This window comes from Pseudomonas sp. NY15437 (genome assembly GCF_048068435.1).
Taxonomy (GTDB): Bacteria; Pseudomonadota; Gammaproteobacteria; order Pseudomonadales; family Pseudomonadaceae; genus Pseudomonas; species Pseudomonas nitroreducens_B.
Genome location: NZ_JBLUQC010000024.1, coordinates 1 through 57414, shown reverse-complemented (window position 1 = coordinate 57414; position 57414 = coordinate 1). Strand labels below are relative to the sequence as shown.

46 protein-coding genes (1 of these 46 only partly in view) are annotated in these 57414 nt (G+C 68.0%); 25 read left to right on the top strand and 21 right to left on the bottom strand.

What is annotated here, in order from left to right; all coding sequences use genetic code 11:
• The 3 genes from ACNFIA_RS30950 to ACNFIA_RS30940 all read left to right on the top strand — a co-directional run.
• A protein-coding gene (locus ACNFIA_RS30950) for a class I SAM-dependent methyltransferase (RefSeq protein ID WP_416790874.1) crosses the window boundary here: on the top strand, positions 1–411 show its 3' portion. It extends 351 nt beyond the left edge of the window; only the last 411 of its 762 coding nucleotides appear in the window; its start codon lies off the left edge, out of view; its stop codon occupies positions 409–411.
• Between the two features lie 346 nt (positions 412–757).
• On the top strand, positions 758–2434 hold the full coding sequence (locus tag ACNFIA_RS30945) for an MFS transporter (protein WP_259754335.1): 1677 nt from the start codon (positions 758–760) through the stop codon (positions 2432–2434).
• A gap of 468 nt (positions 2435–2902) precedes the next feature.
• Positions 2903–4396 (top strand): aldehyde dehydrogenase family protein, encoded by a 1494-nt coding sequence (locus tag ACNFIA_RS30940; protein WP_416790873.1) that lies wholly within the window; start codon positions 2903–2905, stop codon positions 4394–4396.
• A gap of 388 nt (positions 4397–4784) precedes the next feature.
• Here ACNFIA_RS30940 and ACNFIA_RS30935 read toward each other — a convergent pair whose 3' ends face one another.
• Together ACNFIA_RS30935 and ACNFIA_RS30930 are read right to left on the bottom strand one after the other, a co-directional pair.
• On the bottom strand, positions 4785–5444 hold the full coding sequence (locus tag ACNFIA_RS30935) for a glutathione S-transferase family protein (protein ID WP_416790872.1): 660 nt from the start codon (positions 5442–5444) through the stop codon (positions 4785–4787).
• Between the two features lie 62 nt (positions 5445–5506).
• The gene (locus ACNFIA_RS30930) at positions 5507–6679 is read right to left on the bottom strand and encodes an MFS transporter (RefSeq protein ID WP_416790871.1); all 1173 of its coding nucleotides are present in this window, start codon (positions 6677–6679) and stop codon (positions 5507–5509) included.
• A 114-nt stretch (positions 6680–6793) separates the two neighbouring features.
• On the opposite strand from ACNFIA_RS30930, the gene ACNFIA_RS30925 reads away from it, so the two are divergent.
• The 3 genes from ACNFIA_RS30925 to ACNFIA_RS30915 all read left to right on the top strand — a co-directional run bounded on the left by ACNFIA_RS30925 (position 6794) and on the right by ACNFIA_RS30915 (position 10056).
• Positions 6794–7291, top strand: a complete 498-nt coding sequence (locus ACNFIA_RS30925; protein WP_416790870.1) for a MarR family winged helix-turn-helix transcriptional regulator — start codon at positions 6794–6796, stop codon at positions 7289–7291.
• Between the two features lie 285 nt (positions 7292–7576).
• Complete coding sequence (gene gabP, locus ACNFIA_RS30920; RefSeq protein WP_416790869.1) at positions 7577–8989, top strand: GABA permease; 1413 nt, start codon at positions 7577–7579, stop codon at positions 8987–8989.
• 62 nt (positions 8990–9051) lie between these two features.
• Complete coding sequence (locus tag ACNFIA_RS30915; protein ID WP_416790885.1) at positions 9052–10056, top strand: GlxA family transcriptional regulator; 1005 nt, start codon at positions 9052–9054, stop codon at positions 10054–10056.
• Between the two features lie 631 nt (positions 10057–10687).
• On the opposite strand, the gene ACNFIA_RS30910 is transcribed toward ACNFIA_RS30915, so the two are convergent.
• Together ACNFIA_RS30910 and ACNFIA_RS30905 are read right to left on the bottom strand one after the other, a co-directional pair.
• The gene (locus ACNFIA_RS30910; protein ID WP_416790868.1) at positions 10688–12382 is read right to left on the bottom strand and encodes an amidase; all 1695 of its coding nucleotides are present in this window, start codon (positions 12380–12382) and stop codon (positions 10688–10690) included.
• A gap of 432 nt (positions 12383–12814) precedes the next feature.
• The gene (locus ACNFIA_RS30905; protein ID WP_416790867.1) at positions 12815–13204 is read right to left on the bottom strand and encodes a hypothetical protein; all 390 of its coding nucleotides are present in this window, start codon (positions 13202–13204) and stop codon (positions 12815–12817) included.
• A gap of 221 nt (positions 13205–13425) precedes the next feature.
• Between ACNFIA_RS30905 and ACNFIA_RS30900 the strand changes: the two genes are divergently transcribed.
• Positions 13426–13845, top strand: a complete 420-nt coding sequence (locus tag ACNFIA_RS30900) for a transcriptional regulator (protein WP_259754326.1) — start codon at positions 13426–13428, stop codon at positions 13843–13845.
• A 4-nt stretch (positions 13846–13849) separates the two neighbouring features.
• On the opposite strand, the gene ACNFIA_RS30895 is transcribed toward ACNFIA_RS30900, so the two are convergent.
• Positions 13850–14350, bottom strand: coding sequence for a GNAT family N-acetyltransferase (locus tag ACNFIA_RS30895; protein ID WP_416790866.1), 501 nt, complete (start codon positions 14348–14350; stop codon positions 13850–13852).
• Positions 14351–14430: 80 nt separating this feature from the next.
• A complete protein-coding gene (locus ACNFIA_RS30890) occupies positions 14431–14826 on the bottom strand; it encodes a RidA family protein (RefSeq protein ID WP_259754324.1) in 396 nt (131 codons plus the stop codon).
• Positions 14827–14977: 151 nt separating this feature from the next.
• Here ACNFIA_RS30890 and ACNFIA_RS30885 point away from each other — a divergent pair, with 151 nt between their 5' ends.
• Positions 14978–15901, top strand: coding sequence for a LysR family transcriptional regulator (locus ACNFIA_RS30885; protein ID WP_416790865.1), 924 nt, complete (start codon positions 14978–14980; stop codon positions 15899–15901).
• A 39-nt stretch (positions 15902–15940) separates the two neighbouring features.
• On the opposite strand, the gene ACNFIA_RS30880 is transcribed toward ACNFIA_RS30885, so the two are convergent.
• Positions 15941–16633 (bottom strand): B3/4 domain-containing protein, encoded by a 693-nt coding sequence (locus ACNFIA_RS30880; protein ID WP_416790864.1) that lies wholly within the window; start codon positions 16631–16633, stop codon positions 15941–15943.
• A 429-nt stretch (positions 16634–17062) separates the two neighbouring features.
• Between ACNFIA_RS30880 and ACNFIA_RS30875 the strand changes: the two genes are divergently transcribed.
• Positions 17063–17971, top strand: a complete 909-nt coding sequence (locus ACNFIA_RS30875; RefSeq protein WP_416790863.1) for an MBL fold metallo-hydrolase — start codon at positions 17063–17065, stop codon at positions 17969–17971.
• A 131-nt stretch (positions 17972–18102) separates the two neighbouring features.
• Here the strand turns inward: ACNFIA_RS30875 and ACNFIA_RS30870 are convergent, their stop codons facing one another.
• Positions 18103–19008: a LysR substrate-binding domain-containing protein gene (locus ACNFIA_RS30870; protein ID WP_416790862.1), complete on the bottom strand. Its 906-nt coding sequence runs from the start codon at positions 19006–19008 to the stop codon at positions 18103–18105.
• A 378-nt stretch (positions 19009–19386) separates the two neighbouring features.
• Here ACNFIA_RS30870 and ACNFIA_RS30865 point away from each other — a divergent pair, with 378 nt between their 5' ends.
• Entirely contained in the window at positions 19387–20934 is a 1548-nt protein-coding gene (locus ACNFIA_RS30865; RefSeq protein ID WP_259754318.1) for a nucleobase:cation symporter-2 family protein, read from the top strand.
• Between the two features lie 169 nt (positions 20935–21103).
• Here ACNFIA_RS30865 and ACNFIA_RS30860 read toward each other — a convergent pair whose 3' ends face one another.
• Positions 21104–22018 (bottom strand): hypothetical protein, encoded by a 915-nt coding sequence (locus ACNFIA_RS30860; RefSeq protein WP_416790861.1) that lies wholly within the window; start codon positions 22016–22018, stop codon positions 21104–21106.
• A 311-nt stretch (positions 22019–22329) separates the two neighbouring features.
• Between ACNFIA_RS30860 and ACNFIA_RS30855 the strand changes: the two genes are divergently transcribed.
• From ACNFIA_RS30855 to ACNFIA_RS30845, 3 genes are read left to right on the top strand one after another with little or no spacing between them, the layout of a single operon-like run.
• Positions 22330–22800, top strand: coding sequence for a DUF2271 domain-containing protein (locus tag ACNFIA_RS30855; protein WP_416790860.1), 471 nt, complete (start codon positions 22330–22332; stop codon positions 22798–22800).
• 14 nt (positions 22801–22814) lie between these two features.
• Positions 22815–24977 carry a PepSY domain-containing protein gene (locus ACNFIA_RS30850; RefSeq protein ID WP_416790859.1) on the top strand — a complete coding sequence of 721 codons (2163 nt, stop codon included), beginning with the start codon at positions 22815–22817 and terminating at the stop codon, positions 24975–24977.
• A gap of 40 nt (positions 24978–25017) precedes the next feature.
• Positions 25018–25914: an FAD:protein FMN transferase gene (locus tag ACNFIA_RS30845; protein WP_416790884.1), complete on the top strand. Its 897-nt coding sequence runs from the start codon at positions 25018–25020 to the stop codon at positions 25912–25914.
• Positions 25915–25917: 3 nt separating this feature from the next.
• Here ACNFIA_RS30845 and ptrR read toward each other — a convergent pair whose 3' ends face one another.
• Positions 25918–26796, bottom strand: a complete 879-nt coding sequence (gene ptrR / locus ACNFIA_RS30840) for a putrescine utilization regulator PtrR (RefSeq protein WP_259754312.1) — start codon at positions 26794–26796, stop codon at positions 25918–25920.
• Between the two features lie 143 nt (positions 26797–26939).
• Here ptrR and ACNFIA_RS30835 point away from each other — a divergent pair, with 143 nt between their 5' ends.
• Positions 26940–28325 (top strand): NAD-dependent succinate-semialdehyde dehydrogenase, encoded by a 1386-nt coding sequence (locus ACNFIA_RS30835; RefSeq protein ID WP_416790857.1) that lies wholly within the window; start codon positions 26940–26942, stop codon positions 28323–28325.
• A 354-nt stretch (positions 28326–28679) separates the two neighbouring features.
• On the opposite strand, the gene ACNFIA_RS30830 is transcribed toward ACNFIA_RS30835, so the two are convergent.
• From ACNFIA_RS30830 to ACNFIA_RS30810, 5 genes are all read right to left on the bottom strand, one after another.
• On the bottom strand, positions 28680–29207 hold the full coding sequence (locus tag ACNFIA_RS30830; RefSeq protein WP_416790856.1) for a DUF3828 domain-containing protein: 528 nt from the start codon (positions 29205–29207) through the stop codon (positions 28680–28682).
• Between the two features lie 182 nt (positions 29208–29389).
• A complete protein-coding gene (locus ACNFIA_RS30825; RefSeq protein WP_416790855.1) occupies positions 29390–30721 on the bottom strand; it encodes an NAD(P)/FAD-dependent oxidoreductase in 1332 nt (443 codons plus the stop codon).
• A 178-nt stretch (positions 30722–30899) separates the two neighbouring features.
• On the bottom strand, positions 30900–31571 hold the full coding sequence (locus tag ACNFIA_RS30820; RefSeq protein WP_416790854.1) for a S8 family serine peptidase: 672 nt from the start codon (positions 31569–31571) through the stop codon (positions 30900–30902).
• Positions 31561–33288: an ABC transporter ATP-binding protein gene (locus ACNFIA_RS30815; RefSeq protein WP_416790853.1), complete on the bottom strand. Its 1728-nt coding sequence runs from the start codon at positions 33286–33288 to the stop codon at positions 31561–31563. The genes ACNFIA_RS30820 and ACNFIA_RS30815 overlap by 11 nt, the downstream gene beginning before the upstream one ends.
• A complete protein-coding gene (locus ACNFIA_RS30810; protein ID WP_416790852.1) occupies positions 33288–35186 on the bottom strand; it encodes a sigma-54-dependent Fis family transcriptional regulator in 1899 nt (632 codons plus the stop codon). The genes ACNFIA_RS30815 and ACNFIA_RS30810 overlap by 1 nt, the downstream gene beginning before the upstream one ends.
• A 240-nt stretch (positions 35187–35426) precedes the next feature.
• On the opposite strand from ACNFIA_RS30810, the gene ACNFIA_RS30805 reads away from it, so the two are divergent.
• From ACNFIA_RS30805 to ACNFIA_RS30755, 11 genes are all read left to right on the top strand, one after another.
• Complete coding sequence (locus ACNFIA_RS30805; RefSeq protein WP_259754305.1) at positions 35427–35831, top strand: MerR family transcriptional regulator; 405 nt, start codon at positions 35427–35429, stop codon at positions 35829–35831.
• Positions 35832–35888: 57 nt separating this feature from the next.
• Positions 35889–37052, top strand: coding sequence for an isovaleryl-CoA dehydrogenase (locus tag ACNFIA_RS30800; RefSeq protein WP_416790850.1), 1164 nt, complete (start codon positions 35889–35891; stop codon positions 37050–37052).
• A 114-nt stretch (positions 37053–37166) separates the two neighbouring features.
• Positions 37167–38774 carry a carboxyl transferase domain-containing protein gene (locus ACNFIA_RS30795; protein WP_416790849.1) on the top strand — a complete coding sequence of 536 codons (1608 nt, stop codon included), beginning with the start codon at positions 37167–37169 and terminating at the stop codon, positions 38772–38774.
• Positions 38775–38866: 92 nt separating this feature from the next.
• A complete protein-coding gene (locus ACNFIA_RS30790) occupies positions 38867–39664 on the top strand; it encodes a gamma-carboxygeranoyl-CoA hydratase (protein WP_259754302.1) in 798 nt (265 codons plus the stop codon).
• On the top strand, positions 39664–41625 hold the full coding sequence (locus tag ACNFIA_RS30785) for an acetyl/propionyl/methylcrotonyl-CoA carboxylase subunit alpha (protein WP_416790848.1): 1962 nt from the start codon (positions 39664–39666) through the stop codon (positions 41623–41625). Before ACNFIA_RS30790 ends, ACNFIA_RS30785 begins: the two co-directional genes overlap by 1 nt.
• 191 nt (positions 41626–41816) lie before the next feature.
• Positions 41817–42719 carry a hydroxymethylglutaryl-CoA lyase gene (locus ACNFIA_RS30780; protein ID WP_416790847.1) on the top strand — a complete coding sequence of 301 codons (903 nt, stop codon included), beginning with the start codon at positions 41817–41819 and terminating at the stop codon, positions 42717–42719.
• A gap of 628 nt (positions 42720–43347) precedes the next feature.
• Entirely contained in the window at positions 43348–44772 is a 1425-nt protein-coding gene (locus tag ACNFIA_RS30775; RefSeq protein WP_416790846.1) for a sigma-54 interaction domain-containing protein, read from the top strand.
• A gap of 321 nt (positions 44773–45093) precedes the next feature.
• Complete coding sequence (locus ACNFIA_RS30770; RefSeq protein ID WP_416790845.1) at positions 45094–46359, top strand: OprD family porin; 1266 nt, start codon at positions 45094–45096, stop codon at positions 46357–46359.
• A 93-nt stretch (positions 46360–46452) separates the two neighbouring features.
• Positions 46453–47844: a GntP family permease gene (locus tag ACNFIA_RS30765; protein ID WP_416790844.1), complete on the top strand. Its 1392-nt coding sequence runs from the start codon at positions 46453–46455 to the stop codon at positions 47842–47844.
• 57 nt (positions 47845–47901) lie between these two features.
• Positions 47902–48672, top strand: coding sequence for a 3-hydroxybutyrate dehydrogenase (locus tag ACNFIA_RS30760; RefSeq protein WP_416790843.1), 771 nt, complete (start codon positions 47902–47904; stop codon positions 48670–48672).
• Positions 48673–48773: 101 nt separating this feature from the next.
• On the top strand, positions 48774–50729 hold the full coding sequence (locus ACNFIA_RS30755) for an acetoacetate--CoA ligase (RefSeq protein ID WP_416790842.1): 1956 nt from the start codon (positions 48774–48776) through the stop codon (positions 50727–50729).
• 776 nt (positions 50730–51505) lie between these two features.
• Here the strand turns inward: ACNFIA_RS30755 and pcaC are convergent.
• The 6 genes from pcaC to ACNFIA_RS30725 all read right to left on the bottom strand — a co-directional run bounded on the left by pcaC (position 51506) and on the right by ACNFIA_RS30725 (position 57137).
• Positions 51506–51904 (bottom strand): 4-carboxymuconolactone decarboxylase, encoded by a 399-nt coding sequence (gene pcaC / locus ACNFIA_RS30750; protein WP_045208224.1) that lies wholly within the window; start codon positions 51902–51904, stop codon positions 51506–51508.
• Positions 51905–52009: 105 nt separating this feature from the next.
• Positions 52010–52798 (bottom strand): 3-oxoadipate enol-lactonase, encoded by a 789-nt coding sequence (pcaD, locus tag ACNFIA_RS30745; protein ID WP_416790840.1) that lies wholly within the window; start codon positions 52796–52798, stop codon positions 52010–52012.
• Between the two features lie 9 nt (positions 52799–52807).
• The gene (locus ACNFIA_RS30740) at positions 52808–54163 is read right to left on the bottom strand and encodes a 3-carboxy-cis,cis-muconate cycloisomerase (protein WP_416790839.1); all 1356 of its coding nucleotides are present in this window, start codon (positions 54161–54163) and stop codon (positions 52808–52810) included.
• A gap of 141 nt (positions 54164–54304) precedes the next feature.
• Positions 54305–55510: a 3-oxoadipyl-CoA thiolase gene (gene pcaF, locus ACNFIA_RS30735; RefSeq protein WP_416790838.1), complete on the bottom strand. Its 1206-nt coding sequence runs from the start codon at positions 55508–55510 to the stop codon at positions 54305–54307.
• A complete protein-coding gene (locus ACNFIA_RS30730) occupies positions 55507–56289 on the bottom strand; it encodes a CoA-transferase subunit beta (RefSeq protein WP_416790837.1) in 783 nt (260 codons plus the stop codon). Before ACNFIA_RS30730 ends, pcaF begins: the two co-directional genes overlap by 4 nt.
• Positions 56289–57137 carry a CoA transferase subunit A gene (locus tag ACNFIA_RS30725; RefSeq protein ID WP_416790835.1) on the bottom strand — a complete coding sequence of 283 codons (849 nt, stop codon included), beginning with the start codon at positions 57135–57137 and terminating at the stop codon, positions 56289–56291. Before ACNFIA_RS30725 ends, ACNFIA_RS30730 begins: the two co-directional genes overlap by 1 nt.
• Between the last annotated feature and the right edge of the window lie 277 nt (positions 57138–57414).

Here is a 57414-nt window from a genome sequence, read left to right as displayed (position 1 = left end):
CGAGGGGAGATGTTACACATGTTCGGCCCAGCATGGTCATGCGCATATGGCCATCATCTGTACATGGACGCAACTGATCCGAATCTGAATTTCGCTCTATGGCAGATGCCTGCGCACATGCATCTGCTTTGCTCGGTCGAGGAAATTCGCAACCACTATCGCGAACTGGGCTACATCGAAGACACCATTGACTGGGTAATCAGGTGCTTTTACGACACGGAAATTATTAACCGTGAGAATTACGATACTTACATGAAAATTATGTCAGACCCCATATTCCAGCTGGACAAAATGGAGTTAATGTATAACGAACTGCCTGCCGACCACCTGCGAAACCTTCGATACGCCCACCCCCATATCAAAGACTTTTCAACTTACGGTGGCAGGTACCACCTTATCGTCAACAAGTAGATACGAGCCCAGTGTCTCAAGCGAATTTCGGATTTCTTAAGATGCGAGAACTTAGACGAGTCTACACTCAATCTTTTGCAGGCGCCTCGCTAGGACCTGTTCCTTATAGATTCAGGAACAAACTATTTTCGCAGAAGCGCCCGTTCTCGCCGACATCCTGGTCTGCCCCGCGGGTGGCCAGATGCGTGAGAACGATTATGCTTTCAGATGCCCCTGCGACCTAGTCGCGGGGCCATCTGTCTTCAGGCTTTGCGCAATCCGTACGACCTGACATCAGCCCTGGGCTCGAGTGCGGTAACGGTATTGAGGGACTCCGGCCCAAAACAACAACAAGACGGAGACGAACATGGCGCAGACATACAGCCCGGCCGCGGGCAACGCTCCTCACAGCGGGATCACCAAGGAGGAGCGCAAGGTCATCTTTGCCTCCTCCCTGGGTACGGTGTTCGAGTGGTACGACTTCTACCTCTACGGCTCCCTGGCGGCGATCATCGCCAAGCACTTCTTCGCCGGGGTCAATGAAACCACCGCCTTCATCTTCGCCCTGCTGGCCTTCGCCGCCGGCTTCGCGGTACGGCCCTTCGGCGCCATCGTGTTCGGCCGCCTGGGCGACATGATCGGGCGCAAGCACACCTTCCTCATCACCATCATCATCATGGGCGTCTCCACCGCCGTGGTCGGCCTGCTGCCCGCCTACGCCACCATCGGCGTGGCCGCGCCGATCATCCTGATCACCCTGCGCCTGCTGCAGGGCCTGGCGCTGGGCGGCGAGTACGGCGGCGCGGCGACCTACGTCGCGGAACACGCGCCCAAGGGCAAGCGCGGCTTCTTCACCTCGTGGATCCAGACCACCGCAACCCTGGGCCTGTTCCTCTCGCTGCTGGTGATCATGGCCTGCCGCACCGTACTCGGCACCGAGGCGTTCGAGGCCTGGGGCTGGCGGATTCCCTTCCTGCTGTCGATCCTGCTGCTGATCGTCTCGGTGTACATCCGCCTGCAACTCTCCGAGTCGCCGGTGTTCATGAAGATGAAGGAGGAAGGCAAGGCGTCCAAGGCACCGCTGACCGAGTCCTTCGGCCGCTGGGAGAACCTCAAGGTGGTGATCATGTCGCTGCTCGGCGGCACCGCCGGGCAGGCCGTGGTCTGGTACACCGGGCAGTTCTACGCGCTGTTCTTCCTGCTGCAGACGCTGAAGATCGACGCGCAGACCGCCAACCTGCTGATCGCCGGCTCCCTGCTGCTGGGCACGCCGTTCTTCGTGTTCTTCGGCAGCCTGTCCGACCGCATCGGCCGCAAGAAGATCATCATGGCCGGCTGCATCCTCGCCGCGCTGACCTACTTCCCAATCTTCCATGGCCTGACCCAGTTCGGTAACCCGGACGTGTTCGCCGCCCAGGAGAAGAACCCGGTAACCGTGGTGGCCGACCCGAGCGCCTGCTCCTTCCAGTTCGATCCGGTGGGCAAGGCGAAATTCGTCAGCTCCTGCGACATGGCCAAGAGCCTGCTGGCCAAGCGCGCCATCCCCTACGAGAACCTCAAGGCCGAGACCGGTGCGCTGGCCCAGGTGCACATCGGCGACAAGGTCATCGCCAGCTTCGAAGGGGCCGGCATGCCGGCGGCGGACTTCAAGGCGCAGTCCGAAGCCTTCACCGCGCAGCTGGCCGCCTCGCTCAAGGAAGCCGGCTACCCGGAAAAAGCCGACCCGGCGAAGATCAACCACCTGATGATGCTGGTGCTGCTGACGGTGCTGGTGATCTACGTGACCATGGTCTACGGGCCGATCGCCGCGTGGCTGGTGGAGCTGTTCCCGACGCGCATCCGCTACACCTCGATGTCGCTGCCCTACCACATCGGCAACGGCTGGTTCGGCGGCTTCCTGCCCACCGTCGCCTTCGCCATGGTGGCGGCCACCGGGGACATCTACTACGGCCTCTGGTACCCCATCGTGATTGCGGTGATGACGGCCATCCTCGGCATCTTCTTCCTGCCGGAGACGAAGGATCGGGATATCAACCACGGCTGAGCCCCGCCGGCGTGCAACCGTTCGCGGTTGTGCGCCCGCAGGTCCGGCTCTCGTAGGAGCGGACTCCGTCCGCGATCCTCCGGCAGGGCCGGTGCCGTGTCTGTTCGCGAGCAAGCTCGCTCCTACGAAAAGCTGGTCCGCCAGAGCCTGTAGGAGCGAGCTTGCTCGCGAACCGCACCGCACGAAACCCATCGCGGACGGAGTCCGCTCCTACGACTCCCCCGGGTGAGGCTCCCGGGTGAAATGGCCCCCACCTCGAACGCCATCTTCGGCAATGCGGGCGCCCTGCGTCTCAGCCGCTGTCGCAATGTGCGACAGCGGCCTCCTTCCTCGATCTGCTAAAAATCAATCAATTCTTTTAAATTCAGTAGGTTGCATAAACAACCTAGCCTTGGCACAGCCGTTGCGATACCTCGCCCCAGCGCCTCCCCGACCGGGAGCACGAACAGACAACAAGAGGCCACCGCAATGCTCGCTTCCCTGCCCATCAAGCCCGAATCCCGCGCCTTCCTGCAGCGCTCCCCGACGATGCTGATCGGCGCCGACTGGTCCCGCGCCAGCGACGGCGCCCTGATGGACCTGCGCAACCCGGCCACCGGCGAGGTGCTCTGCCAGGTGCCGGCCGCCACGCCTGCCGACGTCGACCGCGCCGTGCGCGCCGCCCGCCAGGCCTTCGATGATTCCGCCTGGAGCCGCACCCGCCCGCGCGAGCGGCAGAACCTCTTGTGGAAGCTCGCCGACCTGATGGAGCGCGACGCCGACCTGCTGGCCGAACTGGAGTGCCTGAACAACGGCAAGAGCGCCGCCGTCGCCCGGGTGATGGACGTGCAGCTGGCCATCGACTTCCTGCGCTACATGGCCGGTTATGCCACTAAGATCGAAGGCACCACGGTGGATGTGTCCATGCCACTGATGCCCGACGGCGAATTCCACGGCTACATCCGCCGCGAAGCCGTCGGCGTGGTGGGCGCCATCGTCGCCTGGAACTTCCCGCTGCTGCTGGCCTGCTGGAAGCTCGGCCCGGCACTGGCCACCGGCTGCAGCGTGGTGCTCAAACCCGCCGACGAAACCCCGCTGTCCGCGCTGAAGCTCGCCGAGCTGGTGCTCGAAGCCGGCTACCCGGCGGGCGTGTTCAACGTCGTCACCGGGACCGGTATCAGCGCGGGTGCTGCCCTCTCCCACCACCCGCTGGTGGACAAGCTGACCTTCACCGGCTCCACCCCGGTCGGCAAGGAAATCGGCAAGGCGGCCATGGACAACATGACCCGCGTGACCCTGGAACTGGGCGGCAAGTCGCCGACCATCGTCATGGCCGACGCCGACCTCGCCACCGCCGCCGCGGGCGCCGCCCAGGCGATCTTCTTCAACCAGGGCCAGGTCTGCTGTGCCGGCTCGCGCCTGTACGTCCAGCGCAAGCACTTCGACAACGTGGTCGCCGACATCGCCGGCATCGCCAACGGCATGAAGCTGGGCAACGGCCTGGATCCGAGCATCGACATGGGCCCGCTGATCTCCGCCAAGCAGCAGAAGCGCGTGTACGACTACATCGAACTGGGCCGCGACAAGGGCGCCACCATCGCCTGCGGCGGCGAACAGTTCGGCCCCGGCTACTTCGTCAAGCCCACGGTGATCGTCGACGTCGACCAGAAGAACCCGCTGGTGCAGGAAGAAATCTTCGGCCCGGTGCTGGTCGCCATGCCCTTCGACGACATCGAGGACGCCCTGCGCCTGGCCAACGACAGCCCCTACGGCCTGGGCGCGAGCGTCTGGTCCAACGACCTGGCAGCGGTCCATCGCATGGTGCCGCGCATCAAGTCCGGCTCGGTGTGGGTCAACTGCCACAGCGCACTCGACCCGGCGCTGCCCTTCGGCGGCTTCAAGATGTCCGGCCTGGGCCGAGAAATGGGCGCCGCCGCCATCGAGCACTACACCGAGCTGAAGTCGGTGCTGATCCGCCTGTGAGCTTTGCCGGCCAGTAGGAGCTGTCTTCTCCTGAACCTCCGTGTGCGGGATTTCCCTCTCCCCAACCCTCTCCCGGAAGGGAGAGGGAGCCACCAGTGCCGGCTGAAACAACGATTTCACCTGCACCGAACGGTCCCCTCTCCCGCTTGCGGGAGAGGGTTGGGGTGAGGGGCTCTTGTCTCATCAAAACACCGGTTCTACCTCGCCCGCGCAGCCCCCCTGCGTGGGTCTTGCCTCCCCCGGTCGCGGCAGCGCACGGGGGATTTTTTTGCCTGTTGCTTAAGGTCTGCCCGGCAACCAGGCGATTGCCCCTGTAGGAGCGAGCTTGCTCGCGAACCGCTTGGCAGGATGTTCGCGAGCAAATTCGCTCCTACAAAAGGCGGAACACTCAATCGCGATCCGGCGCCCCCAGCGGGAACAGCGGCCGGTGCGGCCGTGCCTCCTCCACCGCGCGGGCGAACGACGGGCGCGCCAGCAGGCGGGAGCGATAGGCGCGCAGGGTCGGGTAGCGGTCGCCGATGGGGTGCGTCCAGTCGGCATAGAACAGCGACGGAGCCGCCGCGCAGTCGGCGAGGCTGAAGCCATCCCCCGCCGCCCAGGTGCGTCCGGCGAGTTCCTCCTCCAGCCAGGCGTAGGCCAGCTCCAACTTGCTCACGGCATGGGCCAGGCCCTCGGCGCGCCGGGTCGCGTCCCCGCTCATGGCCCCCAGCACGGCGTGTTGCACCGGGGTCATCACGTGCAAGTCGAAGAAGCGGTCGAGGAAGCGCACGTCCAGCGCCTTCAGCGGGTCCTCCGGCAGCAGGCGCACCGGGCCGGGATGCTTCAGGAGCAGGTACTCGATGATGATGCTGGTCTCGGCCACGCTGTGTTCGCCGTCCAGCAGCACCGGGAACTTCGCCAGCGGCCACAGGCGCAGCCAGTGCGCGCCGTTCTCCGGCTGATCCGGGCCAAGGCTGCGGAATTCGAAGGGCGTGGCGTTCTCGTAGAGCGCGATCAGCACCTTCTGCGTGTAGGAGGAAAACGGGTGGCCGAACAGGACAAGGGACATGGCGGAATCACCTGAGGCAGACCAAAGTACTCAGCCTAGTCCCGAATGATCGCGCCATGGGCTTATCCGCAGGCCTGTGCCTCGACCGCCTGCGGGCGCGGCGGCGCGAAGCGGCTGGCAAGTACGAGCATCACCAGGCAGACCAGCGCCATGCCGATCCAGGCCGGCGCCAGGCTGGCCATGGACTGCCGCGCCAGCCCCGCCAGCAGCGGGAACAGCGCCGCGATCAGGTAGCCCACACCCTGGACGAAGCCCACCAGCGCGCCGGCTTCGGCGGGGCCATGGGCGCGGTCCATGGCGACGATGAGCGACAGCGGGAACAGCGCCCCGATCCCCAGCCCGAGCCCGACCATGGCCAGCAGCGCCAGCTCCTGTGGCCAGGCGATCAACACGACCAGGCCGCCCAGCAGCAAGGCGATGGCCAGGACCAGCGCCGGACGGCGGTCCGGCAGCCGGTCGATGAAAGCCGAGACCAGCAGGCCGGCGACCACCTCGGTGAGCGTCAATCCGCCAAGCAGCGCGCCGGCCTGCGCCGGCGTCCAACCGAGCGCCGTGTAGTACGGCGGCAGCCACGCGAGCACCAGCACGTAGGCGCCGGTGCCCAGGCCGAAGAACAGCGCCAGCCAGGCGGCGCGCCGGGCAACCCCGGAAAAGGCCGGCGCGCCCGCATTCACGGGCGCGACCTCGTCCGCCGCCCGGGTCCACACCGGCAGCGCCAGGACGGCGGGCAGCGCCCAGAACGCCAGCGCCGGCAGGTCGCCCCAGACGCTCGCCAGCCAAGGCGAGGCCACGCTGGCCAGCACCGCGCCACCCATGATCGCGGTGGAATACGCCCCCATCGCACCTCCCACCCGCGTGCCGAAACGCTGGCGGATGAACACCGGCAGCAGCGCCTGGCAGGCAGCGATGCCCACCCCGGCAAGCACCGCCCCACCCAGCAGCCCCCAAGGCCCCGGCAACAGGCGCAGCCCGCAGGCCAGGGCGATCAGCAGCAGGCCGAACGCTACACCCCGGCGCACCCCCACGTGGTGCAGCAACTGGGCAGCGCTCAGCGCGCCCAGGCCCATCAGCAGCACCGGGAGGCTGGTCAGGAGGCTGGCGAGACTGTCGCTCAGCGTCGCAGAGGCTTGTAGCGAGTCCAGCAGCGGGCCGATGGAGGCCAGCGCCGGGCGCAGGTTGAGGCCTGCCAGCACGACGGCAAGCAGGCAGGCGGCGAGCGAAACGCTTCTGGGCATGGGAATCATCCTTACGGTGCACGCCAGCCCTTGATCGCAAGGACGGCGCAGGCGAATATCTCTACATCAAGACAATTTCAATGTATCTCGACATCAAGATAAAAAGGAAGCCCCATGGACAGAGCCGCGTTCGCTGTCGAGCAATGGCGCCAGCAACTGCCCGAGCTGGACACCGACGGCATGCTCCTGCTCGGCCGCCTTGGCGAAGCCGCGCAGCTGATCGCCCGTGACCACCTCAACCCGCTGTTCGCCGCGTACGGCCTGCAACCGGGCGAGTTCGACGTACTCGCCACCCTGCGCCGCAGCGGCCCGCCCTTCCGTCTCACGCCCACCGTGCTCTACGAAGCGGCGATGATCTCCTCCGGCAGCATGACCAACCGCCTCGACCGCTTGGAGAAGCAAGGGCTGATAGAGCGCATGCCCAACCCCGACGATGGCCGGGGCTCGCTGGTCGGCCTGAGCGAAGCCGGCCTCGCGCTGATCGACGACGCCGTGAGCGCCCACGTCGACAACCAGCGCCAGGTGCTCGCCGGCCTGAGCGCGACGGAGCAGAAGAAGCTCGCCGCCCTGCTGGAAAAGCTCCTCGCCAGCCTGCCCGACACCCCTCGCTGAGCGACCTAGTGCCGCCGGCGCCGAGGGGCGTCTGGGCTCCAGGAACCATCATTGCAGAGCGGCTCTTCGCCAGTATTGCGTCGGCCGGTGATGTCGTTTTTGGCCATGCCCATGGCGATTTCGAGCAACTCGCCGCCCACCCGGTGCCTTAGCTTGGGCCTCGCGTGCAGCGCATGTTGCCGCGTCGTCGTCCCGGCCTCGCCTCAAGGACGAGCAAAGCGAAGGGAACTGCGCCGGGCCGGTGTCAGCCCGCCCTGATAACAATTTCAATAAAAAGGCCGATAGATGAGTGCTCCCAGTGCAAACGGCGCCAATGGCGATCTGGTGCAGGGCTTCAAGCCCCGCCACGTGACCATGCTTTCCATCGCGGGGATCATCGGCGCGGGGCTGTTCGTCGGCTCCGGCCATGCGATCGCCGCCGCCGGTCCCTCCGCCATCGTTGCCTACGCCCTCTCCGGGCTGCTGGTGGTATTGGTGATGCGCATGCTGGGCGAGATGGCCGTGGCCAGCCCGGACACCGGCTCCTTCTCCGCCTATGCCGACCAGGCCATCGGCCGCTGGGCCGGCTTCACCATCGGCTGGCTGTACTGGTGGTTCTGGGTACTGGTGATCCCCATCGAGGCCATCGCCGCCGGGGTCATCCTCAACAACTGGTTCCCGCAGGTCGAAACCTGGGTGTTCGCCCTGTCGATGACCCTGCTGCTCACCGTCACCAACCTGTTCAGCGTCGCCAAGTACGGCGAGTTCGAATTCTGGTTCGCCATGCTCAAAGTGGTCGCCATCATCGCCTTCATCGGCCTGGGCGCGGCCGCGCTGCTGGGGCTGCTGCCGGGGCGCGAGGTCGGCGGCCTGCACCGGCTGATGAGCGAGCACGGCGGCTTCATGCCCAATGGCTGGACGGCCATCTTCAGCGCGCTGATCACCACCCTGTTCAGCTTCATCGGCACCGAGGCGGTGACCATCGCCGCCGCCGAATCCAGCGACCCCAGCCGCAACATCGCCAAGGCCACGCGCTCGGTGATCTGGCGCATCAGCGTGTTCTACCTGCTGTCGATCCTGGTGATCATCTCCGTGGTGCCGTGGAACGATCCGCGCCTGGTGGAGATCGGCTCCTACCAGCGCGCCCTGGAGCTGCTGGACATCCCCAACGCGCAATTGCTGATGGACCTGGTGGTGCTGGTGGCCGTGGCCAGCTGCCTGAACTCCTCGGTGTACATCGCCTCGCGGATGATCTATTCGCTGAGCCGGCGCAACGACGCGCCGGCCTTCATCCAGCGCACGTCCGCCGCCGGCGTGCCGCGCGCGGCGGTGATCGCCAGCACGCTGATCGGGGTATTCACCACCCTGCTCAACTTCTTCGCACCGGGGCGGCTGTTCGACTTCCTGCTGGCCAGCTCCGGCTCCATCGCCCTGCTGGTCTACCTCGCCATCGCCGTATCGCAGCTGCGCATGCGCGGCATCCTGCGCCGGCGCAACCATGAGCTGGTGTTCCGCATGTGGCTGTTCCCCTGGCTCACCTGGCTGGTCATCGCGATCATCAGTTTCATCCTGGTGGTGATGTTCATCATGCCGACGCACCGCGTGGAGGTGAGTTCGACCCTGGCGCTGACGGTGATCATCATCCTGCTCAGCCAGACCGGCCGACGCACGACGCTCCACGCCCAGGCCAGTATCGGCCGCCGCGCCGTGCGCAGCTGAGCCAACCGCCCCACCAACAGAGGAGGTGCCGATTGGTCGAACGCCGGCAGTTCAGCGGAGCTATGCAGGGCCGCAACCTGCGCTATCTCGACAGCGACTCGAAGGAGCCCACCCGCCTCGCGCGGGTGGGCTTCCTGCTGCTGGAACACTTCTCCCTGCCGGCGTTCACCCAGGCGCTGGACACCCTGGTCACCGCCAACCTGATCCGCGCGCAGACCTTCGCCACGCAGACCTTCAGCCTCGACGGCGAATCCGTCACCAGCGACCTCGGCCTGGTGATCTGCCCCGGCGCGGCGCTGAACGCCGCGCAGCTCGTCGAGCTGGACCTGCTGGTCGTCTGCGGCGGCCTGCGCACGCCGCTGCGGGCGATCCCCGACCTGACGCGCCTGCTGCAGGCCGCCGCCGACAAGGGCATCGCCCTGGCCGGCCTGTGGAACGGCGCCTGGTTCCTCGGCCAGGCCGGCCTGCTGGACGGCTACCGCTGCGCCATCCACCCGGAAAACCGCGCGGCGCTGGCGGAGATCGCCCGGCACAGCGAGGTGACCAGCGAGAGCTACCAGGTCGATCGCGACCGACTCACCGCCGCCAGCCCCACGGGCGCCTTCAACCTGGTGCTGGAGTGGATCAACGCGCGCCACGGCCGCGAGCTGGTGGACGCCATCGTCGATATCCTCGCCTTCGAGGAGTCGCGCTTCCGCCGCACCCGCCCGGCGCTGCACGAGAAGCTCAGCGAGCCGCTGCGCGAGGCGATCAACCTGATGAGCGCGAATATCGAAGAACCGCTGAGCCAGGACCAGTTGTCCCGCTACGTCGGACGCTCCAAGCGACAGATCGAGCGCTTGTTCCAGGAACAACTGGGCACCACCCCGGTGCGCTATTACCTGGAGCTGCGCATCACCGAGAGCCGCCGCCTGCTGCAGCATTCCAGCCTGCCCATGTACGAAGTCGGGCTGGCCTGCGGCTTCGTCTCGCCCAGCCACTTCAGCAAGTGCTACACGTCCTTCTATGGCTATTCGCCGTCGAAGGAAGCGCGCTTTGGTTGCGTGAAAGCGCAGCGCACCGTGTAGGACGGGCGTTGGGCTGTTCGCGAGCAAGCTCGCTCCTACGAAGAGCCCGCCATCCACTCCATTCCCACTCCGGCTCTGGCTCTGAAGACTTCCAGCGAAATTTCCGCGCACTCCGGATGGCCCCGTTCAGGAGGCCTCGTTGAAGCGAAGTTTCAGGGGTTGAGCGACATGGATGTCGCGAGAGCCGCGATGGGCCAGGGATGACCCTTCGTGGGGGGTCGCCTAGGTCGGGCCCCTGAAACTGCGCTTCAACGAGGGGATTTTTCGCCTAGGCGAAAAACCGGATGATTGGGGCAAGACCTTTGCCCACTTTGGGTGGGGCGGCCATCCGTCGACCGCCAAAGTGGGTCGCCCGAGGGGGCGAAACGGGAAGTCCATGCGCACGCCGAAGCGGCGCAGAAACACCCAAACTGAAGCAGCACACCGGGAGGATTAGCGCGCAGGCCAGCGCCGGCTCTGCCGACGGATCGCGGGCATGGCCCGCTCCTACAGGGGAGCGCCAGTGCCACCGGTGAATACCAGGCTGGTTCGCGAGCCAGCAATGCATCGGACCATCGACAACGCGGTCCCCACACTTTGCGACCATAAAAAACCGCGCCCGAGGGCGCGGTTCTTCATCGAGCGTGAGCCATCAGCCCAGCGGCGGCGTCAGCGGGGGCACCTGGCGCTTGGAGCCGGTCGCCTCGAAGGCGGCGGCGAAGCGCAGCAGCGCCGAGTCGTCATAGGCGCGGCCGGCGAAGGTCAGGCCTACCGGCATGCCGATGTCCGCCATCACGCCCATCGGCACGGTAACGGTCGGCACGCCCAGGTGACGGATCGCCAGGTTGCCGTTGGCGACCCAGATACCGTTGCTCCAGGCGATGTCGGCCGATTCCGGGTTGACGTCGGCGTCCGCCGGGCCGACGTCGGCCACGGTGGGGAACAGCACGGCGTCCAGCTTCAGCTCATCCATCCAGTCTTCCAGGTCGAGCTTGCGGGTCTTTTCCAGGCCACGCAGGCCGTCGGGCAGGGTCTCGATCTGGTCCCAGGTCTTCAGGCCGCGCTTGGCCATGTTGACGTACTCGTCCATGCCCGCGCAGAGGTCGTCCTCGCGGTTGGGCAGCGTGCCCGGGTCGTGGGGGAAGATCTTCGGCCCATCGACGTCGGCCAGCTTGTTCAGCTTGGGATCGCCGTTGGCCCGGAGGAAATCGTCGAAGCCCCAGCCGGACAGCTCCCACAGCTCATCGTGGAGGAATTCCGGCGAAACGATGCCGCGGTTGTACACCGTCGGCGCGCCCGGACGGTCGCCCTCGCAGTTGGAAACCAGCGGGAAGTCCACTTCGATGACTTCGGCGCCGGCCGCTTCCAGGGCCTTGCGCGCCTGCTCCCAGAGGTCGATGACCGAGGCGCGGGTGTGGATGCGCTGGCCGGTCGGGCCGCCGATGCCAGGCTTCTCGCTGGTGCCGGCCAGCTCGTCCTTGTTGATGTACATGCGCGGCACGCCCAGGCGCTTGCCCTTGAGCGCTTCCGGGCCTGTAGCCAGGTCCAGGTAGGACGCCGGGCGCACCTCGGAAACGGCGGGAATCGGCACCCACGGCTGCAGGCGCCACAGATCGCCGCGTTTGTCGGGGTCTTCGGCAACCACCACGTCGAGCACTTCCAGCAGGTCGGCCATGGTGCGCGCATAGGGCACCACCACGTCCATGGTCGGGGTCAGCGGCCAGTTGCCGCGCACGGAAATCACGCCACGGGACGGCGTGTAGGCGCACAGGCCGTTGTTCGAGGCCGGGCCGCGACCGCTGGACCAGGTCTCTTCCGCCAAGCCGAAGGCCGAGAAGCTCGCCGCGGTCGCGGTGCCGGCGCCGTTGGAGGAGCCGGACGCGAACGGCGCGGTGAGGAATTTCGGGTTGTACGGGCTTTCCGCACGGCCGTAGACGCCGCGCTGCATGCCGCCGTTGGCCATGGGCGGCATGTTGGTCTTGCCCAGGCAGATGGCACCGGCAGCGCGCAGGCGCTCGATGGTGAAGGCATCGCGGTAGGCGATCAGGTCCTTGAAGGCCGGGCTGCCGGAGGCGGCGGTCAGGCCCTTGACCAGGTAGCTGTCCTTGGCGGTGTAGGGGATGCCATCCAGCGGGCCGAGGGTCTCGCCACGGGCGCGGCGGGCATCGGAGGCTTCGGCTTCCTTCAGGGCCTCGGGGTTGCGCACGACCACGGCGTTGAGCTTGGTCGGGCCATCGTAGGCGTCGATGCGCGCGAGGTAGGCCTTGACCAGCTCGACCGCGGTGGTGCGGCCCGACTCGAGGGCTTCACGCAGCTGCGCAATGGAAACTTCGGTTACCTCGATCATGCTGTCACCGTCGGCTGGAGGTTGGTGGGAAGGGGCAGGTCTGCGTCGCGACGGACCCAGACGGCGCAAGTCGGAAAGTGCGTGTTCATCTCGATTCTCTTGTACTTCTGTTACGCGACGGGAGTGAGTGTACCGTCGGCCGGCGGCTTCGTTCAGCGCCCGGCGGACAAACCGGGTGCGCAGGATGGGCAACGAAAGGCGAAGACAGCCGCCAGGGCGCACACACTGGCATGCCCGATCAGAATACACAACAGTCGTAAATTAAAAAAAACGCCCGTCGAGTGGGGGCTCGGCGGGCGATACAGGGGCGCCGGGGGGAGCGCCCTGGGAGAGTGATTCAGCGAGAGCCCGATGGCAGACGCTGACGCAGGCTATTCGCCGCCTGCCGGCGCTGGGCAGGTCGCTGGGGGGAGCGACCCGCTCGAAGCCGATTCAACTGTGTTGCGCGCACTGGTAGGCGGCGTCCAGCAACTCGCCCTTGTCGTGCCACGCGCTGCGCTGGTAGGCGCTGAAATGATTGCCGCCGGCGATCGGGGTCACCTCGACGATGCCGCTGGCCTGCAGCGGGTCGGCGCTGCCGGTGAGCAATTGGCGGGTGCCGCCGCTCTCGCTGACGAAGGTGGCAGTGCCGGGCGTCAGCCTGCCGTCGACGCAGCTCAGGTAGACGCTGCTGTCCTGGGCCGTGCTGCCGCCCAGGCTGTCCCAGCTCAGCCGGGTTTCCGAGGTCGCCGCGCAACCGGTCAGGCCGGCCACGGCAAGCACCAGCGAACCCAGGGCAGCGCGGATGATCAGGCGATTGGGTATGAGGTGCACGGTGTTCATCGATTCTGTCCCTTGCTCGGTTCGACCAGCTCGTGGGACAGATATTCAGGCCCGCGCGGCCCGCACTCCACTCGATTGTGTCGATAGTGAAGCTCGACGGTATCGATGGTTGTACCGCCGCTCAGGGCCGCCTCGCAGGAAAGTCGAACCCTCCCCGCCTCGCCGGGTCGCACGTCAGGAAGGCCCTCAATCGCCTTCCATCCCGACGAGGAGAACACGCCATGAGCTACGACTGGGACCTGATCGAACGCCTGCTGCTGCGCGCGCAGGATTGCGCCGACGAACCCTACAAGGCCCGCGAGTGCGGCGAGGAAGTGGCCGAGCAGCACCGGCTGCAGGGCGAGCCGGTGGAAGGCAGCGTGGACCACCTGAAAAAGGTCGCCGGCGACCTGGAGGGCGACCTCTACGCCAACGGCTATATCCAGGAACGCCCGCGCGAACATGGTGGCACCGGCAACAACTTCGAGCTGACCGAGCGCGGCACCGAGCTGCTCACCCTGATCAGCCGCAGCTTCCCGGACCACCTGGTGTTCCGCCAACTGCTCGACGAACAGGGTGAAGCCGCCCTGCTGCCGGAAACCTTCGACCAGCTGGCCGAACGCGCCACCCGCGATCGGGTCGACGACCGGCCGGAGCGCTGACGCGTCAGGCGGCGGGCAGCTCCATCACCATCTCGTGCCACGCCATGCCGCCGTGGTCGGACGCCGACGGCTGCACGTAGCGGTAGCCGAAGCGCTCGTAAAGCGGCACATGGCGGTCCTTGCACATCAGGTGGATGGTGCGCTTGCCCAGGCCGCTCATGCGCTGGATGAAGGCGCGCATCAGCCGGGTCGAATACCCCTTGCCCTGCTGCGCCGGGTCGATCACCACCGACATGATCACCACGTTGGGCGCCGCCGGGTCGTGGCCGACGAGTTCCTTGAACGCCTCGTCGGACATCACCACCTCATGGGCGCAGCCGCCGTTGATGAAGCCGATGATCTCGCCGCCCAGCTCCATGATCAGGAAGCCCTCGGGATACTGGGCGATACGCGTGGCGATTTTTTCCCGCGTGGCGGCCTCGTCGCCCTCGTAGGCAGTGGTTTCGATCTCGAAGCAGCGGTCGGTATCGGCGGGGGTGGCGGTGCGGAAGGTGGGAGTCGTCATGGGGTATTCCTGGCGATGCAAAACAAGGCGGCATGGTAAAGAAACCCGGCCGCCCCGTCTCGCCGCCCTGCCCCGTGCCCTCAACCCTGCGGCAGGCGCGCGATCACCTTGATCTCGAAGTCGAAGCCGTACAGCCACGTCACTCCCACCGCTGTCACCGTGGGATAGGGCGCAGCGCCCCAGTAATCGGCGGCTACCTGCCAGGCTCGCTCGAAGTTTGCCTGGGGGTCGACCATGAACAGCGTCACATCCATCACGTCCTCGAAGCTGCAGCCGGCGGCGGCGAGGATCGCGTTGAGGTTGTCGAAGGCCCGCCGGACCTGGGCCTCGAGGCCGGGTTCGGGCGAACCATCCTCGCGACTGCCAACCTGGCCGGAGACGAACAACAGGCCGTTGCTGCGGACCGCCGGGGAATAGCGGTTGCGTTCATAAAGGGCCTGGCGGCCAGCGGGGAAAACCACGTCACGAGTCGGCATGGACTTGCTCCATCAGGGGGGCCGCAGCCCCGATTCAACGATGGAGGCAGGTTAAGGCGCACGGGCTTCGCGATAATCTGGCAACACGCTTCAGCATTGTTTGTAGAATCCAAACAATCTGCCCTCCACCCGCCAGCCAGCCGGAGCCGCCATGGACCGTTTCGATGCGATGCAAGCCTTCGCCCGCGTGGTGGAAACCGGCAGCTTCACCAAGGCCGCCGACACCCTGCACATGAGCCGCACCAGCGTGACCCAGCTGATTCAGCAGTTGGAAGCGCGGCTGCGCGTGCGCCTGCTCAACCGCACCACCCGCAAGCTCAACCTCACCGCCGATGGCGCCGCCTACTACGAACGCGTGGTGCGCCTGCTGGCGGACATGGACGACGCCGAGACCAGCCTTTCCAGCGCGGCCGCCGCGCCACGCGGGCGGCTGCGGGTGGACGTGCCTACGCCGCTGGCGCGCCTGCTGCTGATCCCCGCCCTGCCCGACTTCAATGAGCGCTACCCGGACATCCACATTGATTTGGGCGTCAGCGACCGCATGGTCGACCTGATCGACGAGAACGTGGACTGCGTGGTGCGCGGCGGCGAGCTCACCGACCAGTCGCTGATGGCGCGCAAGGTCGGCGACCTGCCGCTGGGCGTCTTCGCGGCGCCCGGCTACCTGCAGCGCGCCGGAGTGCCCCGGCATCCGCGCGACCTGGAGAACGGCCAGCAACGCATCGTCGGCTACCTCTGGGCGCGCACCGGCAAGCCGCTGTCCTATGCCCTGCAAAAAGGCGGCGAGACCGTGCAGGTCCATGGCCGCCCGGCGCTGACGGTCGACGACGGCAACGCCTACCTGGCCGCCGGTATCGCCGGCATGGGCGTGCTCTGGCTGCCGCGCTACATGGCCGAGGAGGCCCTGGCCCGCGGCGAGCTGGTGGAGCTGTTCGCCGACTGGAGCATGGACAGCATGCCCCTCTACCTCGCCTTCCCGCCCAACCGCCACGTCAGCGCCAAGCTGCGGGTCTTCATCGACTGGATCGTCGAGCTGATGGCGCAGCATGCGCCGGTAGCCGGAGCACCTTCGTAATCGGGGCGTGGCCCGACGCTGAGCAACGGCACGCCAGGCTCAAGCGCCCGGCCCGACCAGCAAGGTCGCAGTCCTTGCCCCCGGCATCATTGCCAGCAAGCCGGCAACCAGCTGATCGCCCGCTTCGCGCAAGGCTTCCAGCGGCATCTCCGGCAGGCTTTCGAGGATGAACCACATCTGCTGCGCCTCGGCGTCCAGGCGGGTGCGCACGCCCTGGCGCCAGTTCCAGCGGCGGCAGGTGACGCCCAGGTCGTCGCGCCAGATGACTTCGCCGGGGTCGGGGGATTCGTGGGCCGGTGCGCCGTCCTTCAGGGTGTCGAAGGTCTCGCTGCCCTCGGCGATCACCAGGCGTGGGGTGCCGGCGTAGGCGGCGAGGTTTTCCCCGCCCACCGGGATGGCGAACTGCACGCTGATGGCGTTGTACAGGTCCACCACCGGATCGATGCTCGGCAGGCCGCCGTCGCGCCGCACGCGCTTGCGCAGCGCTTCCGCCGAGCAGGGGGTGCGCTGTGGTTTGGCGCCGAAGCGGCGGAACGCCTCGGCCCAGGCGGCCAGGTGCGCATCACCCCACGCCGGCTCGCCCGCCGCCAGGGACGCGCAGGCGCGCTGCAAGGCCTGCTCCGCCACCTCGGGATGAAGAATCGGCGAGGCCTCCACAGTGATGCTCAGGGCACGAAAGCCGGGAGCGAGGGTAGCGATGGCGGGGGCGATCTGCGGTGTGACGGGTTGCATGACGAAATCCTTGGGGTAAGGCGGAAACGAGACTGAACGGTGGGGCGAATCGCCCGCCTCAGCGGCGGACGAAATTGCGCCTGTTGTAGTCGCCCCAGGCGACGGACAGGGTTTTCAGCACGTGCAGCAAAGCGGTCCATCTGGACGTCATGGGAATGGCTCCGGGAACAGTGGGAACTGGCGCGAACAGCGCGCTCGACCCGCACAGTTCTACCGGCATGGCGACGTCGCTGCCATGAATTCCCCGAATGAACAATTAGCCCTGCTTATGCAGAACGCCGAAAATCAGCACCGCTGATCCCGCCAGGCTTTAGCTGAACTGAACTGTCGGGCCGCAGAAATCGTGCATTGAAGTGCGCCCTCGCCAGCAGTGAGATGGACCGGCGGAAAACCCGCCCCCGACAACAACGAGAACGAGGTTCGCGCCCCATGCGCATGCTGATCAAAGCCCTGGCCGTGGCTTCCACTACCCTCCTCGGCGCGCCCATCGCGGTGACCGCCGCCGAAGCCTCCACGGCTGAAAAGCCGGCCTTCGTGGTCCACAAGCTCACGGATTTCCTCTACGCCATCGGCGAGCCGAACTACTACCAGAAGAACTATTCGTACCTGCTGGTGGGCTCGCATCAGGCGCTGATGTTCGATTCCGGCGCCAACCAGACGGAAGACATCACACAGGTCGCCCGCCGGATCACCGACAAGCCGCTGTCGGTACTGCCCTCGCACCTGCACTTCGACCACCTCGGCGGGCTGCACAACTTCCAGAGCATCTACCTGCTCGATACCCCCTTCACGGCAAAATTCCGCCGCGCCGACGGCCTCTACCAGGTGCCCGAGCCGGTCCACCTGGGCAGCATCGACCATATGACCCTGGCGCCCTTCCGAGTCTCGCGCCTGGTGAAGCCCGACGAGGTGATCGACCTGGGCGGCCTCAAGCTGCGCCTGCTGAGCATGCCCGGCCACACGCCGGACGAAGTCGCGCTGTTCGATGAGGCCCACAACATCCTGCTCTCCGGCGACCACCTCTACCCGTCCTGGCTGCTGGCGGGGAACCTCGCGGACTACGTGGCTTCGCTGGATTCCACGCTGAAGGTGATCAATCCGCAGACCACCCTCTATGGCGCCCACGCGGACGAAGACCCGGGCAAGGTGCCGGCCATGACCTACGCCGATGTCGTCGCGGTGCGCGACAAGATGCAGCAGATCCAGGCCGGCCGCGCCAAGGGCGAAGCCTTCAGCGACCCGGAGCTGATCAGGAGCTCGGCGCTGTACAAGGTGGAGAAGAACATCAGCATTCTCACCGACATCCAGTTCACGGACGGTCGGGGGTATGGATACTGAGGCCACGCCGACGCCTGGCACGGAGTCACTAGATCCTTGCAGGAGCGAGCGTGCTCGCGAACAACGGCCGATCGTTCTGCACTGGCGCGCCAGGTTGATTCTGGTTCGCGAGCAAGCTCGCTCCTACAGGCTCATGCCGAGCCCGTCGCCCCCTGCTCGCCTATCGACAGCAACCACTCGATGAACGCCCGGACCTCCGGGCGTTCGCGTTTCACCTCGGGGCAGACGACGTAGTAGTTGTGCACCGCCGCCACGGAGATCGGCAACGGGCGTACCAGCCGGCCTTCGTCGAGGTCGCGCCGTGACACCGCCTCATCGCTGAGCGCCACGCCGAAACCGTCGCGCGCCGCCTGCAGGACCATGCCGAAATCCTCGAAATGGATGTCCTCGGCGCCGCCCCGACTGTACCCAGCCTCCGCCAGCCATTGCTGCCACTGGCTGCCGTCGTCCTCGTGCAGCAGCCGGTGCCGCGCCAGGTCGGTGGCCTCGACGATGGCCAGCGGCCCGCGCAGGTATTGCGGACTGCACACCGGTGTCATGCGGATGCCATGCAGCAGGCGCCACCAGACACCCGGCCATGGCGGATTACCGTAGATCACCGCCACATCGGCGCGGCGCCAGTCCACCTGGGGCATGCCCGGCGCGGTGATCACGCTCACCCGCACCGACCGCGACTGCTCCATGAAGCGCAGCAGCGGCCGGGCCAGCCACTCGACGCCTTCGGCCGGCGGGATCGACAGGCAGATGTCCACCCGGTCCTCGTCCTGCCGGCGTCCCGCCTGCAGCGCCTGGACGGCCCCGGTGATCTCGCCCATGGCGCTCGCCACGCGCTTCTGCAGCTCACGGCCGCTGTCGGTCAGCACCAACTGGCGGCCGCGCTTCTCGAACAGTTCCACGCCCAGGCTGGCCTGCAGCGCCTTCACCTGCTGGCTGACCGCGCCGGTGGTGACGTGCAGTTCGACGGCGGCCGCCGCCAGGCTGCCCAGGCGGGCCACGCTTTCGAACACCTTGAAACTGTGCAGCGGTGGGAGGGCCATCTCTTCTCGAAATCCGCAAAGACCAAGGCGGACGGTTATAGCAGCACTAGCCTGCGCCGGGGAGAAAGACCTGCCCGATGCTTCGCTGGCCCGCAATTTGCGACGGGCTGTGTACAGGCTGTTGCAAAGCCCCTTATCGCGCCTTGCACGCAACCTGCTGGTGCTTTTGGATTCACCTGTGCACACATTTCGTGCAGCGCACGCCGGGTCAGGATTTCATGCAGAACGCCGATTGCAGAGCCTTCAGGCCAGAAAAAGCACATAACCGACCGGTCAGATTCCGGACCATCGGACAGAAACATGTATACAAAACAGTGGAAATCTCCCACGTAGTTTGTCTACAGTGGCCGCACAACAAAAACAAGCGAGTCCTCAGCCATGAATGATCGTTCAGCTGTAGCGTCCGCCGGAGCACGCCCGGAAGACGAGAACCTCGGAATCGGCGCCAACCTGGCGTACGGCCTGCAACACGTTCTGACCATGTACGGCGGGATCGTCGCCGTGCCCCTGATCCTCGGCCAGGCGGCCGGCCTCTCCGGCAGCGAGATCGGCCTGCTGATCGCCGCCTCGCTGTTCGCCGGCGGCCTCGCCACCCTGCTGCAGACCCTCGGCATTCCCTTCTTCGGCTCGCAGATGCCACTGGTGCAGGGCGTATCCTTCGCCGGTGTCGCCACCATGATCGCCATCCTCGGCGGCGGCTACGAGGGCGGCGGCCTCAACGCCGTGCTCGGCGCCGTGATGGCGGCGTCGTTCATCGGCCTGCTGATCACCCCGGTATTCTCGCGCATCACCAAGTTCTTCCCGCCGCTGGTCACCGGCATCGTCATCACCACCATCGGCCTCACGCTGATGCCGGTGGCGGCGCGCTGGGCCATGGGCGGCAACCCCAAGGCGCCGGATTTCGGCAGCATGGCCAACATCGGCCTGGCCGCCCTGACACTGGTGATCGTCCTGCTGCTGAGCAAGCTGGGCAGCGCCTCCATCTCGCGCCTGTCGATCCTGCTGGCGATGGTGATCGGCACGCTGATCGCCGCCGCGCTGGGCATGACCGACTTCTCCCGCGTGGCCGAAGGCCCGATGGTGGCCTTCCCGGCGATCTTCCACTTCGGCATGCCGACCTTCCACATCGCCGCGATCCTGTCGATGCTGATCGTGATCATGGTGACCCTGGTGGAAACCTCGGCGGACATCCTCGCGGTGGGTGAGATCATCGGCACCAAGGTCGATTCCAAGCGCCTGGGCAACGGCCTGCGCGCGGACATGGCATCGAGCATTCTCGCGCCGATCTTCGGCTCCTTCACCCAGAGCGCCTTCGCCCAGAACGTCGGCCTGGTGGCCGTGACCGGCGTGAAGAGCCGCTACGTGGTGGCCACCGGCGGCCTGATCCTGGTGACCCTCGGCCTGCTGCCGGTGATGGGCCGGGTGATCGCCGCGGTGCCCTCCTCGGTGCTCGGCGGCGCCGGCGTGGTGCTGTTCGGCACCGTGGCGGCCAGTGGTATCCGCACGCTGTCCAAAGTGGACTACCGCAACAACATGAACCTGATCATCGTCGCCACGTCCATCGGCTTCGGCATGATCCCGATCGCCGCGCCGAGCTTCTACGAGCACTTCCCCAGCTGGTTCGCCACCATCTTCCATTCCGGCATCAGCTCGGCGGCGATCATGGCCATCGGCCTGAACCTGCTGTTCAACCACTTGAAGACCGGCAACTCGGACCAGCAATCGGTATTCGTCGCCGCCGAGGAGCGCACCCTGCGCTACCGCGACATCGCCGCGCTGAACGAGGGCGACTACTTCCAGAACGGCAAGCTGTTCGACGCCGAGGGCAACGAGGTGCCGGTGATCGTGGACGATCACGAGCACGACGAACACCACGCGCCCGCCGCCCGATCGGTGAAGCGCGCCACGGTGAACAGCAGCGCCTGACGGCCTGTCCGGCGTCCATGAAAAAGGCCCCTTTCGGGGCCTTTTTCATTTTGCGCACATCCCGCTTTGGGTAGGAGCGAGCTTGCTCGCGAACGGCTCTACCGGCAGCACCGGCGCCCGGCGGTTCGCGAGCAAGCTCGCTCCTACAACGGCCAACGCCACCCGTGGCTCAGTGCAGCGACGCCACCGCCGAGTCCTCCTCCGCCGACGCCACCACCATCGCCACCGGCGCTGACTGCGCCGGCTCCGGTTGTTCGGGGGCGCTCACTTCCAGCATCAGCGACGCGGACGGGCCGCCGCCCGGCGGCGGGTTGACCACCACCACGGCCAGCGTTCCGCGGACCGCCACATCCTCGGGCAACAGCTGGAACGCCAGGCGGCAACTGTCGGCCAGCGACGTCTCGCGCTCGGCGCCATTCACCAGCACCCGCGCGCCACGGCTGAAGCCCTTGCCGCGCAGGGTGACGTACAACGACTGAGCGTCGAGCACCGGCGGCTGCGCCTCGCTGATCAGCGCCACGGGGTTCTCCAGCGGGTCCTTGCGCCGGGCGTCGCCGCCGCGACGGGTGCGCAGCAGCGCGTCGAGTACCTCGGCGAACTTGTCGGTGCCCTGCTTGGAGGCGATCCCCACCAGAGCGGCCATGGCCATCAGCCCATAGAGGTTGATGCTGGCGGGATCGCCGCCAGTGCTCACCGCGACGAGCACCGCGCGCACCAGCAGGTAGAGCATCAGCGCCAGCGCCATGCCGATGCAGGGCTTGAGCAGGTACCACCAGATCCAGCTGGCCATGAAGCGGTCGTTGCCGACGAAGTCGCCGAAGGACTTCGCCACGTGGACGAAACTGCCCAGCGCTCCCGCGACCATGACCATCACCAGCAGCCGCGCATCCGGCCCGGGGCACCAGCCGACCAGGCATTGCACGCCGGGGTCGCCCACCGCGCCGGCCGCTGGGAACTTGGGGTAGGACTGCGGCCACAGGTCCACCAGGGCGGCCGCGAGGACCAGGGCGAGGCACATTAGCCCCGCGCCCATCAGGGTGACCTGCAGGGCATTGGCGCGTCGTCTCTTGCTGCGTGTCTCCATCATGCGCTCCGGGCAGAAGTTCAGCGGAAAAACACCCTGCCGCGAAGGGCGCTTTCGCCTTCGCACGACGGCCGGAGAAACACACGTTAGCGCAGCGCCAACGCGCTGCAAGAGGGCGCGCGGGGAATTTTTCCGCTGTTGCGCCGGCGAGACGTAACACCCCTGCAACACGGCGTTGCCGCCTCGCGCGCAGGGCGCAGCGCAGGCCTTAGCAGCGCAACCTGAAACCAACCTGAAGTCGCGCCGCAGAGCGGTTCAGCTTGGTTTAAGCGCAACGGCACACAGTCGAGTCTCCCCATAGGAGGCCCATCATGAAGACCACCCTGATCACCCTGGCCGTCGCTGGCGCCGTGGCCGGCCCGGCCCTCGCCCAGGCCCGCGAACTCACCCTCGACACCACCCTCACCGACTACAGCGGCAACAACGCCTACCTGGCCATCTACCTGACCGACGCCCAGGGCCAGTACCAGCGCACCCTGTGGGTCGCCGGGCCGAAGGCCAAGTACTACAAGCACCTGGGCGACTGGGCGCGCGGCAGCGGCCTGCGGGCCGCCGAGTTCGACGGCCTGAGCGGCGCCAGCGTCGGCAGCGGCGAGCACCTGCAGGTCTCGGTGGAGGTGGCCGACAGCCTGATCGACGCCGGCTACCAGATCCGCATCGACAGCGCCGTGGAAGACAAACGCTCCAACCGCGCCGAAGTGAAGGTACCGCTGACCCGGGACGGCGCCGGCCAGGACAACGCCGGCAGCGGCTACGTCGCGAACTTCCGCTACCAGATGTGATTCAGGAGGCCGCCATGCTTCGTCGTCTGCACGCCTGGCCCGGCATCTTGCTGACCGCCCTGCTGCTGGTGCTGGCCGGCAGCGGCGCGCTGCTGTCCACCCAGCCGCTGGCCGAGCGGGTCACCGCCGGGGCCGAACCGTCGCGAACCGTGGCGCAGCTCGCCGAGCAGGTGAGCCATTCGGTGCCCGGCGTGGAGCGCCTGGAACGGCACGCCTCCGGCCTGCTGATCGCCTATGGCGAACAGGGTGCGCTGCGGGTGTCGCCCCGGGATGGCGCGGTGCTCGGCAGCTATGAGCCGCCCGCCATCTACCGCCTCGCCCGCGACCTGCACCGCTCGCTGCTGCTGGGCGAGACGGGCCACGCCCTCGCCGGCGGCGGTGCGCTGGGGATGCTCCTGCTGGGCCTTTCCGGGCTGGCCCTGCTCGCCCGCCGCCAGGGTGGCTGGCGCAAGCTGGCAGCCCCGGTGCGCGGCGGGCGCGCCTCGCGCTGGCACAACCAGGTCGGCCGCGCGGTGCTGCCGGTGGCCTTGCTGCTGGGCCTGAGCGGCGCCTACCTGTCGGCGGAACACTTCGAATGGTTCGCCAGCGACCTGGAACAGCAGGCCGCCTTCCCTGAACAGGTGACGCAAGGCACCGCGCTGCCCGCCGGCGAGCTGGCGGCCTTGCAGCAGGTGCCGCTGCGCCAGCTGCGCGAACTGGAATTCCCCCTGGCCGGCGACACCCAGGCCACCTATACCCTGCGCGCCGCCAACGGCGACGGCTATGTCGACCCGGTCAGCGGCCAGTGGCTGGGCTACACGCCCCACACCGCGGCGCAGCGCCTCTACGAGTTCATCTACGCCCTGCACAGCGGCGAACTGCTGGGGGCCGCCAGCCCGCTGCTCGGCGTCGCCGCCCTGGGCGTAGCGCTGCTGGGCGTGACCGGTGTGCTGCTGTTCCTGCGGCGCCGCCGCCAGCAGCCGACGTTCGCCTCGCAAGCCGATCCCGAGAGCGCCGAGTACGTGTTGCTGGTGGGCAGCGAAACCCAGGGCACCTGGGCCTTCGCCAGCGCCGTGCAGACGGCGCTCGCGACAACAGGCGCCCGCGTGCACAGCGCCGCGCTCAAGGATGGCGCACGCCCCTTCCCGGCGGCGCGCGCCCTGCTGGTGCTGACCGCCACCTACGGCGATGGCGACGCCCCGCAATCGGCGGCGGGCTTCCTCGATCGCCTCGACCGGCTGCACCTCCCCGCCTCGGCGCGCTTCGCCGTGCTGGGCTTCGGCGACCGGCGCTTTCCGTGCTTCTGCCAATACGCGGTGGACGTGGACGCCGCACTGGCCGGCCGCGGCCTGCAACGCCTGCTGCCGCGGCGCGACATGGAGGCCAGCCAGCCCGAGGATTTTGCCGCCTGGACAGGCGAACTGGGCGCGGCGCTGGGCTTGCCGCTGGTGGCAGGCGACGTGGGCCTGCCGCGCCCGGAGTCGCGCTTCACGCTGGTCGAGCGCCAGCTGCACGCGGCGCCCGGCGATGTGCCACTGGCGGTGCTGCGCTTCGCCCCGCTCGGCCAGGTGCCGCACTACCAGGCCGGCGACCTGCTGGCGATCTACCCGCCCGGCGCCGCCACGCCCCGCCAGTACTCCATCGCCAGCGACAGTCGCGACGGCCTGCTGGACATCTGCGTGCGCCTGCGCGCCGGCGGCCTCTGCTCCACCTACCTGCACGGCCTGCAACCCGGCGACACCCTCGACGCGACGCTGCAGCCGCACCGCGACTTCCAGCCACAGCCGGGCGATGCCCCGCTGATCCTGGTCGGCGCCGGCAGCGGGATCGGCCCGCTGGCCGGCTTCACCCGCCACAACCGCCCGCAGCGGCCGCTCTACCTCTACTGGGGTGGGCGCGTCGCGCAAGCCGGCGTGCCGTTCCAGCGCGACCTCGATCAGGCCCGCGCCGATGGCCGCCTGAGCGACCTGCGCACGGTGTATTCCGCCGGCCCGCAGCCGGGCTACGTGCAGGACCGCCTGCGCGCGGATGCGGGCGAGCTGCGCCCACTCATCGCGGCCGGCGCCCAGGTGCTGGTCTGCGGCGGGCGCGACATGGCCCAGGGCGTGCGCCGCGCCTTCGACGAACTGCTCGGCCCGCTGGCGCTGAGCGTGGAACAACTGCGTGCCGGAGGCCGCTACCGTGAAGACCTGTTCTGACCCCGTCAGCGCCCAGCGCTACCGCTTCAACGGCCCGACCATGGGCAGCCGCTACTGCGCGCTGTTCTACAGCCGCGCGACCCTCGACGAGGCAGCCCTCGCGCACGCCCTGCAAGACGCGGTGGCACGCGTCGACGCGCAGATGTCGAACTGGCGGGACGACTCCGACCTGTCGCGCCTGAACGCCAGCGCAGCGGGCACCTGGGTCAGCCTGCCGGCCGAGCTGCTGTGGGTGCTGCAGACCGCCATCCAGGTGGAGATCGAGTCAGGCGGCGCCTTCGATATCGCGGTGGGCGACCTGGTGACGGCCTGGGGATTCGGCCCACCACGGCGTTGCGCCGGGGCGGCCGGGAGGGACGCGCTGCCCCCATCGCCGCGGATCAGCGCCAGCGCGGCGCTGGAGTTCGACTTCGCCGGCGCCCGTGTGCGCAAACGCCAGCCGGTACAACTGGACCTGTCCGGCATCGCCAAGGGCTTTGGTGTCGATCAAATGGCGCGCTGCCTGGAGGACCGCGGCATTCACGATTACCTGGTGAGCATCGACGGCGAGTACCGCGCACGCGGCTGCAAACCCGGCAACCAGTGCTGGACGGTGGCCATCGAACGCCCGCAGCCGGGCAGGCGCGAGGCGCTCGGCGTGCTGCAGATGGGCGACGGCGGGCTGGCCACCTCCGGCGACTACCGGCACTTCCGCGAGCAGGACGGCACGCGCTACGCCCACACCATGGACCCGCTGCGCGGCGCGCCGCTGGACAACGGCCTGGCCTCGGTGTCGGTGCTGGCGCGCAGCTGCATGCTCGCCGACGCCTGGGCCACCGCGCTGATGGTGCTGGGCCCCGAGCGCGGCGCGCAGCTGGCGCGCGAGCGTGGCCTGGGCGCGCTGTTCCTGCTGCGCGAAGGCAACGGCGTGCGCCAACTGTGGATCGAGGGACGCTGAGCCTCAGGCCACCTCGGCCTCGATCAGCGGCTCGTCGAGCAGCCCGATGAACGCCCGCAGCGCCGGCGTATCGGTGCCGCGTCGCCAGAACAGCCAGGTGGTGGCGTCGGCATGCTGGGGCGCCAGGCGGTGGATCGCCACGTTGCGCCCGCCGGCCAGGCTGTCGAACATTGCCCGCGGGATGATCGCCACACCGCCGCCCGCCGCGATGCAGGCGAGCATGCCGTGGTAGGACTCCATCTCCATGATCTTGCCCGGCACCACGCGGTGCTCGGCGAACCAGCCCTCCAGGCGCTTGCGGTAGGAGCAGGTATCGCGGAAGGCGAACACCGTCTCCCCGGCCACGTCCCGCGCGTCATGCACCGGCGCATGGTGCTGGGCGCTCATCAGCACCAGTTCCTCGCGGTACACCGGCTTGCCGTCCAGCTGCGGATGGTTGGCCGGGCCGTCGGCGAAGGCGGCGATGAAACGCCCCGACAACACGCCGTCGATCATCTCCCCCGACGGCCCCGTGGAGAGGTCCAGTTGCACCTTCGGGCATTGCTGGTGGTAGCGCGCCAGCATCTCCGGGATGCGCACCGCCGCCGTGCTCTCCATCGAGCCCAGGGAAAAACTGCCGTGGGGCTCCGCGCCCACCGCCACCTGCCGTGCCTCGTCCACCAGGTCGAGGATGCGTTCGACGTAGTCGAGGAAGCTGCGCCCGGTAGGCGACAGACGGAGGCGCAGCTTTTCCCGGATGAACAGCTCGGTGCCCAGCTCCGCTTCCAGCTGCTTGATGCGCGTGGTCAGGTTCGACGGCACGCGGTGTAGACGGGCCGCGGCAGCGGTGATGCTGCCTTCGTGGGCGACAGCGCGGACGATTTCCAGCTGGGTGAGGTCCATGATTCTCTCCAAGAGAAAGACTCTTTCTTGATTATTCATTTTACATGAATGAATGCGCATCTTAATTTCTGCGTCATCCCGGAGCCACCATGCCCGGACGAACGACCGGCCTTGCCCCTCATCCAGAACAAGCAGGACTCACCATGAACCAGATCGCCGCCATCCCCGCTGCCATCTCCCGCAGCCCCGCCACCGGCCAGGAACTGGCCCGCTACACCTTCGAAGACGCCGCCCAGCTGGAAGCCTCGCTGGCCCGCACCGATGCCGCGTTCCGCCAGTGGCGCGAAACCAGCATCGCCGAACGTGTCGCCGTGCTGCGCAAGATGGCCGAGGTCCTGCGTGCCAACGTCGAACCCATGGCCCGCATGGAAGCCCAGGAAATGGGCATGCCGGTCACCCAGGCCCGTGGCGAGATCAACAAGTGCGCCAACCTCTGCGAGTGGTACGCCGACAACGGCCCGGCCATGCTCGAAGACGAGAAGACCAGCATCGAAGGCGCGTACATCTCCTATCTGCCGCTGGGCCCGGTGCTGGCCGTAATGCCGTGGAACTTCCCCACCTGGCAGGTCATGCGCGGCGCGGTGAGCATCATCCTGGGCGGCAACACCTACGTGCTCAAGCACGCGCCGAACGTCATGGGCTGCGCCTATCAGCTGCGCGACGCCTGGCTGCAGGCCGGCCTGCCCGAAGGCGTGTTCGAGGTGCTGAACGTCGAGCCGCCGCTGGTTTCCAAGGCCATCGCCGATGACCGTATCGCCTCCATCGCCGTGACCGGCAGCGTCGGCGCGGGCGCCGCCATCGCCTCCCAGGCCGGTGCCGCACTGAAGAAATGCGTGCTCGAGCTGGGCGGCTCCGATGCCTTCATCGTGCTCGCCGACGCCGACCTCGACGCCGCGGTGAAAGCCGCCGTCGCCAGCCGCTTCGGCAACTGCGGCCAGGTGTGCATCGCCGCCAAGCGCATGATCCTCGAGGAATCCATCGCCCCGGCCTTCACCGAGAAGCTGCTGGCCGCCGTCAAGGCGCTGAAGATCGGCGACCCGCTGGCGGACGACACCTTCGTCGGCCCGATGGCCCGCTTCGACCTGCGCGACGAACTGCACGGCCAGGTCCAGCAGGCCATCGCCGACGGCGCCACCCTGCTGCTGGGCGGCCACAAGCTCGAGGGCGAAGGCAACTACTACGCGCCGACCGTGCTGGCCGACGTGAAGCCGGGCAACACCGCCTTCAAGAAGGAAATCTTCGGCCCCGTTGCCTCGCTGATCGTCGCCCGCGACGCCGAGCATGCCCTGGAGCTGGCCAACGACAGCGAGTTCGGCCTCTCCGGCGCGATCTGGACCGCCGACAAGGCGAAGGCCCAGCACATGGCCCGTCGCCTGGTCAGCGGTGGCGTGTTCATCAACGGCTTCTCCGCCTCCGACCCGCGCGTACCGATCGGCGGCGTGAAGAAGAGCGGCTTCGGTCGCGAGCTGTCGCACTTCGGCCTGCGCGAGTTCACCAACCCGCAGACCGTGTGGATCGACCGCAAGTAAGCCGACTGGCGATACGAAAAAGCCCCTGCCGTTCGCGGCGGGGGCTTTTGTTTTTGTAGGAGCGGACTTCGTCCGCGATGGTCTCCGGCTCGATGCGGGCCTTATCGCGGACAGCGTCCGCTCCTACGCTTGTGGGTAGTCGATCATCGGCGTGCGATAGGCCTCCCCTGTGGGAGCGGGCCATGCCCGCGATCGCGCGCATGGCGCGCTCCTACACAAGCATCGGTGCGCGAGGGTTTCCGGTGCGATGTAGGCGGTCTTCACGGAGTGCGGTTCGCGAGCAAGCTCGCTCCTACGAACAGCGATGGCGCCCCTTGTAGGAGCGAGCTTGCTCGCGAACCACGCCGGACGACGTCAGGGTTTGGCCGCATCCTGCTTGAACTGCAGCAGGTCCTGGGTGCTCTTGCGCAGGTTCTGCGCCAGGCTGCCCTCGGCGTTGATGAAGTCCTCGACGCGCCAGCCGTGGGCCGTGTGGTGCAACAGCAGGTCGAGCTGCTTGCCCTCGCCCGTCACCTCGTCCTTGAGCGTCACGCTGGCGGTGAGCCGGTCGCCGTCGGCCGCGGCAAAGGTCAGCGTCTGGAGGCGCAGGTCGCCCCAGTCCTGGCAATCGCACACCGGGTCGCCGTTGAGGTAGCCGACTTCGCCATCGGCGGCGTCCTGGTCAGCCTTCATCAGCGCGAGCAGCGAGGCGTCGTAGACGTCCTCCTCCTTCAGCGCCGGGTTCGGCACGCCCGGCCCGTCGTGCGAATAGCTGGCGTACACCTGCCGCAGGAAACGCTCCGCGCTCGCCGTATCGGCCGCCGGCGTCGACGCCGCGAGCGAGGTATCGAAGAGCGTCAGCAGGATCAGCGACAGGGCAAAGACGGATCGCAGGAAGGCCATGGGATTCTCCATCGAATAGCCGCACATTATGGCCCGGTGCCATCCGCCAAACCGTGATCGATTCCATTGTCGGAGCGCACCGTGGGCGCGATCGCGGGCATGGCCCGCCAGAGGCCGCGAGCGCTACTGGCGAACGTCCGGGTAGGATGGGTGGAGCTTGCGGGGAGCCTCCATGCGGCGCCCTACGGGGCCCTGCGATCGTGGCCGGGGCGGTAGCCCTGAGCAAGCAACCACCCCTGAAACGCCCGGCGGCGCTCGGGCGGCAAATCCGCCAGCACCTGCGCCTCCGGCTCCGCGCGCAGCCGCCGCAGCCATGGCGCCAGCTCCAGGCCGTCGAGGTGCCAGATGCCCAGCGGCTGGTCCGCGCTGACCACCACCTCCGCCTCATCGACGAACTCGCCGTTGAGTACCGGGGCGCGCTCGATGCGCAGGCTGGCAAAATCCGCCGGCATGTGGCTCGGCTGCGCGTCCGGCCAGGCGCGGCGGGCCTGCCAGAACGGCTGGTCGGCCCACTGGGTTTCGCTGGCGTAGAAGTCGCGGCCGACACGGGCGAAGCGCAGGAACAGCTGCTCCACCCGCTGCTGGTGGAAGCGCCGGGCCAATGCCGCCCGCTCCGGTGCGCGCAACAGCGTGTTGATCACCAGCGGCGCCTGCAAGGCCGACGACAGCGACTGGAAGATGCCGTTGCCGGACAGCGGGTCCACCGCCATGGCCGCATCGCCCACGCGGATCCAGCGGTCGCCGCAGGCTTCCAGGCAGAGGATCGCCGTGCTGCTGCGGGCGTGCAGGTCCAGTTCGCGCTCTGCCACGTCACCGAAGAACTGCCGGGCCAGTGGCGAGGTGGCGCGCCGCTCGCGGCAGTAATCGAGCAGTTGCTCACGGGGCGGCAGGTGGCTGCTGGCGACGTCCAGGGTGAGCTGCCAGTAGCAGCGCCCATCGTCCTGCCGCGCCATCCACGCCCAGCCGTCGGGCAGGCTTTCCACCGCCGTCGCCAGCGGGCCGGGCTCGCCTTGCCAGCGGTTGAGCAGACTCAAGGTTTCCGGCCCGCGCCGGGCCCTGTTTCCCTTCTGGCTCAGCGGCGCCTGGCGGCCCCGGGCTTCGACGAGAAAGGCGCCCTGCACTGCCCGGCCGCCGTCGAGCGTCACCCGCCAGCCGGGGCCGTCTTCTGCCACGGCCAGCACCTGGGCTTCGATCAGCTCGGCACCGGCTTGCCTGAGGTCCTCGCGCAGCCCGGCATCGAAGCGGGGACGGTCGAGGAGGTATTCGATGTTCTGCGCGCTTTCCACGCCATTCCAGTGCACGCGCCGTTGCGAGGGTGGTGCGGCGAAGCTCAGCGCGTGCGTGAGGCCAGCATGGCGCAGGCCTTCGAGCACACGCTGGGAAACGCCCTCCACGGCGGCGAAGCGGCGCCATTCGCTGATCACGGTGACGGGGTGACCCAGGCGGCGCAGGCCGAGGGCGACGGCCGCTCCAGCGGGGCCGGCGCCAAGGATCAGGATGGGGAGGTCACTCATGCTCCGGCACCCCTCACCCTAGCCCTCTCCCAGAGGGAGAGGGGACTGTTCGGTGCGCTGGGAGACTTCTGCGCACGCCGATCCTTAAAGGAGAGCCCAAAACCTGAATGCTTACTGAGGACGGCCCCCTCTCCCTCTGGGAGAGGGTTGGGGTGAGGGGAACGGATTCGACCTCCACTCATGGCCCCACCCTCCGCTCAATCCCCCGATACACCGCCCGCTCGCGCATCACCTCGACGAGCTGCACATTCGACAGCTCCGGCCGCTCCGCGAGCAACGCCGCCAGATGCCCAGTGAACGCCGCGCACCCCAGGCTCGCGCCGGAACGCCCGGCCACCTTCACCGCCGCACCGAAATCCGCCTGCGGGCTGTCCAGCCAGGACCACTCGCCCGCGCCGCAGCGGGCATCGCCGGTCACCCGGACAACGCCCGGGTAGCTCGCCGGAAACACCGGCTCGCCCCGCGCCGGGCTGGACGCGCAGAGCAGCACGCCGGCCTCGATCAGTTCCGCCACTGCCTCGCGCAGGATTGGCCGGTCCTGGCGCACGCCCAGGCTCAGGTTGATCACCCGCACGCCCTGCTCGCCCAGCCAGTGCAGCGCCGCGGCGATCTGCAATGGGCTGGTGACGCCGCGCTGATCGAACACCTGGGCGACGCACAGCCGCGCGCCGGGCGCATGGGCAAGAATGGCGGCGCAGACGGCGCTGCCGTGGCCAAGGGCGTCTGCCACAGGCGCGTCGTCCGCGTGGCCGTCGTCCGTGAGAAAAAATCGCCGCGCACCGCTGACGCTCGCCGACTGGGAATCGGCGAAACCGCTATCGACCACCCCCACCCGCACGTCAGGCCTCATGCTGCCGCACCGGCTGGGTCTCGCGCACACGCAGCTGCCCGTCCTGCAATTCCAGGTGCAGCTCGGCGGCGGCCAGGGTCGAGGGGCGGTGGCTGATCAGCAGGCGCGTGCGCCCGGCGAACAACCGGTCGATGGCGGCGATCACCCCGCGCTCGGTGCTTTCATCCACCTGCGAGGTGGCTTCGTCCAGCACCAGGATCAGCGGGTCCTGCAGCAGCGCGCGGGCAATGGCGATGCGTTGCTTCTGCCCGCCGGACAACTGCTGGCCGCGCTCGCCCAGCGGGCTGTCGAGGCCTTCGGGGAGGCTGGCGATCAGGCCGTCGAGCTGCGCAGCGCGGGCGGCCCGGTCGATGGCCTCGCGGCTCGACTCCGGCGCACTGTAGGCCAGGTTGTCGGCCAGGCTGCCGCGGAACAGCACGATGTCCTGGCTGACCACCGCCACGCGCCGGCGCAGCGCGTGCAGGTCGAGGTCGCGCAGGTCCACGTCGTCCAGCAGGATGCGGCCGTGGTCCGGGTCATAGAAGCGTTGCAGCAGGTCGATCAGGGTGCTCTTGCCGACGCCGGATGGGCCGCTCAGCGCGACCTTGAGGCCGGCGGGAATCACCGCCTGCACGTCCTGCAGGACCGCTTGCGCGCGGCCCGGCCAGGCGTAGTGCAGATTCTCCAGGCGCAGTTCGCCCACCGACGGCATCGGCCGTGGCGCGGCGGGGGAAACGATGGCGGCTTCCTCGCCGCGCAACTCCATCACCCGGCCCAGGCTGACGGTCATGCGTTGCAGCGCGACGTACAGGCCCAGCAGGCTCTGCACCGGCCCGATGGCCATGCCCAGGTAGGTGGAAAAGGCGATCAGCGAACCCAGCTGCCAGGTGCCCTGCACCACCCAGTAGCCGCCGACCAGGAAGGCACAGGCGCGCGACAGCGACATCAGCGTGCCGGGCACGGCCTGGGTGAAGAATTCGGTGAGTTGCAGGCGCAGCAGCTGGCCCAGGTAGCCCTGCCCCAGCCCTTCCAGGCGCCCGGCTTCGCGGGATTGCTGGCCGGCGGACTGGATGAACTTCATGGCCGGCAGCGTCTCGACGAAGAACGACGAGAGGTCCGCCGAGCGCTCGCGCAGGCCGCGCGCCTCGCGCTCCACCTTGCGCCGCATCCAGCGCAGCCAGAGCACGTCCAGCGGAATCAGCAGCGCCACCAGCAGCGAAAGCTTCCACGACAGGGTGAGCAGCAGCACCAGCGCGCCGATCAGCCCGATCACGCTGGACACGGCGGAGAACAGCGAGTCCACGGCGAAGCGCTGGATCTCGGCGACGTCGCCGTCGAGCCGGGACATCAGGTCGCCGATGCGGCGGCGGCCGAAGAAGCTCGGCGAGAGCGTCTGCAAGTGGCGGTACAGCGCGTCGCGCAGGGCGAACAGGATGCGCCCGGACAGGCGCGTGTGCAGGTAGCGGTTGAGGCCGGACAACGCCGTGCCGACCAGGCCGACGACGATCATGGCGCCGGCCACCATCACCAGCACCGGGAAGTCCTTCGCCAGCAGGCCGTCGTCGATCAACAGCTTGGTCAGCCAGGGCTGCGCCAGCACCAGGAGCGAGGCGCAGAACGACAGGCCGAGCAGCCCGGCGATGGCCGCCTGGTGCGGCCGCACGAAGCCATACAGCCAGCGCAGCGAGGCCTTGAGCGCCTGCGGATCGTCGCTCTCGATCAGGCGGGTGAAGAACATCAGCCCACCTTGAGTTGCTTGAGCTTGCGGTACAGCGTGGCGCGGCTGATGCCCAGCGCGTCGGCGGCGGCGGAGACATTGCCCTGGTGGCGTTCCAGCGCCTGGCGGATCAGCTCCAGCTCGTTCTCGCGGATGCTGCCGCTCTGCGGGCGCTCGCCGGCGGCGAGTTCGTCCAGGGTGCTGTCGGGCAGGTGATCCAGGCCCAGTTCTTCCTCGCCCTCCTCACGCATGGCCAACGCCGTGCGCAGGACCATCTCCAGCTGGCGGATGTTGCCCGGCCAGTGGTACTCGCGCAGCAGGCCGAGCAACTCGGCGGAGAGTTTCACCTTCGGCGCGCCCAGGCGGGCCAGCAGGCCGCCGGCGAGTTCGGCGAGGTCGTCACGCTCGCGCAGCGCCGGCAGCTTCACGCTGATGCCGTTGACGCGGTAGTAGAGGTCTTCGCGGAAGTGCTTTTCCTCCACCAGGCGCTTGAGGTCGCGGTGGGTGGCGCAGATCAGCGCGACGTCGATGTCCTGCTCCTCGCCGGCCCCCAGCGGCGCCACCTTGCGCTCCTGCAGCACGCGCAGCAGGCGCGCTTGCAGGGCCAGCGGCATGTCGCCGATCTCGTCGAGGAACAGCGTGCCGCCGTGGGCCTGTTGCAGACGGCCGACCATGCCGCCGCGCCGCGAGCCGGTGAAGGCGCCGTCACGGTAGCCGAACAGTTCGGATTCGATCAGGCCTTCGGGAATCGCCGCGCAGTTCACCGCGACGAAGGGTTTGTCGCTGCGCGCGCTGGCCTGGTGCAAGGCACGGGCGACCACTTCCTTGCCGCTGCCGGTTTCGCCCAGCAGCAGCACGGGCAGCTCGTTCACCAGGCCCTGGCGCGCCATGCGCAGGGCGCGGGCGTAGCGCGGGTGGTTGCCGGCGAGGGCTTCGAGTTCGGGCCCGGCGGCCGGGCGCGCGGCGCGGGCGCTGACCGGCACCGCGTGGCTGCGCAGCGGCGCCTGCAGGGTCTTGTAGAACAGCTCGCCCTTGGGCGTCTGCAGGCTGCCGACGCCGCCCTGGTAGAGGCGGCCGAGCAGTTGCTCGCCGCGCACCCCGAGGAGATCTTCACTGCGCCGGCCCACGAGGCTTTCACGGTGGGCGCCGAGCAGTTGGCAAGCCTGGCCGCTGACGGCCAGCACCTTGCCGTCCAGGCTCAGCGCGAGCAGGCCCTGCCAGGCGGAATCGAGGTACTGGCGGCGGTAATGGAAGGCGATCACCACCTGCCCCGGATGGCTGACGGCGAACAGCCGCGCCTCGATCTGGAACACCGCGAGGCTGAGCAGCGAGAGGCTTTCGCGCGGGCCGGAGAGCGGCCCTTCGCGGGTCATGTCGAGCACGCCGAGCAGCGTACCCTGCGGCCCTTCGATGGGTACCGAGGTGCAGGAGAAACGGCTCAGGCGATCGAGGAAGTGTTCGCCGCAATCGATCTGCGTGGCGCGCTTTTCCACCAGCGCGGTGCCCAGGGCGTTGGTACCGCGCGAGGCTTCGCTCCAGCAGGCGCCCTGGACGATGTCGGCCAGGCCCTTGCTCTGCATGCGCTCGCGTGCGCCCTCGACGGACAGGATGGTGGCGTCGGCGTTGGCCAGGATGATCACGCCGTCGTGCCCCTGGCGCTGTTGCAGGTAGTCGAGCTCGGGGGTGGCGGCGTCGAGCAGCAGGCGGTTGCCGGCCAGCAGCACGTCGGGTTTGACCCGCGTGTCGAGGCCGTGCTCGGTGCCGCCGGAGCAGTCCAGGCCGTGGCCGAGGCTGCGCCGCCAGGAGGCATCGATTTCCTCGCGGAGCACGCCGCTGGGGACTTCGCCTTCCTGTTGCAGGCGCTCGCGGGCCAGGTGGGCTTCGCGCAGCAGGTCGCCGCTTATTGTTCTTGTCGTCATGCATCGCTCCGGTAGGTTCCGCGCCGCTTTCAGGCGCACGGAACTCGCAGGCTGGTCAGGGCTGTGTACACCCGCGGACAGCGTCCGTAAAGGGGAAGCTCAGCGTAGGAAAGTCTTACTCATGACGAGAGGCAATTCTCGCGCCACGACGCATTCGCCGTTGCCGATTGCGTGTGTTGACAGTGACCCAAGGCAGGTTTACGTTAACGTAAAGGTAAACGACCGAGCAAGAAGATTCCCATGCCCACGACCTACACCATCTCCGAGCTGGCCCGCGAACTGGACATCACCACCCGCGCCATCCGCTTCTACGAGGAACAGGGCATGCTCAGCCCCGAGCGCCGCGGCCAGGAGCGCATCTACAGCCCCAAGGACCTGGTGGCCCTGAAGCTGATCCTGCGCGGCAAGCGCATCGGCTTCTCGCTGGCCGAGTGCAAGGAGCTGATCGACCTCTACGACCCCAGCAGCGGCAACACCCGGCAGCTGCAGACCTTCCTCGACAAGATCACCGCGCGCCGCGCGCAGCTGGAACAGCAACTGCTCGACATCGAGCAGATGAAACTGGAACTGGACACGGCCGAGGAGCGCTGCCTGGCGGCCATGGCCGAGACCGACAAACCCCGCAAGCAGCGCGTGCCGAGCTGATCTCGCCGCCCTGCCCCGCTCTCTCATCCGAATACAAATACAAGTACAGGTGATTCCATGAGCTACCCCTCCCTCAACTTCGGCCTCGGCGAAACCATCGACATGCTGCGCGAGCAGGTGCAGGGCTTCGTCGCCAGCGAACTCGCCCCGCGCGCTGCGCAGATCGACGCCGACAACCTGTTCCCCATGGACATGTGGAAGAAGTTCGGCGACATGGGCCTGCTCGGCATCACCGTCAGCGAGGAATACGGCGGCGCCAACATGGGCTACCTGGCCCACGTCATCGCCATCGAGGAGATCAGCCGGGGCTCGGCCTCGGTCGGCCTGTCCTACGGCGCGCACTCCAACCTGTGCGTCAACCAAATCAAGCGCAACGGCAACGCCGAGCAGAAGGCCAAGTACCTGCCCAAGCTGATCAGCGGCGAGCACATCGGCGCCCTGGCCATGAGCGAACCCAACGCCGGCTCCGACGTGGTGTCGATGAAGCTGCGCGCCGAGAAGCGCGGCGACCGCTTCGTCCTCAACGGCAGCAAGACCTGGATCACCAACGGCCCGGACGCCAACACCTACGTGATCTACGCCAAGACCGAGCCGGAGAAAGGCGCCCACGGCATCACCGCATTCATCGTCGAGCGCGACTGGAAGGGCTTCAGCCGCGGCAGCAAGTTCGACAAGCTGGGCATGCGCGGCTCCAACACCTGCGAGCTGTTCTTCGATGACGTGGAAGTGCCGGAAGAGAACGTGCTGGGCGCGGTCAACGGCGGCGTGAAGGTGCTGATGAGCGGCCTGGACTACGAGCGCGTGGTGCTCGCCGGCGGCCCGATCGGCATCATGCAGGCCTGCATGGACGTGATCGTCCCCTACATCCACGACCGCAAGCAGTTCGGCCAGAGCATCGGCGAGTTCCAGCTGATCCAGGGCAAGGTCGCCGACATGTACACCCAGCTCAACGCCAGCCGCGCCTACCTGTACGCCGTGGCCCAGGCCTGCGACCGTGGCGAGACCACCCGCAAGGACGCCGCCGGGGTCATCCTCTACACCGCCGAGCGCGCCACCCAGATGGCCCTGGACGCCATCCAGATCCTCGGCGGCAACGGCTACATCAACGAGTTCCCCACCGGCCGCCTGCTGCGCGACGCCAAGCTCTACGAGATCGGCGCCGGCACCAGCGAAATCCGCCGCATGCTGATCGGCCGCGAGCTGTTCAACGAGACCCGCTGAACCCACCCGCTTCCGCCTCTGTAGGAGCGAGCTTGCTCGCGAACCAGCCCCCGCTGCGGAGGTTGTTCGCGAGCAAGCTCGCTCCTACAAAAGACACTCGCTCGTGGAGACCCCATGACCATCCTCGGCACCCAACTCAACACCCGTTCCCCGGAATACGCCGCCAACGCCGCGACCATGCTGGAGAACGTCCAGGACCTGCGCGCCCTGCTCGGCCGCGTCCACGAAGGCGGCGGCGCCGCCGCCCAGGCCAAGCACACCGCCCGCGGCAAGCTGCTGGTGCGCGAGCGCATCAACCGCCTGCTCGACGCCGGCTCGCCCTTCCTCGAAGTCTCCGCGCTCGCCGCCCACGAGGTGTACGGCGAAGACGTCGCCGCCGCCGGCGTGGTCGCCGGCATCGGCCGCGTGGAAGGCGTGGAATGCATGATCGTCGGCAACGACGCCACGGTGAAGGGCGGCAGCTATTACCCGCTGACCGTGAAGAAGCACCTGCGCGCCCAGACCATCGCCCAGCAGAACCGCCTGCCGTGCATCTACCTGGTGGATTCCGGCGGCGCCAACCTGCCGCGCCAGGACGAGGTGTTCCCCGACCGCGAGCACTTCGGCCGGATCTTCTTCAACCAGGCCAACATGAGCGCCCAGGGCATCCCGCAGATCGCCGTGGTGATGGGCTCCTGCACGGCCGGCGGCGCCTACGTGCCGGCGATGAGCGACGAGACCATCATGGTGCGCAACCAGGCCACCATCTTCCTCGCCGGCCCGCCGCTGGTGAAGGCCGCCACCGGCGAGGTGGTGAGCGCCGAGGACCTGGGCGGCGCCGACGTGCACTGCAAGACCTCCGGGGTGGCCGACCACTACGCCGAGGACGACGAGCACGCGCTGGCCATCGCCCGCCGCTGCATCGCCAACCTCAACTGGACCAAGCAGGGCCAGCTCAACACCCGCGCCCCGCGCGCCCCGCTGTACGCCAGCGAAGAGCTGTACGGGGTGATCCCGGTGGACAGCAAGCAGCCCTTCGACGTGCGCGAGATCATCGCCCGCCTGGTGGATGGCAGCGAGTTCGACGAGTTCAAGGCGCTGTTCGGCACCACCCTGGTGTGCGGCTTCGCCCACCTGCACGGCTACCCGGTGGCGATCCTGGCCAACAACGGCATCCTCTTCGCCGAGGCCGCGCAGAAAGGCGCGCACTTCATCGAACTGGCCTGCCAGCGCGGCATCCCGCTGGTGTTCCTGCAGAACATCACCGGCTTCATGGTCGGCCAGAAGTACGAGGCCGGCGGCATCGCCAAGCACGGCGCCAAGCTGGTCACCGCCGTGGCCTGCGCCCAGGTGCCGAAGTTCACCGTGATCATCGGCGGCAGCTTCGGCGCCGGTAACTACGGCATGTGCGGCCGCGCCTACGATCCGCGCTTCCTGTGGATGTGGCCCAACGCGCGGATCGGCGTGATGGGCGGCGAGCAGGCCGCCGGCGTGCTCGCCCAGGTCAAGCGCGAGCAGGCCGAACGCGCCGGTAATGCGCTGTCGGCCGAGGACGAGGCGAAGATCAAGGCGCCGATCCTCGAACAGTACGAGCGCCAGGGCCACCCCTACTATTCCAGCGCGCGGCTGTGGGACGACGGCGTCATCGACCCGGCCCAGACCCGCGACGTACTTGGCCTGGCCATTTCCGCCTCGCTCAACGCGCCTGTCGAAGCCACCCGCTTCGGCGTCTTCCGTATGTGACTCGAAGCCACAAGCCGCAAGCTTCAAGCCGCAAAGAGCGCCGCTTGCAGCTTCGGGCTTGTGGCTTGCCGCTAGCGACCGAAGGTAGCTATATGACCGACTTCCAGAACATCCAACTCGACATCGACCCGCGCGGCGTCGCCAACCTCTGGCTGAACCGCCCGGAAAAGAACAACGCCTTCAACGCCCAGACCATCGCCGAACTGATCCAGGCACTCGACATCGTCGCCGGCGAGGAGCGCGTGCGCCTGCTGGTGCTGCGCGGGCGCGGCAAGCACTTCTGCGGCGGCGCGGACCTTTCCTGGATGCAGGAGTCCGTGCAGCTGGACTACCAGGGCAACCTGAACGACGCCCAGCAGCTCGCCGAACTGCTCTACAACCTGCACCACCTGAAGAAGCCGACGCTCGCCGTCGTCCAGGGCGCGGCCTTCGGCGGCGGCGTCGGGCTGGTGGCCTGCTGCGACATGGCCCTGGCCGCCGAGGACGCACAGTTCTGCCTGTCCGAGGTGCGCATCGGCCTGATCCCGGCGACCATCGGCCCGTTCGTCACCAAGGCCATCGGCCAGCGCGCCGCCACCCGCTACGCCATGACGGCCGAGCGCTTCAGCGGCGTGCGCGCCCGTGAGCTGGGCCTGGTGGACGAGCACTACCCGGCCGCCGAACTGGAGGACGAAGCCGACGCCTGGATCGCCAACCTGCTGAGCAACAGCCCGGCAGCGCTGGTGGCCTGCAAGGCGCTGTTCCACGAAATCGGCGCGGGCGAGCTCAAGCCTGAACTGCGCCGCTACACCGAAGCGGCCATCGCCCGCATCCGCATCAGCACCGAGGGACAGGAAGGCCTGCGCGCCTTCCTCGACAAACGCAAACCGGCCTGGCAGGAGCAAGTCTGATGAAGAAGATCGATACCCTGCTGGTGGCCAACCGCGGCGAGATCGCCTGCCGCGTGATGCGCACCGCCAAGGCCCTGGGCCTGACCACCGTGGCCGTGCACAGCGCCACCGACCGTAACGCGCGCCACGTCGAGGAGGCGGACATCGCCATCGACCTGGGCGGGGCCAAGCCCGCCGAGAGCTACCTGCGCGCCGACGCCGTGCTGGCCGCCGCGAAAGCCGCCGGCGCCCAGGCCATCCACCCCGGCTACGGCTTCCTCTCGGAGAACGCCGGTTTCGCCCGCGCCTGCGAAGAGGCCGGTTTGATCTTCCTCGGCCCACCGGCCAGCGCCATCGATGCCATGGGCAGCAAGTCCGCCGCCAAGGCGCTGATGGAAACCGCCGGCGTGCCGCTGGTGCCCGGCTACCACGATGAGGCGCAGGACTACGCGACCTTCCAGCGCGAGGCGCAGCGCATCGGCTACCCGGTGCTGCTCAAAGCCGCCGCCGGCGGTGGCGGCAAGGGCATGAAGGTGGTCGAGCGCGAGGCCGAACTGGCCGAGGCGCTGGCATCCGCCCAGCGTGAAGCGCAGTCCGGTTTCGGCGATTCGCGCATGCTGGTGGAGAAGTACCTGACCAAGCCGCGCCACGTGGAAATCCAGGTATTCGCCGACCAGCATGGCCATTGCCTGTACCTCAACGAGCGCGACTGCTCGATCCAGCGCCGCCACCAGAAGGTGGTGGAAGAAGCGCCGGCGCCGGGGCTCTCCGCCGAACTGCGCGCCGCCATGGGTGAATCCGCCGTGCGCGCCGCCCAGGCCATCGGCTACGTCGGCGCCGGCACCGTGGAGTTCCTCTACGACGAAGGCAGCGGCCAGTTCTTCTTCATGGAAATGAACACCCGCCTGCAGGTGGAGCACCCGGTCACCGAAGCCATCACCGGCCTCGACCTGGTGGCCTGGCAGATCCGCGTCGCCCGTGGCGAGCCGCTGCCGATCACCCAGGAACAGGTGCCGCTGATCGGCCACGCCATCGAAGTGCGCCTCTACGCCGAAGACCCGGAAGGCGGCTTCCTCCCGGCCAGCGGCCACCTCGCGCTGTACCGCGAACCCGCCGCCGGCCCCGGCCGCCGGGTGGACAGCGGCATCCGCGAGGGCGACGACATCTCGCCGTTCTACGACCCGATGCTGGCCAAGCTGATCGCCTGGGGCGAGAACCGCGAGGAAGCGCGCCAGCGCCTGCTGTCGATGCTGGCTGAAACCGCCGTCGGCGGCTTCAAGACCAACCTGGCTTTCCTGCGCCGCGTGCTGGCCCACCCGGCCTTCGCCGAGGGCGAGCTGGATACCGGCTTCATCGGCCGCTACCAGGACGCCCTGCTGCCCGCCGCCACCGCCCTGCCCGAGCGCTTCTGGCAGCTCGCCGCCGAAGCCTGGGTGCAGAGCGAAGCCGCCCGCGTGCGCGGCGACGATGCCCACTCGCCGTGGTCCGCCCAGAGCGGCTGGCGCAGCGGCCTGCCGGGAGAAACCGACCTGCACCTGCTGGCCAAGGGCGAGTCCCAGGTGGTGCGCCTGCGCCATGCCGATGGCCAGCGCATTGCGCAGCTCGACGGTCAGTGGCTGGATGTGAACGACGGTGAGATCCGCCGCCGTCACCAGGTGATCCGCCGGGGCGACAGCCTCTACCTGGAATGGAACGGCGAGCTGGTCAGCGTGCAGCGCTTCGACCCCATCGCCGAGGCCGAGGCCGCGCATTCGCACCAGGGCGGACTGGGCGCACCGATGAACGGCAGCATCGTGCGCATCCTGGTCGAGCCCGGCCAGAGCGTCGAAGCCGGCGCCGCGCTGGTGGTGCTCGAAGCCATGAAAATGGAACACAGCATTCGCGCGCCGCACGCCGGCGTGGTGAAATCGCTGTATTGCAGCGAAGGCGAACTGGTGTCGGAAGGTACGGCGCTGGTGGAGCTGGAGGAGGCGCCGGCCTGAAGCCGGCTCTTGTAGGGCGCATAACGCGCCCAACATGACTTCCGCCTGATACCGATGCCGCTTTTTTGTAGGAGCGAGCTTGCTCGCGAACGCATTGCACCCAGAGCCACCGGAGTGATGCGGTTCGCGAGCAAGCTCGCTCCTACGAAGAGCCAAAGCCGCCCTTCGCGAGAACCCAACGAGGACACTCCATGACCCTGCCCCAATCCGTCCGCCTCGTCGAAGTCGGCCCGCGCGACGGCCTGCAGAACGAGAAACAACCCATCGCCGTGGCCGACAAGGTGCGCCTGGTGGACGACCTGACCGCCGCCGGCCTCTCCTACATCGAAGTCGGCAGCTTCGTCTCGCCCAAGTGGGTGCCGCAGATGGCCGGCTCGGCCGAGGTCTTCGCCGGCATCCAGCAGAAGGCCGGCGTCACCTATGCCGCCTTGGCGCCGAACCTGAAGGGCTTCGAGGCCGCGCTGGAATCGCGGGTCAAGGAAGTCGCGGTGTTCGCCGCCGCCTCCGAGGCCTTCTCGCAGAAGAACATCAACTGCTCGATCAAGGAGAGCCTGGAGCGCTTCGTGCCGATCATGGAAGCGGCGCGCCAGCATGGCGTGCGCGTGCGCGGCTACGTCTCCTGCGTGCTCGGCTGCCCCTACCAGGGCGAGGTGGACGCGGAACAGGTCGCCGCCGTCGCCGCGGAGCTGCACGCCATGGGCTGCTACGAAGTCTCCCTGGGCGACACCATCGGCGTGGGCACCGCCGGCGCCACCCGCCGCATGTTCGAAGTCGTCGGCCAACGCGTGCCGCGCGCGCAACTGGCCGGGCACTTCCACGACACCTACGGCCAGGCCACGGCGAACATCTATGCCAGCCTGCTGGAAGGCATCGCCGTATTCGACAGCTCGGTCGCGGGCCTCGGCGGCTGCCCCTACGCCAAGGGCGCCACCGGCAACGTCGCCACCGAAGACGTGCTCTACCTGCTCAACGGCCTGGGCATCCACACCGGCATCGACCTGGACCTGCTGATCGACGCCGGCCAACGCATCTGCACCGTGCTCGACAAGCCCAATGGTTCGCGCGTGGCCAAGGCGCAACTGTCCAAGCGCTGAGCCACGCCTGTACCTGACCGATACACGTGCGCTCGGCAGCCCTCACCCCAACCCTCTCCCACAGGGAGAGGGGGCTGATTGTGCCAGCTGACGCGATAGCTTCATCCTGAACCGAACGGTCCCCTCTCCCCTTGGGAGAGGGTTAGGGTGAGGGAAAGCACAAGCTCGGATTTTCACAAGAGGCAGACCGTAGGGCGCATAAAGCGGAACGCATTATCCGCCGCCGCGAAAAGCGTTCCCACGATTCCCGACATCCTCCTGTAGGAACGGGCCATGCCCGTGATCGCGGGCATGGCCCGTTCCTACAGGGAGCCACGACACTCGACACCGACCGTAGGGCGCATAAAGCGGAACCGCCGCCGCGAAAAGTATTCCCTTGCGTAGGAGCGGACTCTGTCCGCGATAGATCCGCATGCGCTGGGGGCCATCGCGGACGGAGTCCGCTCCTACGATTCCCGACACCCACCTGTAGGAACGGGCCAATGCCCGTGATCGCGGGCATGGCCCGCTCCTCCAGGGAGCCCCCGGGTTTGTTCGCGAGGAAGGACCAGGCGTCCCCCTCGGTTCTACAAAGAGCCTCCGCATCCCGGTACAGTGCGCCCTCTGCCCCTTGCGCACGGCCCGCCCCATGACCGACACCCACAGCCTCAAGGACTACCCCAGCGTCCGCCAACTGGCGATCCGCTCGTTGTTCGAGATCTTCGAGCAGTTCAGCGAGGGCACGGTGATCGTCGACCGCGAGGCGCGCATCGTCTGGATCAACCAGCGCTACGCCCAGCGCTTCGGCCTGGACAGCGCCGAGCAGGCCATCGGCCGGCCGGTGGAACAGGTGATTCCCGGCAGCCTCATGCGCGAGGTGGTCAGCAGCGGCCGGCCGATGCTGCTGGACATCCTCGACATGGCCAAGGACCCGTTGGTAGTGATGCGCGTGCCGATCCGCGACGACGCAGGCGTTGTCATCGGCGGCATCGGCTTCGCCCTGTTCGACGAGTTGCGCGCGCTCTCGCCGCTGCTCACCCGCTACCAGCGCATGCAGGCCGAGCTGGCCTCGACCCGCTCGCTGCTGCAGGCGCGCCAGGCCAAGTACAGCTTCGCGCACTTCATCGGCACCAGCCCGGCCAGCCTGGAGGTGAAGCGCCGCGCGCGCCGCGGCGCCGCCAGCGAGGCGCCGATCCTGCTGCTGGGCGAAACCGGCACCGGCAAGGAACTGCTCGCCCATGCCATCCACGCCTCCTCCCCCCGCGCGGACAAACCCTTCGTCAGCATCAACGCCGCCGCCATTCCCGAGACCCTGCTGGAAGCCGAATTCTTCGGCACCGCGCCGGGCGCCTTCACCGGCGCCGACCGCAAGGGCCGCGCCGGCAAGCTGCAGATCGCCCAGGGTGGCACGCTGTTCCTCGACGAGATCGGCGACATGCCGCTGGCCCTGCAGAGCAAGCTGCTGCGCGTACTGCAGGAAAAGGAATTCGAGCCGGTCGGCTCCAACGAGGTGCTGCGCAGCGACATCCGCCTGATCGCCGCCACCTCCATCGACCTCGACGCCGCCGTGCGCGAGGGGCGCTTCCGCGCCGACCTGTTCTACCGCATCAACGTCCTGCCCATCGAGATTCCACCGCTGCGCGAACGCCTGGACGACCTGCCGGCGCTGTGCGAAGCCATCCTCGATGACCTGCGCGACGACCGCCAGGCGCTCTTCGAGCTGGATGCCGGCGGCCTCGCGCTGCTCGCCCGGCATGCCTGGCCGGGCAACGTGCGCGAGTTGCGCAACCTGCTCGAGCGCACCGTGCTGCTGGGCGACCGCCCGCAGATCGACGCCGCCGCCCTGCGCGCGGCGCTGGGCGAGCTGCAACCGCTGCCGGCCGCCACGACAGCGCCGTCAGCCAGGCTGGCCGAAGGACAGGATTTCTACGCCGCGCGCGAGGCCTTCGAGCGCGAGCTGATCGCCAATACCCTGGCCGAACACGCCGGCAATGTCGACGCCGCCGCGCGCCGCCTGGGGCTGGGCCGCTCGACGCTGTACAAAAAGATGGCGGCGCTGGGCCTGCAGGCCTGACATGAGTCCCTAAAACGAGACATGTCTCAATTTGGAGACAACTCCTCTGTATCAAGCTTTACGGCAAGCCCGCCTGATTCACGATCACATTCGTCTCCATTCCGAGACAAACCCCTGCTGCGCGCCATGCGAATTCTCAAAATAAGACTTTAAAATCAAATAGTTACAATCCTGGCACGGTCCTGGCTATGTCGTCTCTCGCGGCCTTCGCGCCGCACAGCCGACATAACAACAATCAACGCTGCCCGAACGCGAACAGACCCCAGCGGACCCCACGGCGAGTCCCGCTTCGCACTCGGCGCCGCGCCAGGAGATCACCCGATGAGCCGTTCCACGCTCAATCACGCTGCCGTTCTGACCGCCCTCGGTTCCACCCTCGCCCTCTCGCCCCAGGCCTTCGCCGAATTCCTTGCCGACAGCAAGGCCAGCGTCGAGCTGCGCAACTTCTACTTCAACCGCGATTTCCGCCAGGACAATGCCACGCAGTCCAAACAGGAAGAGTGGGCGCAGGGTTTCCTGCTGCGCTACGAATCCGGCTACACCGAGGGCACCATCGGCGTGGGCGTGGACGCCCTCGGCCTGCTGGGCGTGAAGCTGGGTTCCAGCCCCGACCGCGCCGGCTCCGGCCTTCTACCGCGCGACAAACACAAGGTCAACGGCGCGGCGGACGACTACAGCGAGCTGGGCCTGACCGCCAAGCTGCGCGCTTCGAAAAGCGTACTGAAAGTCGGGACCCTGCTGCCCAAGCTGCCCACCGTGCTGGCCAACGATTCACGCCTGCTGCCACAGACCTTCGAAGGCGCGCACCTGAATTCCGCCGAGTTCGCCGGCCTGACCTTCGACGGCGGCCGCCTGCGCCAGGTGAGCCAGCGCGACTCCTCCAACCGCGAGGACATGACCGTCACCAGCGGCAGCGCGCGCGGCATCGTCGCCACCGATACCAGCGACCAGTTCGACTTCGCCGGCCTGAGCTACAAGTGGACGCCGCAACTGACCACCGGCTACAGCTACGCCAAGCTCGATGGGCTCTATGACCAGCACGTCGTCAACCTGGTACACGTGCTGCCGATTGCCGCGGGCCAGTCGCTGAAGACCGACCTGCGCTACGCGCGCTCCGACGACGACGGCCACAGCAACGTCGACAACCGCGCCTTCGGCGCCATGCTCACCTATACCCTGGGCGGCCACGGCTTCGGCGCCGGCTACCAGTCCATGAGCGGCGACACCGGCTTCGCCTACATCGGCGGCACCGACGCCTTCCTGGTCAACTTCGTGCAAATCGGCGACTTCGCCAACCGCGACGAGAAATCCTGGCAGGCCCGCTACGACTACGATTTCGCCGCCCTGGGCGTACCCGGCCTGACCTTCATGACGCGCTACCTGTCCGGCGACAACATCGAGCTGGGCGCAGGCAAGCCCGAAGGCAAGGAGTGGGAGCGCGACACCGATATCGGCTATGTGGTGCAAAGCGGCCCGCTGAAGAACCTCGGCGTGAAGTGGCGCAACGCGACGGTGCGCTCCAGCCACTTCGGCAACGACCTGGACGAGAACCGCCTGATCCTCAGCTACGTGCTGCCACTGTGGTAAACGCCTGATCGCCTGAACTCTCAATCGTAAAGCAGGCCCATTACAACAAGAACGACGCGCGGCCCTGGCCGCGCTGAACCTGGAGATACTTCGATGAGCGTGGTCATCGCCCTTGCGGCCCTCGCCCTGCTGATGCTCGCCGCCTACCGCGGCTACAGCGTGATCCTCTTCGCCCCCATCGCCGCGCTGCTGGCGGTGCTGCTGACCGACCCATCCGCCGTCGCCCCGGCCTTCACCGGGGTGTTCATGGAGAAGATGGTCGGCTTCGTCAAACTCTACTTCCCGGTGTTCCTGCTCGGCGCGGTGTTCGGCAAGCTGATCGAGCTGTCGGGCTTCTCGCGCTCCATCGTCGCCGCGGCCATTCGCCTGCTCGGCACCAGGCAGGCGATGCTGGTGATCGTGCTGGTCTGTGCCCTGCTCACCTACGGCGGCGTGTCGCTGTTCGTCGTGGTGTTCGCGGTCTACCCCTTCGCCGCCGAGATGTTCCGCCAGAGCAACATTCCCAAGCGGCTGATCCCGGCGACCATCGCCCTGGGCGCGTTCAGCTTCACCATGGACGCCCTGCCCGGCACCCCGCAGATCCAGAACATCATCCCCACGGCCTTCTTCAACACCACCGGCTGGGCCGCGCCCTGGCTGGGGCTGATCGGCAGCCTGTTCGTCTTCGCCGTGGGCATGCTGTTCCTGCGCCGCCAGGCCGGCAAGGCACGCGCCGCCGGCGAAGGCTACGGGACCGAGCTGCGCAACGAGCCGGAAACCGCCGACGACATCCGCCTGCCCCACCCGCTGCTGGCGCTCTCGCCGCTGGTACTGGTGGGCGTCGCCAACCTGCTGTTCACCCACTGGATTCCCCAGGTCTACGGCAAGACCCATAGCCTGCAACTGGCCGGCATGGCCGCGCCGGTGGCCAGCGACGTGGCCAAGCTGACCGGCATCTGGGCGGTGCAGGCGGCGCTGCTGCTGGGCATCCTGCTGGTGCTGGTGACCAGCTTCGCGGTGATCCGCAGCAAGATCGCCGAGGGCAGCAAGACCGCCGTGGCCGGCGCGCTGCTGGCAGCCATGAACACCGCCTCGGAATACGGTTTCGGCGCGGTGATCGCCTCCCTGCCCGGCTTCCTGGTATTGGCCGACGCGCTGAAGAAGATCCCCGATCCGCTGGTCAACGAGGCCATCACCGTCACCACCCTGGCCGGCATCACCGGTTCGGCGTCGGGCGGCATGAGCATCGCCCTGGCGGCCATGTCCGAGCAGTTCATCGCCGCCGCCCATGCCGCCAACATCCCGCTGGAGGTGCTGCACCGGGTCGCGGCAATGGCCTCCGGCGGCATGGACACCCTGCCGCACAACGGCGCGGTGATCACCCTGCTGGCGGTCACCGGCCTCACCCACCGCGAGGCCTACAAGGACATCTTCGCCATCACCCTGATCAAGACCCTCGCGGTGTTCGTGGTGATAAGCACCTTCTACGCCACCGGGATTGTATAACCGGTTGTCTTCAAGCGGTCGCCGCGCGGCGGCCGCCCCGTTCCAGAGGAGATTTGCATGACTCTCAAAGGCAAGACCGCACTGGTCACCGGCTCCACCAGCGGCATCGGCCTGGGTATCGCCGCGCGCCTCGCGCAGGCGGGCGCCAACGTGGTGGTCAACGGCTTTGGCGATATCGATGCGGCGGTGCGCGAGCTGTCGGTGCACGGCACGCGCATCGGCCACCACGGCGCGGACATGGCGCAACCGGAACAGATCGCCGAGATGATCGCCTACGTCGAACGCGAGTTCGGCGGCCCCGACATCCTGGTCAACAACGCCGGCATCCAGCACGTCGCGGCGCTCGAGGAGTTCCCCGTAGAGCGCTGGAACGCGATCATTGCCATCAACCTCTCCTCGGTATTCCACACCACCCGCCTGGCATTGCCGGGCATGCGCCAGCGCGGCTGGGGGCGCATCCTCAACATCGCCTCGACCCACGGCCTGGTCGCCTCCGCCGGCAAGAGCGCCTACGTGGCCGCCAAGCACGGGGTGATCGGCCTGACCAAGACCACCGCCCTGGAAACCGCCACCAGCGCCATCACCTGCAACGCCATCTGTCCAGGCTGGGTGCTGACGCCGCTGGTGCAGCAGCAGATCGATGCGCGGGTGCAGGCCGGCGCCAGCCCGGAGCAGGCGCGCCACGACCTGCTGGCGGAGAAGCAGCCGTCGCTCGATTTCGTCACCGCCGAACAGCTCGGCGAGCTGGCGCTATTCTTGTGTTCAGAAGCCGCCGCCCAGGTCCGCGGCGCCGCCTGGAACATGGATGGCGGCTGGGTCGCGCAGTGATTTACCCGCACCGGCGAAGCACGGGTGGCGAAGCTTCGTGTCAAGATGATGGGTACCGCTTGTCGGCGGTGCCCACCGATCCTTCGCTGGAGTCGTCGTCAATGAACCCACTGCTCTGGACCCCCTCCCCCGAACGCATCGCCGCCACCCGGATGGACGCCTTCCGCCGCAAGGTGGCGCAGCAGCACGGGCTCGACCTGCCCGACTACGCCGCCCTGCACGCCTGGAGCATCGCCGAGCGCGAGGCCTTCTGGCTGGCCATCGTCGATACCTTTGGCGTGCAGTTCCACGAAGCGCCCACCGCGGTGCTCGAGGAAGGCCCGGAAATGCCCGATGCGCGCTGGTTCCCCGGCGCCACCCTGAACTTCGCCGAGCACCTGCTGCGCCGCCGCGACAGCAAGCCGGCGCTGATCGCCATCAGCGAGGACGAACAGCGCGAGGTGATCAGCCACGCCGAACTGGCCGCCCAGGTCGCCGGCCTGCAGCGCGCCCTGCGCGAAGCGGGAGTGGGCGTCGGCGACCGCGTCGCGGCGTTCATGCCCAACACCTGGCAGACCGTGGTCGGCATGCTCGCCACCACCAGCCTGGGCGCCACCTGGTCGAGCTGCTCGCCGGACTTCGGCACCCAGGGCGTAATCGACCGCTTCGGCCAGATCGAGCCCAAGGTGCTGATCGCCTGCGCCGGCTACCGTTACGCCGGCAAGGTGCTGGACCTCACCGCCAAACTCAACGAAATCCTCGCCCAGCTGCCCAGCCTGGAGCAGCTGCTGATCGTGCCCTATGCCAACGGCCACGCGCGCCGCAGCGACTTCCAGACCCCGGCGCGGGTCAGCCTCTGGCAGGACTTCTTCCACAGCGGCGGCGAACCGGTGTTCACCCCGGTGCCCTTCGACCACCCGCTGTACATCCTCTACTCCTCCGGCACCACCGGCGTGCCCAAGTGCATCGTCCACGGCGCCGGCGGCGTGCTGCTGCAACACCTCAAGGAACACGGCCTGCACGTCGACCTGGGGCCGGACGACACGCTGTTCTACTACACCACCTGCGGCTGGATGATGTGGAACTGGCTGGTGTCGGGCCTTGCCGTCGGTGCCACCCTGGTGCTCTACGACGGCTCGCCTTTCCACCCCGGCCCCGAGCGCCTGATGGATTTGATCGACGCGGAGGACATCAGCGTCTTCGGCACCAGCGCCAAGTACATCGCCGCGCTGGAGAAGGCCAACGTGCGGCCGCGCCAGACCCACTCCCTGGCGCGCCTGAAGACGATCCTGTCCACCGGCTCGCCGCTTGCCCACGAGAGCTTCGACTACGTCTACCGCGACGTGAAGCCCGACCTCTGCCTGTCGTCCATCTCCGGCGGCACCGACATCGTCTCCTGCTTCGCCATCGGCAACCCCACCGCGCCGGTGTGGCGCGGGGAAATGCAGTGCAAGGGGCTGGGCATGGCCGTGGAAGTCTGGGGCGAGGACGGCCAGCCGGTGCGCGGCGAGAAAGGCGAGCTGGTCTGCGTGCGGCACTTCCCGTCGATCCCGGTGGGCTTCTGGAACGACGAGAACAACGAGAAGTTCCTCGACGCCTACTTCGCCACCTTCCCCGGCGTCTGGGCCCATGGCGACTACGCCGAGGAAACCGAACACGGCGGCCTGGTGATCCACGGCCGCTCCGATGCCGTGCTCAACCCGGGCGGTGTGCGCATCGGCACCGCGGAAATCTACCGCCAGGTGGAGAAGATCGAGCAGGTGCTGGAATCCATCGCCATCGGCCAGGAATGGCAGGGCGACGTGCGCGTGGTGCTGTTCGTGCGCCTGCGCGACGGCGTGGCGCTGGACGAGGCGCTGCAGGAGCGCATCCGCCAGACCATCCGCAACAACACCACGCCGCGCCACGTGCCGGCGAAGATCCTCGCGGTCAGCGACATCCCGCGCACCATCAGCGGCAAGATCGTCGAACTGGCAGTGCGCAACGTGGTGCACGGCCGACCGGTGAAGAACACCGACGCCCTGGCCAACCCGCAGGCGCTGGAGTTGTTCAGGGATCGGAAGGAGCTGGAGAGCTGAGGTGCACCGACGGCGCCGGCGTGCCGGCCCTGGTTCGCGAGCAAGCTCGCTCCTACGAAGAGCGTGCCGGAGTAGGCCTGCAGGAACGAGCTTGCTCGCGAACCCTACCCGCAACCTCGTAGGAGCGGAGCTTCTCCGCGATCCGGCCGGCAGGCCGGCCTGTTCCGCCATCGCGGGCATGGCCCGCTCCTACAGGGACATCGCATTCGGATGAACTGGGCGCCCGGCCCATGCCCACGGCTCGCCAACACTCCAGCGGCGTATAACGCTGGCGCGTTATACGCCCTACAGGCTAGCTCTCGTAGGAGCGGAGCTTCTCCGCGATCCGGCCGATAGGCCGGCCAGTTCCGCCATCGCGGGCATGGCCCGCTCCTACAGGGACGTCACATTCGGATGGGCTGGGCCGGCCCATGCCGACGACCCATCGTAGGGCGCATAACCTGGAACAGGTTATCCGCCGGCCATCCCGCGGCGAATAACGCTGGCGCGATATGCGCCCTGCAGGCTAGCTCTCGTAGGAGCGGAGCTTCTCCGCGATCCGGCCGATAGGCCGGCCTGTTCCGCCATCGCGGGCATGGCCCGCTCCTACAGGGATATCGCATTCGGATGGGCTGGGCCGGCCCATGCCCACGACCCCTCGTAGGGCGCATAACCTGGAACAGGTTATCCGCCGGCCATCCCGCGGCGGATAACTCTGGCGCGATATGCCCCCTACCGAGCAAACCGTGCACCAGCCAATCAGCCACCGCCCGGATGCGTGGCCCGGGCGGCGCTGATCAGGCGTCGCCCAGCGACTCGGTGCCCAGCTCGTCCCACACCGCCTCGGCGAGGTGGAAGGTGGCGTTGGCCGCCGGGATGCCGCAGTAGATCGCGCTCTGCAGCAGGACTTCCTTGATCTCCTCGCGGGTCACGCCGTTGTTGCGCGCGGCGCGCAGGTGCAGGGTCAGCTCACCCTCGCGGTTCATGCCGATCAGCATGGCGATGGTGATCAGGCTGCGGGTGTGGCGCGGCAGGCCCGGGCGGGTCCAGATGTCACCCCAGGCGTGGCGGGTGATCATTTCCTGGAACTCCTCGTTGAAGGCGTTGCGCTTCTGCAGGCTGCGGTCGACGTGGGCATCGCCCAGCACCGCACGGCGCACCTGCATGCCGGCTTCGTAGCGTTCTTTCTCGTCCATCTCTAACTCCGATATGAGTCTGTAGGAGCGAGCTTGCTCGCGAACAATCCCCGCTGCAGAGCCTGGGGTTCGCGAGCAAGCTCGCTCCTACAAGAGCAAAAGCGGTCAGGCGCGCAGGAAGTCCAGCACGCGTTGGCTGAAGGCATCGCCGGCCTGCACGTTGGACAGGTGCGCGGCGCGGAATTCCACCAGTTCGGCGCCAGGAATGCGCGCCTGCAGGAAGCGGCCATCTTCAGTCGTAGTCACCGGATCGGCGGCGCCACAGACCACCAGGGTCGGCGCGCTGATCGCACCGATCTCGCCACGGAAATCGGCATCGCGCACGGCCGCGCAGTTGGCCGCGTAACCTTCGGGCGACGTCTGCGCCAGCATGCCGACAATGGGCTCGACCTTGCCCGGATAGCTCTCCGCGAAGTCCGCGGTGAACCAGCGCGAGATCGACGCATCGCGCAGGTTGCGCATGGCCTCGGCACCGCCACTGAGCACGGTTTCGATGCGCGGGTTCCAGACTTCCGGGGTGCCGATCTTCGCGGCGGTGTTGCACAGCACCAGGCGCGAGAGGCGCTCGGGCGCATGGATGCCCAGCCACTGGCCGATCAGGCCGCCCATGGACAGGCCGCAGAAATGCGCGCGCGAAATTTCCAGCGCATCCAGCAGGGCGAGCACGTCGCGGCCGTTCTGCTCGATGCTGTACGGGCCGGGGGTGACCAGCGAGCCACCGTGGCCACGGGTGTCATAACGCAGTACGCGGAAGTGCTCGGCGAAGGCCGCGACCTGCGCGTCCCACATGTGCAGGTCGGTGCCCAGGGAGTTGGACAGCACCAGCACTGGCGCGCCGGCAGGGCCTTCCAGTTGATAGTTCAGGTCGCCATCGGCGAGACGTACGGCAGGCATGCAAGGCTCCTAGCGCAAAGATTCATCGTGTTCGGCCAGCGCGCGCTCGACCCAGCGGCGCGCCTGGCCCAGGTAATGGGCGGGATCGAGAAGGCGATCCAGCTCCCCGGCATTCAATTGGGCAGCGACCTCGGCGTTGGCCCCGAGCACAGCGCGCAGGTGCGCGCCCTCCTTCACCGCCTGCTTGCAGCAATGCTCCACCAGCTGGTGCGCGGCGTCGCGGCCGATGCGCTGGGCCAGGGCGATGCTCACGGCTTCGGCGAGCACCAGGCCACGGGTCAGGTCGAGGTTCGCCAGCATCCGCTGCGCGTCCACTTCCAGACCCGGCACCAGGCCCAGCGCCTGTTGCAGAGCGCCGGAGACGAGGCAGCACAGCTCCGGCAGGCTTTCCCATTCGGCGTGCCAGAGGCCGAGGCTGCGCTCGTGCTCCTGGGGCATGGCGGCGAACAGGGTCGCGACGAGGCCCGGCGCGCGGGTGGCCGCGCCGATCAGCACGGCGGCGCCCACCGGGTTGCGCTTGTGCGGCATGGTGGAAGAACCACCCTTGCCCGGCGCGGAGGGCTCGAAGACTTCGCCGGCCTCGGTCTGCATCAGCAGGCTGAGGTCGCGGCCGAGCTTGCCGAGGCTGCCGGCGATCAGCCCGAGCAGGCTGGCAAATTCCACCAGGCGGTCGCGCTGGGTGTGCCAGGGTTGCTCGGGCAGTTGCAGGTGCAGCTCATCCGCCAGCGCCTCGGCCACGGCGAAGCCCTGTTCGCCCAGCGCGGCGAGACTGCCGGAAGCGCCACCGAACTGCAGGCACAGGAGGCGCGGCTTGAGCTCGTTCAGGCGCTGGCGATGGCGGGTGATCGCACCCAGCCAGCCGGCGATCTTCATGCCCAGGGTGACCGGCGTCGCGTGCTGCAGCCAGGTGCGGCCGACCATGGGCGTGCCGGCGTGGACCTTGGCCTGCACGGCGAGCGCGTCGGCCAGTTGGGCGAGGTCGCCTTCCAGCAGCTCGATGGCGGCACGCAGTTGCAGGACCAGGCCGGAGTCCATGGCGTCCTGGCTGGTGGCGCCCAGGTGCACGTAGCGCTCGGCCTCGGCGTCCTCGGCGGCGATGCGCTTGCCCAGCGCCTTCACCAGCGGGATCGCGGAGTTGCCGGCACTGCAGATGGCCTGGGCCAGCGCCTCGAAATCGTAGAGTTCGGCGCGGCAGGCAGCGGCGATGGGCGCCACGGCGCTGGCCGGGATGACACCGACGCGAGCCTGCGCACGGGCCAGCGCAGCCTCGAAGTCGAGCATGCCCTGCACCCGTCCGCTGTCGCTGAAGATTGCGCGCATGGCGGGCTGGGTGAAGTAGGCATCGAGAAGAAGGTTGGTGCTCACGAGGTGGCTCCGGAGATCGGGCAGGCTTAGTCGGACAGTATGACCGGAGAGTTGCTTTCTGTAGGAGCGAGCTTGCTCGCGAACCTGGTCCCGCAGCGGGGTTTGTTCGCGAGCAAGCTCGCTCCTACGAAGAGCAAAGAGCTAAACGCGCTCGACGACCAGCGCCACGCCCTGCCCTACGCCCACGCACATGGTGCACAGGCCGAGCTTGCCGCCGGACTTCTGCAACTGGTGTACCGAGGTCAGCACCAGGCGCGCGCCGCTGGCGCCCAGCGGGTGGCCGAGGGCGATGGCACCGCCGTTGGGGTTGACCCGGGCGTCGTCATCGGCGATGCCGAGCTCACGGGTCACCGCCAGGCCCTGGGCGGCGAAGGCTTCGTTCAGCTCGATCACGTCGAACTGGTCTACCGACAGGTTCAGGCGCTCCAGCAGCTTGCGCACCGCCGGCACCGGGCCGATGCCCATCACCCGCGGGGCGACGCCGGCGCTGGCCATGCCGAGCACTTTCGCCCGCGGCGTCAGGCCGTGTTTCTTCACCGCGTCGGCGCTGGCGAGGATCAGCGCCACGGCGCCGTCGTTGACGCCCGAGGCGTTGCCGGCGGTGACGGTCTTGCCTTCGCCGTTGACCGGCTTGAGCTTGGCCAGCGCTTCCAGGGTAGTGTCCGGGCGCGGGTGTTCGTCGGTGTCCACGACGGTCTCGCCCTTGCGACCCTTGATCACCACCGGGACGATTTCCTCGGCGAAATAACCGCTGGCCTGGGCGACGCCGGCACGCTGCTGGCTGCGCAGCGAGAAGGCATCCTGGTCGGCGCGGCTGACGTGGTAATCGTCGGCGACGTTGTCGGCAGTCTGCGGCATGGCATCCACGCCGTACTGGGCCTTCATCAGCGGGTTGATGAAGCGCCAGCCGATGGTGGTGTCCTCGATCTTCTGGCCGCGGCCGAAGGCGCTGTCGGCCTTGCCCATCACGTAGGGCGCGCGGGACATGGATTCCACGCCGCCGGCAATGACCAGTTCGGCTTCGCCGCTGGCGATGGCGCGGAAGGCGGTGCCCACCGCGTCCAGGCCCGAGGCGCAAAGACGGTTGAGGGTGACGCCCGGCACGCTGTCCGGCAGGCCGGCCAGCAGCAGCGCCATGCGTGCGACGTTGCGGTTGTCCTCGCCGGCCTGGTTGGCGCAGCCGAGGTACACCTCGTCCAGCGCGGCCCAGTCGACCTGCGGGTTGCGATCGACCAGCGCCTTCACCGGCACCGCGGCGAGGTCGTCGGCGCGCACGCCGGAGAGCGCGCCGCCGAAGCGGCCGATGGGCGTGCGCACGGCGTCGCAGATGAAGACCTCGCGGCTCATTCCTCACCTCCCAGCTGGCCGTGGGCGGCGGCGGTGCGGGCTTCGAGGGCGCGCAGGGCTTCCAGCTCCACGTCGGTCGGCGCGACGGTTTCGCCCACCTGCTCGGCAAAGCGGATCGCCCAGCCGGTGTTCTCGATCACCTGCTCGCGGGTCACGCCCGGGTGCAGCGAGGTGACGATGAATTCGTTGCTGCCGGCTTCCGGCTCCATGATGCACAGGTCGGTGATGATCGCCACCGGGCCCTTGCCCGGCAGGCCGAGCTGCTGGCGATGGTCGCCGCCCTCGCCGAAGCCGACGGAGGTGATGAAGGCCAGCTTGTCGACGAAGGTGCGGTGCGACTGCTTGAGGATGATCAGCACTTCCTTGGCGGAACCGGCGATCTCCGGCGCGCCGCCGGCGCCGGGCAGGCGCACTTTCGGCGAGCGGTAGTCGCCGATGACGGTGGTGTTGATGTTGCCGAAGCGGTCGACCTGGGCGGCGCCGAGGAAGCCGACGTCGATACGCCCGCCCTGCAGCCAGTAGCGGAAGATCTCGCCGGTGGGCACCACGGTGTCGGCGGTCTCGGCCAGTTCGCCGTCACCGATGGACAGCGGCAGCACGCTGGGCTTGGCGCCGATGGGGCCGGATTCGTAGATCAGGACCACGTCCGGGGAGGCGGTCAGGCGCGCCAGGTTGGCGGCCTTGGACGGCAGGCCGATGCCGACGAAGCAGACGGCGCCGTTCTTCAGGCGGCGGGCGGCGGCCACGGTCATCATTTCATTGGTGCTGTAGGCGCTCATTACTTGGCCTCCGCGAGTTTGGAACGGAACTCTGCAAAATCCTTGGTGCCACGGATGTAGGTGTCGATCCAGGCGTTGAAGGTGTCGCGGTCGCGGGCGATCGGGTCCCAGGCCTGGTAGAAGCGGTTGTCGCGCTCGGAGTAGCCGTGGGCGTAGGACGGGTGCGAACCGCCGGGCACCAGGCAGACAGCGGACAGCGCCCAGGTAGGCAGCACGCAGGCGTTCATCGGCGCGTCCAGGTCGTCGACGATCTCTTCCACGGTGACGATGCAGCGCTTGGCGGCCAGGGCGGCTTCCTTCTGCACGCCGAGGATGCCCAACAGCAGCACGTTGCCCTTGCGGTCGGCCTTCTGCGCGTGGATCACGGTGACGTCCGGGCGCACCGACGGCACGGCGGCCAGTTGCTCGCCGGTGAACGGGCAGTTGATGAACTTGATGTTCGGGTTGACCTTCGGCAGGTCGGAACCGGCATAGGCGCGCAGCACGGCGAACGGCAGGCCGGAGGCACCGGCGACGTAGGAGTTGGCGAGGTCGGCATGGCTGTGTTCGTCGATCTCCAGCGCGCGCGGCCAGCCCTTCTCCACTGCGTCACGCAGACGATGCAGCGAACCGACGCCGGGGTTGCCGCCCCAGGAGAAGGTCAGCTTGCGCACGCAGCCGGCACCGATCAGCAGGTCGTAGACCAGGTCGGGGGTCATGCGCACCAGGTGCAGGTCTTTCTTGCCCTGGCGGATCAGCTCGTGGGAGGCAGCGGTCGGGATCAGGTGGGTGAAGCCTTCGAGCGCGACGGTGTCGCCGTCGTTGACGAAGCGCTCGACCGCTTCGCGGAGAGTCAGGAGTTCAGCCATGGTCGGTCTCGTTGTGTAGGGGGTGCCGATGGGAAAACAGTACCGTCGGGGGGATGGGTGAACAATGCGATAATCGACTATTGGTGCGAATATCGAACACTTCTCTTAGGGGGCTAACGGCTGGATTGCAGGGCGCAGATGGCCGCCTGGGCGGGCGCCGACCCTATCCGCGGATCGCGAGCGTGGCTCGCTCCTACAGGGGGCACAGCGTTGACCTGTAGGAGCTGGCCATGCCTGCGACAGCCCGGGCGCTGGAGCATCGCGGACGGAGTCCGCT

Excerpts from the sequence above, each read along its gene's own strand:
- ACNFIA_RS30925 (WP_416790870.1), top strand. The coding sequence starts at position 6,794 with ATGGACAGAGCCGCGTTCGCTGTCGAGCAATGGCGCCAGCAACTGCCC.
- ACNFIA_RS30875 (WP_416790863.1), top strand. The coding sequence starts at position 17,063 with ATGCGCATGCTGATCAAAGCCCTGGCCGTGGCTTCCACTACCCTCCTC.
- ACNFIA_RS30940 (WP_416790873.1), top strand. The coding sequence starts at position 2,903 with ATGCTCGCTTCCCTGCCCATCAAGCCCGAATCCCGCGCCTTCCTGCAG.
- ACNFIA_RS30780 (WP_416790847.1), top strand. The coding sequence starts at position 41,817 with ATGACCCTGCCCCAATCCGTCCGCCTCGTCGAAGTCGGCCCGCGCGAC.
- ACNFIA_RS30900 (WP_259754326.1), top strand. The coding sequence starts at position 13,426 with ATGAGCTACGACTGGGACCTGATCGAACGCCTGCTGCTGCGCGCGCAG.
- ACNFIA_RS30845 (WP_416790884.1), top strand. The coding sequence starts at position 25,018 with ATGGGCAGCCGCTACTGCGCGCTGTTCTACAGCCGCGCGACCCTCGAC.
- ACNFIA_RS30810 (WP_416790852.1), bottom strand. The coding sequence starts at position 35,186 with ATGACGACAAGAACAATAAGCGGCGACCTGCTGCGCGAAGCCCACCTG.
- ACNFIA_RS30930 (WP_416790871.1), bottom strand. The coding sequence starts at position 6,679 with ATGCCCAGAAGCGTTTCGCTCGCCGCCTGCCTGCTTGCCGTCGTGCTG.
- ACNFIA_RS30835 (WP_416790857.1), top strand. The coding sequence starts at position 26,940 with ATGAACCAGATCGCCGCCATCCCCGCTGCCATCTCCCGCAGCCCCGCC.
- ACNFIA_RS30775 (WP_416790846.1), top strand. The coding sequence starts at position 43,348 with ATGACCGACACCCACAGCCTCAAGGACTACCCCAGCGTCCGCCAACTG.
- ACNFIA_RS30860 (WP_416790861.1), bottom strand. The coding sequence starts at position 22,018 with ATGGAGACACGCAGCAAGAGACGACGCGCCAATGCCCTGCAGGTCACC.
- ACNFIA_RS30830 (WP_416790856.1), bottom strand. The coding sequence starts at position 29,207 with ATGGCCTTCCTGCGATCCGTCTTTGCCCTGTCGCTGATCCTGCTGACG.
- ACNFIA_RS30765 (WP_416790844.1), top strand. The coding sequence starts at position 46,453 with ATGAGCGTGGTCATCGCCCTTGCGGCCCTCGCCCTGCTGATGCTCGCC.
- ACNFIA_RS30910 (WP_416790868.1), bottom strand. The coding sequence starts at position 12,382 with ATGATCGAGGTAACCGAAGTTTCCATTGCGCAGCTGCGTGAAGCCCTC.
- ACNFIA_RS30865 (WP_259754318.1), top strand. The coding sequence starts at position 19,387 with ATGAATGATCGTTCAGCTGTAGCGTCCGCCGGAGCACGCCCGGAAGAC.
- ACNFIA_RS30895 (WP_416790866.1), bottom strand. The coding sequence starts at position 14,350 with ATGACGACTCCCACCTTCCGCACCGCCACCCCCGCCGATACCGACCGC.
- gabP (WP_416790869.1), top strand. The coding sequence starts at position 7,577 with ATGAGTGCTCCCAGTGCAAACGGCGCCAATGGCGATCTGGTGCAGGGC.
- ACNFIA_RS30730 (WP_416790837.1), bottom strand. The coding sequence starts at position 56,289 with ATGAGCGCCTACAGCACCAATGAAATGATGACCGTGGCCGCCGCCCGC.
- ACNFIA_RS30880 (WP_416790864.1), bottom strand. The coding sequence starts at position 16,633 with ATGCAACCCGTCACACCGCAGATCGCCCCCGCCATCGCTACCCTCGCT.
- ACNFIA_RS30850 (WP_416790859.1), top strand. The coding sequence starts at position 22,815 with ATGCTTCGTCGTCTGCACGCCTGGCCCGGCATCTTGCTGACCGCCCTG.
- ACNFIA_RS30790 (WP_259754302.1), top strand. The coding sequence starts at position 38,867 with ATGACCGACTTCCAGAACATCCAACTCGACATCGACCCGCGCGGCGTC.
- ACNFIA_RS30870 (WP_416790862.1), bottom strand. The coding sequence starts at position 19,008 with ATGGCCCTCCCACCGCTGCACAGTTTCAAGGTGTTCGAAAGCGTGGCC.
- ACNFIA_RS30770 (WP_416790845.1), top strand. The coding sequence starts at position 45,094 with ATGAGCCGTTCCACGCTCAATCACGCTGCCGTTCTGACCGCCCTCGGT.
- ACNFIA_RS30795 (WP_416790849.1), top strand. The coding sequence starts at position 37,167 with ATGACCATCCTCGGCACCCAACTCAACACCCGTTCCCCGGAATACGCC.
- ACNFIA_RS30935 (WP_416790872.1), bottom strand. The coding sequence starts at position 5,444 with ATGTCCCTTGTCCTGTTCGGCCACCCGTTTTCCTCCTACACGCAGAAG.
- ACNFIA_RS30755 (WP_416790842.1), top strand. The coding sequence starts at position 48,774 with ATGAACCCACTGCTCTGGACCCCCTCCCCCGAACGCATCGCCGCCACC.
- ptrR (WP_259754312.1), bottom strand. The coding sequence starts at position 26,796 with ATGGACCTCACCCAGCTGGAAATCGTCCGCGCTGTCGCCCACGAAGGC.
- ACNFIA_RS30725 (WP_416790835.1), bottom strand. The coding sequence starts at position 57,137 with ATGGCTGAACTCCTGACTCTCCGCGAAGCGGTCGAGCGCTTCGTCAAC.
- ACNFIA_RS30820 (WP_416790854.1), bottom strand. The coding sequence starts at position 31,571 with ATGAGGCCTGACGTGCGGGTGGGGGTGGTCGATAGCGGTTTCGCCGAT.
- ACNFIA_RS30805 (WP_259754305.1), top strand. The coding sequence starts at position 35,427 with ATGCCCACGACCTACACCATCTCCGAGCTGGCCCGCGAACTGGACATC.
- pcaF (WP_416790838.1), bottom strand. The coding sequence starts at position 55,510 with ATGAGCCGCGAGGTCTTCATCTGCGACGCCGTGCGCACGCCCATCGGC.
- ACNFIA_RS30855 (WP_416790860.1), top strand. The coding sequence starts at position 22,330 with ATGAAGACCACCCTGATCACCCTGGCCGTCGCTGGCGCCGTGGCCGGC.
- ACNFIA_RS30945 (WP_259754335.1), top strand. The coding sequence starts at position 758 with ATGGCGCAGACATACAGCCCGGCCGCGGGCAACGCTCCTCACAGCGGG.
- ACNFIA_RS30800 (WP_416790850.1), top strand. The coding sequence starts at position 35,889 with ATGAGCTACCCCTCCCTCAACTTCGGCCTCGGCGAAACCATCGACATG.
- ACNFIA_RS30915 (WP_416790885.1), top strand. The coding sequence starts at position 9,052 with ATGCAGGGCCGCAACCTGCGCTATCTCGACAGCGACTCGAAGGAGCCC.
- ACNFIA_RS30760 (WP_416790843.1), top strand. The coding sequence starts at position 47,902 with ATGACTCTCAAAGGCAAGACCGCACTGGTCACCGGCTCCACCAGCGGC.
- ACNFIA_RS30885 (WP_416790865.1), top strand. The coding sequence starts at position 14,978 with ATGGACCGTTTCGATGCGATGCAAGCCTTCGCCCGCGTGGTGGAAACC.
- ACNFIA_RS30825 (WP_416790855.1), bottom strand. The coding sequence starts at position 30,721 with ATGAGTGACCTCCCCATCCTGATCCTTGGCGCCGGCCCCGCTGGAGCG.
- ACNFIA_RS30785 (WP_416790848.1), top strand. The coding sequence starts at position 39,664 with ATGAAGAAGATCGATACCCTGCTGGTGGCCAACCGCGGCGAGATCGCC.
- ACNFIA_RS30905 (WP_416790867.1), bottom strand. The coding sequence starts at position 13,204 with ATGAACACCGTGCACCTCATACCCAATCGCCTGATCATCCGCGCTGCC.
- ACNFIA_RS30815 (WP_416790853.1), bottom strand. The coding sequence starts at position 33,288 with ATGTTCTTCACCCGCCTGATCGAGAGCGACGATCCGCAGGCGCTCAAG.
- pcaC (WP_045208224.1), bottom strand. The coding sequence starts at position 51,904 with ATGGACGAGAAAGAACGCTACGAAGCCGGCATGCAGGTGCGCCGTGCG.
- ACNFIA_RS30890 (WP_259754324.1), bottom strand. The coding sequence starts at position 14,826 with ATGCCGACTCGTGACGTGGTTTTCCCCGCTGGCCGCCAGGCCCTTTAT.
- pcaD (WP_416790840.1), bottom strand. The coding sequence starts at position 52,798 with ATGCCTGCCGTACGTCTCGCCGATGGCGACCTGAACTATCAACTGGAA.